50 protein-coding genes (1 of these 50 only partly in view) are annotated in these 56782 nt (G+C 67.0%); 17 read left to right on the forward strand and 33 right to left on the reverse strand.

The features are described from left to right. Positions 1 to 96 precede the first annotated feature (96 nt). The gene (locus tag HDC96_RS14515; protein ID WP_179460616.1) at positions 97 to 1095 is read left to right on the forward strand and encodes a patatin-like phospholipase family protein; all 999 of its coding nucleotides are present in this window, start codon (positions 97 to 99) and stop codon (positions 1093 to 1095) included. Between the two features lie 44 nt (positions 1096 to 1139). Here HDC96_RS14515 and HDC96_RS14520 read toward each other — a convergent pair whose 3' ends face one another. From HDC96_RS14520 to HDC96_RS14530, 3 genes are all read right to left on the reverse strand, one after another. Continuing rightward, complete coding sequence (locus HDC96_RS14520) at positions 1140 to 2474, reverse strand: XVIPCD domain-containing protein (RefSeq protein WP_179460617.1); 1335 nt, start codon at positions 2472 to 2474, stop codon at positions 1140 to 1142. After that, positions 2474 to 3334: a hypothetical protein gene (locus HDC96_RS14525; RefSeq protein WP_179460618.1), complete on the reverse strand. Its 861-nt coding sequence runs from the start codon at positions 3332 to 3334 to the stop codon at positions 2474 to 2476. The genes HDC96_RS14520 and HDC96_RS14525 overlap by 1 nt, the downstream gene beginning before the upstream one ends. A gap of 132 nt (positions 3335 to 3466) precedes the next feature. Beyond that, positions 3467 to 3949, reverse strand: coding sequence for an Lrp/AsnC family transcriptional regulator (locus HDC96_RS14530; protein ID WP_123730980.1), 483 nt, complete (start codon positions 3947 to 3949; stop codon positions 3467 to 3469). Positions 3950 to 4076: 127 nt separating this feature from the next. Here HDC96_RS14530 and phhA point away from each other — a divergent pair, with 127 nt between their 5' ends. After that, the gene (phhA, locus tag HDC96_RS14535) at positions 4077 to 4973 is read left to right on the forward strand and encodes a phenylalanine 4-monooxygenase (RefSeq protein WP_179460712.1); all 897 of its coding nucleotides are present in this window, start codon (positions 4077 to 4079) and stop codon (positions 4971 to 4973) included. Between the two features lie 31 nt (positions 4974 to 5004). On the opposite strand, the gene HDC96_RS14540 is transcribed toward phhA, so the two are convergent. The 10 genes from HDC96_RS14540 to HDC96_RS14585 form a co-directional block, all read right to left on the reverse strand. After that, on the reverse strand, positions 5005 to 6207 hold the full coding sequence (locus HDC96_RS14540) for a Fic/DOC family N-terminal domain-containing protein (RefSeq protein WP_179460619.1): 1203 nt from the start codon (positions 6205 to 6207) through the stop codon (positions 5005 to 5007). Between the two features lie 130 nt (positions 6208 to 6337). Further along, positions 6338 to 7441, reverse strand: a complete 1104-nt coding sequence (locus tag HDC96_RS14545; RefSeq protein ID WP_179460620.1) for a GDSL-type esterase/lipase family protein — start codon at positions 7439 to 7441, stop codon at positions 6338 to 6340. A 132-nt stretch (positions 7442 to 7573) separates the two neighbouring features. Next, positions 7574 to 8329: a 2-dehydro-3-deoxy-D-gluconate 5-dehydrogenase KduD gene (kduD, locus tag HDC96_RS14550; protein WP_179460621.1), complete on the reverse strand. Its 756-nt coding sequence runs from the start codon at positions 8327 to 8329 to the stop codon at positions 7574 to 7576. 66 nt (positions 8330 to 8395) lie between these two features. Continuing rightward, entirely contained in the window at positions 8396 to 9244 is an 849-nt protein-coding gene (gene kduI / locus HDC96_RS14555) for a 5-dehydro-4-deoxy-D-glucuronate isomerase (RefSeq protein WP_179460622.1), read from the reverse strand. Between the two features lie 217 nt (positions 9245 to 9461). Then, entirely contained in the window at positions 9462 to 10520 is a 1059-nt protein-coding gene (locus tag HDC96_RS14560) for a LacI family DNA-binding transcriptional regulator (protein WP_121044030.1), read from the reverse strand. A gap of 43 nt (positions 10521 to 10563) precedes the next feature. Beyond that, positions 10564 to 12144 (reverse strand): family 43 glycosylhydrolase, encoded by a 1581-nt coding sequence (locus HDC96_RS14565; protein ID WP_179460623.1) that lies wholly within the window; start codon positions 12142 to 12144, stop codon positions 10564 to 10566. A 94-nt stretch (positions 12145 to 12238) separates the two neighbouring features. Further along, complete coding sequence (locus tag HDC96_RS14570; protein ID WP_179460624.1) at positions 12239 to 13522, reverse strand: TRAP transporter large permease; 1284 nt, start codon at positions 13520 to 13522, stop codon at positions 12239 to 12241. A 3-nt stretch (positions 13523 to 13525) separates the two neighbouring features. Beyond that, positions 13526 to 14056 carry a TRAP transporter small permease gene (locus HDC96_RS14575; protein ID WP_179460625.1) on the reverse strand — a complete coding sequence of 177 codons (531 nt, stop codon included), beginning with the start codon at positions 14054 to 14056 and terminating at the stop codon, positions 13526 to 13528. Positions 14057 to 14068: 12 nt separating this feature from the next. Continuing rightward, entirely contained in the window at positions 14069 to 15073 is a 1005-nt protein-coding gene (locus tag HDC96_RS14580; RefSeq protein WP_179460626.1) for a TRAP transporter substrate-binding protein, read from the reverse strand. 37 nt (positions 15074 to 15110) lie between these two features. Next, the gene (locus HDC96_RS14585; RefSeq protein ID WP_179460627.1) at positions 15111 to 15932 is read right to left on the reverse strand and encodes a 2-keto-4-pentenoate hydratase; all 822 of its coding nucleotides are present in this window, start codon (positions 15930 to 15932) and stop codon (positions 15111 to 15113) included. A 152-nt stretch (positions 15933 to 16084) separates the two neighbouring features. On the opposite strand from HDC96_RS14585, the gene HDC96_RS14590 reads away from it, so the two are divergent. The 5 genes from HDC96_RS14590 to HDC96_RS14610 all read left to right on the forward strand — a co-directional run bounded on the left by HDC96_RS14590 (position 16085) and on the right by HDC96_RS14610 (position 21171). Beyond that, on the forward strand, positions 16085 to 17077 hold the full coding sequence (locus HDC96_RS14590) for an alpha/beta hydrolase (RefSeq protein WP_179460628.1): 993 nt from the start codon (positions 16085 to 16087) through the stop codon (positions 17075 to 17077). Further along, positions 17070 to 18692: a carboxylesterase/lipase family protein gene (locus HDC96_RS14595; RefSeq protein ID WP_179460629.1), complete on the forward strand. Its 1623-nt coding sequence runs from the start codon at positions 17070 to 17072 to the stop codon at positions 18690 to 18692. The genes HDC96_RS14590 and HDC96_RS14595 overlap by 8 nt, the downstream gene beginning before the upstream one ends. After that, a complete protein-coding gene (locus tag HDC96_RS14600) occupies positions 18692 to 19555 on the forward strand; it encodes a rhamnogalacturonan acetylesterase (RefSeq protein ID WP_179460630.1) in 864 nt (287 codons plus the stop codon). Before HDC96_RS14595 ends, HDC96_RS14600 begins: the two co-directional genes overlap by 1 nt. Positions 19556 to 19671: 116 nt before the next feature. Continuing rightward, positions 19672 to 20262 carry a cysteine dioxygenase family protein gene (locus HDC96_RS14605; protein WP_179460631.1) on the forward strand — a complete coding sequence of 197 codons (591 nt, stop codon included), beginning with the start codon at positions 19672 to 19674 and terminating at the stop codon, positions 20260 to 20262. A gap of 69 nt (positions 20263 to 20331) precedes the next feature. Next, complete coding sequence (locus HDC96_RS14610) at positions 20332 to 21171, forward strand: PhzF family phenazine biosynthesis protein (protein ID WP_179460632.1); 840 nt, start codon at positions 20332 to 20334, stop codon at positions 21169 to 21171. Positions 21172 to 21198: 27 nt separating this feature from the next. Here the strand turns inward: HDC96_RS14610 and HDC96_RS14615 are convergent, their stop codons facing one another. Together HDC96_RS14615 and HDC96_RS14620 are read right to left on the reverse strand one after the other, a co-directional pair. Then, positions 21199 to 25017: a LamG domain-containing protein gene (locus tag HDC96_RS14615; RefSeq protein ID WP_257018765.1), complete on the reverse strand. Its 3819-nt coding sequence runs from the start codon at positions 25015 to 25017 to the stop codon at positions 21199 to 21201. A 141-nt stretch (positions 25018 to 25158) separates the two neighbouring features. Beyond that, entirely contained in the window at positions 25159 to 27918 is a 2760-nt protein-coding gene (locus tag HDC96_RS14620) for a TonB-dependent receptor (RefSeq protein ID WP_179460633.1), read from the reverse strand. A gap of 271 nt (positions 27919 to 28189) precedes the next feature. Here HDC96_RS14620 and HDC96_RS14625 point away from each other — a divergent pair, with 271 nt between their 5' ends. Then, positions 28190 to 29206 (forward strand): sugar kinase, encoded by a 1017-nt coding sequence (locus tag HDC96_RS14625; RefSeq protein WP_179460634.1) that lies wholly within the window; start codon positions 28190 to 28192, stop codon positions 29204 to 29206. Then, positions 29193 to 29831, forward strand: a complete 639-nt coding sequence (gene eda / locus HDC96_RS14630) for a bifunctional 4-hydroxy-2-oxoglutarate aldolase/2-dehydro-3-deoxy-phosphogluconate aldolase (RefSeq protein WP_179460635.1) — start codon at positions 29193 to 29195, stop codon at positions 29829 to 29831. Before HDC96_RS14625 ends, eda begins: the two co-directional genes overlap by 14 nt. Before the next feature lie 20 nt (positions 29832 to 29851). On the opposite strand, the gene HDC96_RS14635 is transcribed toward eda, so the two are convergent. Next, positions 29852 to 31738 carry a sigma-54-dependent Fis family transcriptional regulator gene (locus HDC96_RS14635; protein ID WP_179460636.1) on the reverse strand — a complete coding sequence of 629 codons (1887 nt, stop codon included), beginning with the start codon at positions 31736 to 31738 and terminating at the stop codon, positions 29852 to 29854. Positions 31739 to 31977: 239 nt separating this feature from the next. Between HDC96_RS14635 and adh the strand changes: the two genes are divergently transcribed. The 4 genes from adh (at position 31978) to HDC96_RS14655 (ending at position 35562) form a co-directional block, all read left to right on the forward strand. After that, a complete protein-coding gene (adh, locus tag HDC96_RS14640; protein ID WP_179460637.1) occupies positions 31978 to 33507 on the forward strand; it encodes an aldehyde dehydrogenase in 1530 nt (509 codons plus the stop codon). 84 nt (positions 33508 to 33591) lie between these two features. Beyond that, a complete protein-coding gene (adhP, locus tag HDC96_RS14645; RefSeq protein WP_179460638.1) occupies positions 33592 to 34620 on the forward strand; it encodes an alcohol dehydrogenase AdhP in 1029 nt (342 codons plus the stop codon). A 112-nt stretch (positions 34621 to 34732) separates the two neighbouring features. After that, positions 34733 to 35110 (forward strand): DUF779 domain-containing protein, encoded by a 378-nt coding sequence (locus HDC96_RS14650; protein ID WP_179460639.1) that lies wholly within the window; start codon positions 34733 to 34735, stop codon positions 35108 to 35110. Positions 35111 to 35166: 56 nt separating this feature from the next. Beyond that, positions 35167 to 35562 carry a hypothetical protein gene (locus tag HDC96_RS14655; RefSeq protein WP_179460640.1) on the forward strand — a complete coding sequence of 132 codons (396 nt, stop codon included), beginning with the start codon at positions 35167 to 35169 and terminating at the stop codon, positions 35560 to 35562. Here HDC96_RS14655 and ligD read toward each other — a convergent pair whose 3' ends face one another. The 3 genes from ligD to HDC96_RS14670 all read right to left on the reverse strand — a co-directional run bounded on the left by ligD (position 35563) and on the right by HDC96_RS14670 (position 39563). Continuing rightward, complete coding sequence (gene ligD, locus HDC96_RS14660; RefSeq protein ID WP_179460641.1) at positions 35563 to 38124, reverse strand: DNA ligase D; 2562 nt, start codon at positions 38122 to 38124, stop codon at positions 35563 to 35565. 6 nt (positions 38125 to 38130) lie between these two features. Then, positions 38131 to 39072 (reverse strand): Ku protein, encoded by a 942-nt coding sequence (locus HDC96_RS14665; protein WP_179460642.1) that lies wholly within the window; start codon positions 39070 to 39072, stop codon positions 38131 to 38133. Positions 39073 to 39167: 95 nt separating this feature from the next. Continuing rightward, a complete protein-coding gene (locus tag HDC96_RS14670) occupies positions 39168 to 39563 on the reverse strand; it encodes a hypothetical protein (protein WP_176990764.1) in 396 nt (131 codons plus the stop codon). Between the two features lie 144 nt (positions 39564 to 39707). On the opposite strand from HDC96_RS14670, the gene HDC96_RS14675 reads away from it, so the two are divergent. Then, positions 39708 to 40049: a hypothetical protein gene (locus tag HDC96_RS14675; protein WP_179460643.1), complete on the forward strand. Its 342-nt coding sequence runs from the start codon at positions 39708 to 39710 to the stop codon at positions 40047 to 40049. A gap of 1 nt (position 40050) precedes the next feature. Here the strand turns inward: HDC96_RS14675 and HDC96_RS14680 are convergent, their stop codons facing one another. Further along, positions 40051 to 42180 carry a TonB-dependent receptor gene (locus HDC96_RS14680; RefSeq protein WP_179460644.1) on the reverse strand — a complete coding sequence of 710 codons (2130 nt, stop codon included), beginning with the start codon at positions 42178 to 42180 and terminating at the stop codon, positions 40051 to 40053. A 176-nt stretch (positions 42181 to 42356) separates the two neighbouring features. Between HDC96_RS14680 and HDC96_RS14685 the strand changes: the two genes are divergently transcribed. From HDC96_RS14685 to HDC96_RS14695, 3 genes are all read left to right on the forward strand, one after another. After that, on the forward strand, positions 42357 to 43559 hold the full coding sequence (locus HDC96_RS14685) for an amino acid aminotransferase (RefSeq protein ID WP_179460645.1): 1203 nt from the start codon (positions 42357 to 42359) through the stop codon (positions 43557 to 43559). 167 nt (positions 43560 to 43726) lie between these two features. After that, on the forward strand, positions 43727 to 44743 hold the full coding sequence (locus HDC96_RS14690; protein WP_179460646.1) for a class 1 fructose-bisphosphatase: 1017 nt from the start codon (positions 43727 to 43729) through the stop codon (positions 44741 to 44743). 109 nt (positions 44744 to 44852) lie between these two features. After that, positions 44853 to 45563 carry a 2OG-Fe(II) oxygenase gene (locus HDC96_RS14695; RefSeq protein WP_179460647.1) on the forward strand — a complete coding sequence of 237 codons (711 nt, stop codon included), beginning with the start codon at positions 44853 to 44855 and terminating at the stop codon, positions 45561 to 45563. Here HDC96_RS14695 and HDC96_RS14700 read toward each other — a convergent pair whose 3' ends face one another. The 13 genes from HDC96_RS14700 to gyrB form a co-directional block, all read right to left on the reverse strand. Continuing rightward, the gene (locus HDC96_RS14700) at positions 45564 to 45929 is read right to left on the reverse strand and encodes a hypothetical protein (protein WP_179460648.1); all 366 of its coding nucleotides are present in this window, start codon (positions 45927 to 45929) and stop codon (positions 45564 to 45566) included. It lies immediately after the preceding gene. Positions 45930 to 46031: 102 nt separating this feature from the next. Next, a complete protein-coding gene (locus HDC96_RS14705) occupies positions 46032 to 47123 on the reverse strand; it encodes a PA0069 family radical SAM protein (protein WP_179460649.1) in 1092 nt (363 codons plus the stop codon). Positions 47124 to 47409: 286 nt separating this feature from the next. After that, positions 47410 to 48153, reverse strand: a complete 744-nt coding sequence (locus HDC96_RS14710) for a pyridoxine 5'-phosphate synthase (RefSeq protein WP_179460650.1) — start codon at positions 48151 to 48153, stop codon at positions 47410 to 47412. A gap of 4 nt (positions 48154 to 48157) precedes the next feature. Then, on the reverse strand, positions 48158 to 48418 hold the full coding sequence (locus HDC96_RS14715) for a hypothetical protein (protein WP_179460651.1): 261 nt from the start codon (positions 48416 to 48418) through the stop codon (positions 48158 to 48160). Between the two features lie 68 nt (positions 48419 to 48486). Further along, positions 48487 to 49947 (reverse strand): cardiolipin synthase, encoded by a 1461-nt coding sequence (cls, locus tag HDC96_RS14720; protein ID WP_179460652.1) that lies wholly within the window; start codon positions 49945 to 49947, stop codon positions 48487 to 48489. Positions 49948 to 50062: 115 nt separating this feature from the next. After that, on the reverse strand, positions 50063 to 50476 hold the full coding sequence (locus tag HDC96_RS14725) for a biopolymer transporter ExbD (RefSeq protein ID WP_179460653.1): 414 nt from the start codon (positions 50474 to 50476) through the stop codon (positions 50063 to 50065). 3 nt (positions 50477 to 50479) lie between these two features. Continuing rightward, positions 50480 to 50905: a biopolymer transporter ExbD gene (locus HDC96_RS14730; protein ID WP_176990753.1), complete on the reverse strand. Its 426-nt coding sequence runs from the start codon at positions 50903 to 50905 to the stop codon at positions 50480 to 50482. 57 nt (positions 50906 to 50962) lie between these two features. Then, complete coding sequence (exbB, locus tag HDC96_RS14735) at positions 50963 to 51721, reverse strand: TonB-system energizer ExbB (RefSeq protein WP_179460654.1); 759 nt, start codon at positions 51719 to 51721, stop codon at positions 50963 to 50965. Between the two features lie 86 nt (positions 51722 to 51807). After that, the gene (locus tag HDC96_RS14740) at positions 51808 to 52365 is read right to left on the reverse strand and encodes an energy transducer TonB (RefSeq protein WP_026069914.1); all 558 of its coding nucleotides are present in this window, start codon (positions 52363 to 52365) and stop codon (positions 51808 to 51810) included. Positions 52366 to 52622: 257 nt separating this feature from the next. Beyond that, positions 52623 to 53819 (reverse strand): tetratricopeptide repeat protein, encoded by a 1197-nt coding sequence (locus HDC96_RS14745; RefSeq protein WP_179460655.1) that lies wholly within the window; start codon positions 53817 to 53819, stop codon positions 52623 to 52625. A 142-nt stretch (positions 53820 to 53961) separates the two neighbouring features. Further along, positions 53962 to 54768 (reverse strand): M48 family metallopeptidase, encoded by an 807-nt coding sequence (locus HDC96_RS14750; protein ID WP_179460656.1) that lies wholly within the window; start codon positions 54766 to 54768, stop codon positions 53962 to 53964. Between the two features lie 71 nt (positions 54769 to 54839). Beyond that, on the reverse strand, positions 54840 to 55691 hold the full coding sequence (locus HDC96_RS14755; RefSeq protein WP_179460657.1) for a CPBP family intramembrane glutamic endopeptidase: 852 nt from the start codon (positions 55689 to 55691) through the stop codon (positions 54840 to 54842). A gap of 73 nt (positions 55692 to 55764) precedes the next feature. After that, positions 55765 to 56782, reverse strand: partial view of a DNA topoisomerase (ATP-hydrolyzing) subunit B gene (gyrB, locus tag HDC96_RS14760; protein WP_179460658.1) — the 3' portion only. Its footprint extends 1442 nt past the window's final position; the window shows 1018 of its 2460 coding nt (coding positions 1443-2460); its start codon lies off the right edge, out of view; the stop codon is at positions 55765 to 55767.

Raw genomic sequence — 56782 nt, forward strand, 5'->3', positions numbered from 1 at the left:
CAGCGCCGCAAACAACCGCTATTCATCACCTCCTGCCCGGCCCTCCATCGCTTCGGTATGCTGGCGGCCCTTGATGCCCATTCAGTTGCCACGCCGATGACTTCACTGCGCCGTACCCGCCTGACGCTGTCCGTTGCCCTGCTCGGCCTGCTGGCCGGCTGTGGCGGTGATCCCGTGCGCCCGACCCCGCCGCCGGCGGCCGTTCCGGTGACGCCGGCCAAGCCGGTCAAGATCGGCATCGCGCTGGGCGGCGGCGCAGCCAAGGGCTTCGCCCACATCGGGGTGATCAAGATGCTGGAGGCCAACGGCTTCGAGCCGGTGGTGGTGTCCGGCACCAGCGCCGGCAGCGTGGTCGGCGCGCTGTATGCCAGCGGCATGGACGCGTTTCAGATGCAGTCCAAGGCGGTGGCCCTGGATGAAGCCAGCATCCGCGACGTGCGCCTGTTCTCCGGCGGCCTGGTGCAGGGCCAGAAGCTGCAGGACTACGTCAATGCGCAGGTCGGCAACCGCCCCGCCGAAAAGCTGAGCAAGCCCTTCGCCGCGGTCGCCACCCAGCTGGAGACCGGTGAGCGCACGGTGTTCGTGCGCGGCAATGTCGGCCAGGCCGTGCGCGCCTCCAGCAGCATCCCCGGCGTGTTCGAGCCGGTGAAGATCGGCAAGTACAACTACATCGACGGCGGCGTGGTCAGCCCGGTGCCGGTCGATGCGGCGCGCCAGCTCGGCGCCGACATCGTGATCGCCGTGGACATCTCCAGCAAGGCCAGCGGCAAGGCGCCGACCGGCATGCTCGGGATCGTCAACCAGTCGATCTCGATCATGGGGCAGCGCCTGGGCGAACAGGAGCTGGCACGCGCGGACGTGATCATCCGGCCCAAGGTGCTCGACATCGGCGCCGCCGATTTCGGCCAGCGCAACAACGCGATCCTGGAAGGTGAGAAGGCCGCGATGGCGGCGATGCCGCAGATCCGCGCCAAGGTCCAGCAGCTGCAGAAGGCGCGTGCTGCCGCGCTGGCCCCGCCGCCGCCCAAGCCGAAGTGCGATGAGCCCTCGCGCGTGGGTCGGCTGATGGGACGCAAGGAAAAGTGCGAGGGTTGAGCGCCGGGTAGAGGCGACGGATGGCCGGCCCTGCCCGGCCATCGTCAGATGTGCATCGACCGCGCTTCGCGTACAGCGCTGTCCTGCTCGCGCTGTACCTGCTGGGCCTGCTCACGCTCGCGCTGCTGATCCACCACCACCAGTTGCTGGAAGGACTGCTCCGGCGGCGTGGCGATCGCCTGTCCGGTCGGCATGTGCGCGCGCTGATGCGCCGGGTCGCCCGGATCGCCCTGCACCACGAATACCTGCTGGCCGGGCGCGATACCGCTGCCCTGCAGGCTCAACAGCACATGGTCCACGCGCGCCAGGCCGCTGCTGGCGGCCAGCGTGGTCAGGCTGGCGGCCATGCAGGCGCTGTGCGCGTCCGGTGCCCGGCCCAGATGTGCATCCAGCGCGTGCACGCCCTCGACGCATTGCTGATACAGCGCGTGCCGCGGATGCCCGGCATGGGTTGGATCGGTTGGCGCCGCGGCGCGGGCCTGCAGTGCCTGGTTCGCAGCTTCCTGCGCTGGGCCCGCATCGGTGAACAGCCACGGGCTGGCCTGGATCGGACGGCCGCGGTAGGGGTCGTCCGGGTGGAACTGCGTGCGCAGCTGCTCGCGCTCCTGGCGCAGGGCACGGCTGTCGTTGAGCGCGTCGATCAGTGCCGGGTCGGTCACCGGCAGCTTGGTCGGTATGCGCGACTCGATCGGCGCCGGCCCACGCCACGTACCGGATTCGGCGTGGAAGCTGTAGGTCTTGCCGTCGCGGTCGATCGTGTCCGGATCGGAATTGGGCGTGGGAAACAGGCCTGCGTTGGTCCGGGCCAGGCCCATCGCCGCCACATATGCGGTGGCGTCCAGTTTTTCATCGTTGTAGCGGTAGGCAAGATTCTCGGTGGTGCTTGCGCCGCGGGTGAGCCCCAGCAACTGGTTGTCCAGCATCATCGACCAGACCTTCTCCGCCTCGGGCTCGCCGCCATGGCGACGGGCGGCTTCGAGCAGCTGGCGTGGGGTCCAGGCTTCGTTCTTGATGTCGTTGAGCGCAAAGGTTCGGTCATGGGCAAGCTGCACATCACGAACTGGAAGATTCAATGCCAGATCTGGACGTTGATTGTTGAAATGGCCTTCTCGAAGGATGAGATCCTGCTCGATGAGATCTTCTCCCACCTTCTGCCAGCCTCTCTCTCCAAGATGTAGCGCTTTCTCGCCTCCCTGCGCTTGGGCGAAGTGGTTCGCCGTCGCGCCTGGCGCGTTGTCGTTCCTTACAACACCAAGGGCAAGGGTGCCGTAGCCATCATTACCCTCCATCTGTGCAAGGTAGTTGAAGTAGAGCTCCCGGTTATCGGTCCCGACGTAATACCTGAGCATTTCAAGATCGTGTTTGGCGAAGTCAGCCATCAGTGCGATTCCTTTCGTTCCTCAACGTTGAACTTCGTCAGCATGTCTCGAGCACGCCACTCGATCTCCTTCCAGTGGTCTAGTCCTTCCCGCGGGTAGTCGACGAGAACCAAGGTACTCAGCGGCGCGATCATGAACGTGTGGCTGCACTTCGCGAATCCATAACCTCTGCTCTTGATCAGCTTCTCGTCATGGTATTCAACTCCAGATGACGTTACTTCGCGGGAAGTACATTTGATGACTGTCTGTACTTTGCCCGCATCATCTTTTTTTAAGTACCAGTCCGTGTGCCTGTCGGGCGACATGACGCGTGCATCCTCGTTGTACCCTCTGCTCCTGTAGTACGCACGCACCAGATCCATGTCCACGAAGTAGGGGCTCAAGTCGTAGAGCTTCTCGCCCGCGATGCGCGTCTCAAGATTCTCTTGCGGTTCGTCCTTCTTATAGTCCATCGGAATGTAGCTGCGCCGCATGGCTTCGCTCAGCTCAATTCGATCGATGTATCTGTAGTCAATTGTGACCGTGCGGATGGAAACATCCGTGGTCAATCCCATCCGCTCTCCCGGTTTGAACGGTTGCAGCGACGGATACTCCAACGCCAGTGCATAGCTGCCATCGTGCTCGGTGCCGATCTGGTTATAGAAGTAGTTCTGCGGGATCTCCAGCAGGTGGGGCCCCAGGCAGGCCTGCTTGAGCGGCGCGGGATCGGCGAACGGATCCTGCGGGCCAACGCTGCGCTGACGGGTGCAGCCCTGCTCGTTGGTCTGGGTGCGCTCCACCGGCTTGGGTTCCGGTTGCCGCGCACAGGCGGCCAGCGGCAGCAGTATCGCGATGAGCAGGCGGTGTGCGGGTAACGCCATGCGGGTGCATCCTCCGATGATGCGTGGTGCGCACAACTCTAGTCGATCGTGGCCCGGGCTACCCACGACTGTCGTCGCAGATGCGGATGCTGCCCAAGCCCACAACCCGCTACAGCGCCGACCACGTCAAGCTCACTCCAGCTGCGACAACGGCAGCGCGCGGAAGTCCTTCACGGTGCGCAGCACGAAGCTGGAATTGACGTCGGCCACCCCGGCGGCATTGAGCAGCTTGTCGAGCAGGAAGCTGGAGAAGTGCTCCAGGTCGCGCACATAGATGTGCAGCAGGTAGTCCATGTCGCCGGTGAGCGCATGGCAGGCCACCACCTCATCCCAGATCAGCACGCTGTCGGCGAACACGCCGATGGCGTGCTGGTCGTGCTTCTCCAGCTGCACCCGGACGAAGGCCTGCAGGCCCAGCCCGATCTGGCGCGGCTCCAGGCGCGCGCCATACCCGGCGATGACGCCCTCGCTCTCCAGCCGCTGGACGCGCCGCAGGCAGGCGGACGGGGACAGATTCACCCGAGCGGCCAGCTCGGCGTTGGTCGCGCGGCCGTGTTGCTGGATTTCCGCCAGCAGGCGCAGATCCGTGCGGTCGAACTGGGCAATTCCGGTCATTGCTGCCCCGCAACATGAGGTGGACGCAATGATCTTGCGCCAGAAGGCCATATCCGCGCAACTTTGCAAACCTCTTGCGCGCGCCCTGCCCTAGCATCGACAGATGACTTCCAAGGAGACCACCACGATGGAAACCGCCACCGCCCCCCGCCGCGTCGAACACCAGCAGACCGACAAGGGATACGTGCCGGTCTATACCACCGCCATCGTGGAACAGCCCTGGGACAGCTACACCGCCGACGACCACGCCACCTGGAGCACGCTGTACCAGCGCCAGCGCGCGCTGCTGGAAGGCCGTGCCAGCAAGGAATTCCTGCACGCGCAGGACGAGATGGGGATGAGCGCGCACATGATCCCGCGCTTCGACCAGCTCAACGAAGTGCTGGGCGCGGCGACCGGCTGGACCCTGGTCGGGGTGGAAGGGCTGCTGCCGGAGCTGGATTTCTTCGACCACCTGGCCAACCGCCGCTTCCCGGTGACGTGGTGGATCCGCCGCCCGGACCAGATCGACTACATCGCCGAGCCGGACATGTTCCATGACCTGTTCGGTCACGTGCCGCTGCTCATGAACCCGGTGTTCGCCGACTACATGGCCGCCTACGGCCGCGGCGGCGTCAAGGCGCATGCGATCGGTCCGGAAGCGCTGCAGCACCTGACCCGCCTGTACTGGTACACGGTGGAATTCGGCCTGATCAACACCGACGAGGGCCTGCGCATCTACGGCGCCGGCATCGTGTCATCGAAGGGCGAATCGCTGTACTCGCTGGAGTCGGCGGCGCCGAACCGGATCGGCTTCGATCTGGAGCGGATCATGCGCACCCGCTACCGCATCGACACCTTCCAGAAAACCTACTTCGTCATCGACAGCTTCGAGCAGTTGATGGAGGCGACCGCGCCGGACTTCACCCCGATCTACGCCGGGCTGGAGGCCAGGGACCATCTGCCGGCCGGTGAGGTGCAGGACGGTGACCGCGTGTTCCAGAAGGGCACGGGCGAAGGCTGGGAAGACGGCGGCGATGTCTGATCGGTAGAGCCGACCATTGGTCGGCTGCTTTTCAGCGCGGACGTTGCTGGGGCGGCAGCGGTAGCTGATTGAGGCGATTGAGGACTGCCTGTGCGTAGTAGGTCCGTCCCCATTTCCGCTCGTTGCCTGTCGCCAGAATGCCCTCTTTCTCCAGCGCATAGATGCCGGTGAGCGCCGAGCGGTTGGATACCCCCAGCAGCGATGCAACCTGCGCGGCGGTTACCACCGGGTGGCCGACGAGCAGCGCGGGGAGTCGGCGCGCGACGGCGTCTGCACGATAGCCACTCACCTGTTCGGACCAGTCGGCCACGAGCTGCTGCATGTCCTCGGCGATGGCGATGGCATCGTTCGCCGACTCCACCACGGCCTTTGACACCATGTCCATCCACGGCGCCCAGTTGCCCTTGACCTGCACCTGGTTGAGTGCATCGTAGTAGGCATCCTTGCTGCGCAACAACGCACCGGAGAGGTACACCGGTGGGTATCCCTCGGCCGCAAGAATGAGCGGCATCAGCAGCCGCCCAATGCGCCCGTTACCGTCTTTGTAGGGATGGATCGTTTCGAACTGGGCGTGCGCGATGGCGATCTGCGCAAGGATGTTCAGCTCGAACTGTTCATCCTCCGCCGGCTGGTACCGCAGCATCTGCCCTTCCAGTTCCTGCATCGCATTGCCGATCCCGGCCGGCGGCGAAGGAACGAAGCGGGCATCTTCAGCACGTCCGCCCAACGGACCAATCACCGCCTGCGCCTGGCGATACCTGCCCTTCGGGAAATCGTCGTGCATGTCCTGCATCAGCACGGCGTGCAGATGGTTCACCAGCCCAAGATTGATGGCGGACCTGCCTCCTTCCCGGACCGCCTCCAGGCCGTCCTGCAGCGCCTGCACATAGCGCTCGGTGACAACAACGTCGGGCGGCAGGCCGTCCAGGCCCAGCGTCGCCTCATACACCAGCAGTTCGTCCAGATCGGTGCGGGTGCCTTCAATCTGGGAGCTCTGCACGGCTTCGCGCCGCGCCAGCGTGCGCGTCACCAGATCGGGGGACGACCACTGCCGCATCGCCTGATCCAGCCGCGCCAGCGCCGCGTTGGCGCTGATCAACAGCTCTCGGCTCCCCGAATGGCGTGGCGGCAGCCTGCGCGGTGTAGGCGGGGCGGTCATGGCCAGCAGATGCGGCCGGCCTTCGACCGGCACCAGGTACTGCCGCAAGTGAACCGCGATGTCTTCCCGACGCATGGGGAGCCTCCTGAACGCCTAAGCTTCAAAAGCACTGTACGCTTTTGAAGTTTAGATATCTATCCTTCAAACCTTGGAAGCGCTTTTGAAGGTTGAGGGACTCCAGGGCTGGGTTCCGTCCGGCTGCCTCCTAACGCGGATACGCCAACAGCAGCACCAGATCCTGCTCCCCCACCTGCTGCAGCGCATGTGAGCTGCCCACCCGCGTCAGCAGCGCATCTCCGGCCGCCACGTCGTACTGCTTCCCATCCAGTACGTAGCTGCCCTGCCCGCTGACGATGTAGTAGATCTCGTCCTTGTGCTGCGGGTGCAGGCCGATGCCGGCGCCTCTATGCAGCACGCGCTTGCGAAGAACGAACGGGATGTCCGTGTCCTCGGCGAAGAACGGATACGCCGTGGTCGGTCCCGCCCCACCATGCGGACCCGGCTGACTCACGGCGATATCGCGCTCGTGCACCACACGCGAGGGCTTCGCGGCATCGCCGCCCTGCCCTGCACTGCGTACCTCGCAGTCGATGTCGCGCTTCAGCGCAGGCTTCATCGCCGGCTGCAACGCCACCCAGTCGCGCATCACCAGGCACGCCACCGCCGTCGCACCGGCCACGCTGAAGTGCGTGCCATCGGCCTTGTTCTGCTCGGGCACGAACAGGAAGTACGGCTTGGCGCCCTGTTCGCCCAGCCCGCGGATCCAGCGCGTGGAACTGTCGTTGAGATCGATCAGCGCGACCTGCTCGCGGGTCGCCAGCTGCTTCACCGCCTGGGTGTACACGCCATGCGTATCCAGCAGCGACCCGAAGTCGTACAGCAACCGCGCCACCGGGGTGATCAGCACCGGCGTGGCGCCCGTGTCGCGGGCCAGCTGCACGTAGCGCATCAGGAACTGCGGGTAGGCAACGGCAGGATCGGTATAGCGGCTGGGATCTTCGAACTTGGCATCGTTGTGGCCGAACTGGATCAGCAGCACGTCACCCCGCTGGAGTTCGGCGGCGATCGCGTCCAGGCGTTTCTCATCGATGAAGCTGCGGGTGCTGCGGCCGCCCTTGGCGTGGTTGCGGACCTCCCACACAGCGGGATCGAGATAGCTCTGCAGGGCCTGGCCCCAGCCGGCCTGTGGCGCGCGCTCCGGGCCGTACTCGGCGGCGGTGGAATCCCCGGCAATGAAGATGCGGTGCGGGGCGCACAGCGCGTTGGGGGCCGCAAGCAGCAGCGACAGGGACAGCAGCAAACGCAGCATGGTGATGCTCCTGGGTGGAGAGCTGCCGGCCAGCGGCCGGCACTACCGGGCAGATGGGGGGTCTGAACGACAGATGGGCACCCAAGGGCGCCCATCGTCTGCCCGCAGGGGCGCATCGTTCGTTGGTGTCGGTTACCGGGCGAGCCAACCACCGTCGACCGGCAGCACCGCGCCGTTGACGTAGTCCGAGGCGCTGGAGGCCAGGAACACGGCCGTGCCGCCGAGGTCTTCCGGGGTGCCCCAGCGTGCGGCCGGGATGCGGTCGAGGATGGACTTGTTGCGGTCCTCATCGGCGCGCAGCGCGGCGGTGTTGTCGGTGGCCATGTAGCCCGGGGCGATCGCGTTGACGTTGATGCCCTTGCTCGCCCACTCGTTGGCCAGCAGGCGGGTGATGCCGGCGATGCCGCTCTTGCTGGCGGTGTACGACGGCACGCGGATACCGCCCTGGAAGGACAGCATCGAGGCGATGTTGATGATCTTGCCGCGGCCCTGGGCGATGAAATGCCTGCCGGCGGCCTGCGAGATGAAGAACGCGGACTTGATGTTGACGTTCATCACGTCGTCCCAGTCCTGCTCGCTGAACTCCACCGCGTCCGCGCGGCGGATCAGACCGGCGTTGTTGACCAGGATGTCCAGGCCGCCCAGGCCTTCGATGGTTTCGCGGATGACGCGCTCGACCGGCTCGATGCTGATCAGGTTCGCTTCGATCGCCAGGCAGCGGCGGCCCAGCGCGGTGATGGCCGCGATGGTCTCGGTGGGCGGCTGGATGCCGGCCACGGCGACGTCGGCACCGGCCTGCGCCAATGCGACCGCGATGCCCTGGCCCAGGCCGGTGTTGCCACCGGTGACGAGGGCGACCTTACCTTCCAGACTGAACGGATTAGCCATTGCGTATGTAGTCCTTGTCCAATGCGTAACAGACGCCGCCGGCGCGATGCCGGCGGCGCGTCGGGGTCATTTGAGCTGGCAGATGTCCAGCACGTGCATGTCGGTGTAATCCAGGTTCTCGCCGCCCATCGCCCAGATGAAGGCGTAGTTGCTGGTGCCGGCGCCCATGTGGATGGACCACGGCGGCGACACGACGGCTTCGTTGTTCTGGATGACGATGTGGCGCTGCGCGTCCGGCTCGCCCATGAAGTGGTACACGCGGTCGTTCTGGCCCAGGTCGAAGTAGAAATAGACTTCGCTGCGGCGGTCGTGCAGGTGCGGCGGCATGGTGTTCCAGACGCTGCCCGGCTTGAGCACGGTCAGGCCCAGCAGCAGCTGCGAGGACTGGCAGGTGGCCGGCACGATGTACTGGTAGATGGTGCGCTCGTTGCTGGTTTCCAGCGCGCCACGGTCCAGGGCCACGGCGTCCTTGATCGACAGCGCCTTGGTCTCGAAGCGCGCGTGCGCCGGGGTCGAGGCCAGGTAGAACTGCGCCGGGGTGGCGGCGTCATCGGACGCGAACACAACGTCTTCGCTGCCCATGGCCACGTACAGACCATCCTTCGGCCCGAGCTTGAACACGGTGCCATCGACAGTGACGGTGCCGCTGCCGGCGCCGACGTTGATCACGCCCAGCTCGCGGCGCTCCAGGAACGCATGGCCGGCGGCCGAGGCCGGTTCGGTCTGCCTGGGCAGCGAGACCGGGCCGTTGACCGGGGCCGCACCGCCGAGCACGAAGCGCTCGTAGTGGGTGTACTTCAGGGTCACCGCATCGGCGTTGAACAGACCATCGAGCAGATACAGATCGCGCAGGTCGTCATTGCTGGCGCCCTTGATGGCGTCGGGATGGGTGGCGTAATGGGTCTTGCAGTACATGGCGTCTCCAGAGCAGGGGTGGGGCGATGCGTCGGCCCCGGCACGATTTCAGGTGATTGTAGCCAGTTGGTAAACCGGTGTCATTTTGCAGCGCACGATAGGCCGGGTGGCCCGGCGTGGTGTCCCTGTCAGAAAAGCCGTGCGATCGGCAACCGATTGCACGGGCGCGTGGCGACGCGTTCATCATGAACGCGCGTCGTTGCCATCGCGGCGCGCGTCAATCCTCGGGCGGCTGGCAGGAATCGCGCACGATCAGGTGCGGGCGCACGCTGGCGTGCTGCATCACGGCCTGGCCATCGGGCTGGATCAGCATCGCGGCGGCGGTGCGGCCGGTGTCGCGGGTATGCCGGCGCACCGAGGTCAGCGACGGCCACAGGCGCGAGGCCAGCGGGCTGTCGTCGTAGCCGATGATCGAGAGCTGGCGCGGGATGTTGATGCCGGCGCGCAGCGCGACCTTGTAGATACCGGCGGCCATTTCATCGTTGCCGGTGAAGATGGCGGTCGGGCGCTGCTTGCCCAGCAGCAGCTTCTCGGCCGCGGCCACACCGGATTCGAAGGTGTAACCGGCCTCGACGATGCGTGCCGGCGGCAGCTCGATGCCGCGCTTGGCGAGCGCATCGATGAAGCCGGCCGTACGCTCGTGCGCCGAGCGGTACGCGCTCGGGCCGGTCACCAGGGCGATATCGCGGTGGCCCAGCGAGAGCAGGTAATCGGCTGCCTCGGCGGCACCGTCGCGGTCGTGGGTGACCACCATCTGCGAGGTGTCGTCCAGCGGCAGCGAGGCGATCCGGGTGAAGCGGCAGCCGATTTCATCGAGCATGTCGACCAGTGCCTGGTCTTCGGACGCACGCGGCACCAGGATCACACCGTGCAGCTTCTGCTGCTGCACGAAGCGGCGCACGCCGTCGATGTAGCCGGGGCTGCGCGAATCGCAGGGATGCACGACCAGCTCGAAACTGGAGCCGCGCAGCGCGTCCAGCGCACCGTACTGCATGTCCACGATGTACTGCGCGGTCGGGTTGTCGTACACCATCCCGATCAGGAACGAGCGCCGGAACGCCAGCCCGCGGGCCAGCGGGTCCGGCGTGTAGCCGACCTCGCGCATCAGTGCTTCGACCTTCTCGCGCGTGTCCTTACGCACCAGCGGCGAGTTGTTGATGATGCGCGAGACGGTCTTCTTGGATACCCCGGACAGACGCGCGATGTCGTTGATCGTGGCGGCCTTGCCTTTGGTCAATCCGTGCGGCGACGGATCGGTTTTGCTGCGCAATGACATGTCGTTCAAACCGGGGATGAGTCAGGGGATTCTAGCGGGGAGCTCAATCGAGGGCGCGGTAGCGGAAATTCCGGAACTGGACCTTGCCGTCACCGGCAGCATAGAGCGCCGGCTTCAGGGCCAGGAACTTGCCCGCCACATTGTGATGGTAGCCGGAGACTTCCATCTGAACCGGGTACTTCTGCCAGGTTCTGCCATCGGTGCTGGAGTGGAAGGTGACGATATGGCGGTTGTTGGTGACCCGCAGCCACAGCTTGCCGCCGGTGGCGCTGGGGGCCAGCCGGGTGGGGCGCTCCTCCCCGTAGCGGTGCATGATGAACTTCTCGCCGTTGCTGCCCACGCCCACGTACAGGCGGTCGCTGTAGTAGAGCAGGGCACCGCCCACCGCGCCCGGGGCGATCTCCATCTCGACCTCGAACTGGTAGGCCTTGTCGCCGGCGATGGCGGTCAGCGGCGAGCTGTCGCGCGGGGTTTCGCCCTTGCCCTGCAGCTCCATGCCCTTGCCGGTGAAGGCCAGGCGCTTGTACTCGTCCTGCGCCGGGTTGAAGAACGACCACTGTGCGCCGAGGGTCTTGCCGCGGAAGTCATCGGACAACGCCATGCCGTGCTGGCCCACCGAGGTACCCGACGGCTTGGCGAGCGGCTGGCCGAGGTCGCCGCCCTTGGCCACGAACCAGCCATCGGCGGTCCATTCGATCGGCTCAAGCAGCGCCTGGCGGCCCAGCGTCCAGTACCCGTTCTCGTAGCCGTGGTACATCATCCACCAGCGCCCGTCGGTGCCTTCGATCACCGTGGCATGGCCGCGCGACCACCACGGCTCGGCGGCCGACCGGGTGCGCATGATCGGGTTGTTCGGCGCATTCACCCACGGGCCGTGGATCGAGCGCGAGCGCGCGGTGATCACCATGTGCCCGGTCGGCGGGCCGGCGGTGCCACCCACGGCGGTGGTCATGTAGTACCAGCCATCGCGGAAGTTGATCTTCGGGCCTTCCTGCGCATAGGCCTCCACATCCCAGCTTTCCGGGTATTTCCAGCCGTCGTAGACGTGCCTGGGCGTGCCGACCACGCTCAGGCCGTCATCGGCCAGCTGCACGTAGTCGCCGCCACTGAGAAACAGATAACGCTTGCCGTCTTCACCCACCGCGTGGCCCGGGTCGATATAGCCGCCCAGGCCGATGTCGATCGGCTCGCTCCACGGGCCCTTGATGCTGTCGGCCCAGACCACGAAGTTGCTGCGGGTCTCGCCGGTACGGGCGGGGAAATAGATGTAGTAGCGGCTGCCGTGCTTGACGATGTCCGGGGCCCAGATCGCACCGACATTCCTGGTGATGGCATGGCCCAGCGGCTGCCAGTTGACCAGGTCGCGCGAGTGCCATATCGGCAGGCCGGGGTAGGCATCGAACGAGGACAGGGTGAGGTAGTAGTCCTCGCCATCCTTGAGCACCGAAGGGTCCGGGCGATCACCGGCGAACACCGGATTGAGGAAGGTGCCGTTGCCGAGATCGGCCTGGCGCTGGTTCTCGATCCCGCGCTTCCAGGCGGGGGCGGGCTCGGCGGCGTGGCCGGCGCCGGCCAGCAGCAGGCAGGCGGTGACGAAGCTCGCCAGGGTCTTCCTAAAACGCATCGTGTTGCTCCCGTTACGCATCGTGGTCCTGCGCCTTGGCGGCGTCCTCAATTATCCGCTGTGGGTCCTGGCTGACTGCCCAGCCGCCACACGCTTACGCGCGCAGCAGGGCGGGCAGCCACAGCGACATTTCCGGGAAGAAGGTGACGATCAACAGCACGCCCAGCGCGGCGAACCAGAACGGCCAGATCGAGCGCATGCTCTCACCGACGCTGATCTTGCCGATCGCGGTACCGATGAACAGCACCGAGCCCACCGGCGGCGTCACCAGGCCCAGGCCACCGCTCAGCACCAGCACCAGGCCGAAGTGGATCGGATCGATGCCGTAGGCCTTGGCCACCGGCAGGAAGATCGGCGTGCAGATCAGGATCATCGGCGCCAGGTCCATGAAGGTGCCCAGCAGCAACAGCATCACCACGATCATCAGCAGCACCATGAACTGGCTGTGCGCGAACGACTGCAGGAAGTTGACCGCGGCCGACGGCACTTCCAGATACGCCAGCAGCCAGCCGAACACGGCCGCGGTGGCGATCACGAACAGGATCACGCCGGTGCTGCGCGCGGCATGGGTGACCGTGCCGAGGAACTCGCGCCAGTCGAGCTGGCGGTACAGCACGGTGGTCACCAGCAGCGCGTAGACCACGGCGATCGCCGCACTCTCCACCGCGGTGAAGATGCCCGCGCGGATACCGATGAAGATCAGCGCGACCAGGCCGAGGCCGGGCAGGGCCGAGACCAGCCGCAGCAGCACCGCGCGCCAGCCCGGGAAGATTTCCACGCCGTAGCCGCGGCGACGGGCCACGACATACCCGGTGACCATCAGGGTGACGGTCATCAGCAGCGCCGGCGCGATACCGGCCGCGAACAGATCGGCGATCGACAGCCCACCACCGGCCGCGGCCGAGAACAGGATCAGGTTGTGCGACGGCGGCACCAGCAGCGCGACCAGCGCGGCGGTGATGCTGACGTTGACCGCGAAGTCACGGTCGTAACCGCGCTTGACCATCTGCGGGATCATCGTGCCGCCGACCGCCGAGACGTCGGCGATGGCCGAACCGGACACACCGCCGAAGAACAGCGAGGACAGGATCGAGACCTGGCCCAGGCCACCGCGCATGCGCCCGACCAGCGAGGACGCGAGCGAGATCAGGCGTTCGGAGATGCCGCCGCGCATCATGATTTCACCGGCGAAGATGAACAGTGGAATGGCGATCAGCGAGGCCGAACCGGTGCCGGCGGAAATCTGCTGGACCAGCACCAGCGTCGGCAGATCCAGGTACCACAGGGTGGCCAGGGCAGCAGCGGCGAGCGCGAACGCGACCGGCACGCCGAGCAGCAACAGCACCGCGAACACGGTGAAAAGAATCGTAATACCCATGACTCAGCGATCTCCCTCGGCAACGGCATCGGCCGGCCGTACAGCCAGCACCATCTGGTTCACGGCGAAGATCGCCATCAAGGCGCCACCGATCGACAGGGGCAGGTAGTTGATGCTCTGCGGCAGGTGGGCGCCGGCGGCCTTGATGTCCAGGCCGTCCATGAGCAGCACGGCTGCCCACCAGGCGATGACCACGCCCAGCACGGCCACCACCAGCGCGGCGAATAGATCGACCGCGCGGCGCAGGCCCGGGCCCATGTGCGCGGCCAGCAGGAAGAAGCCGAAATGGCGGCGGGTATGCACGCCGGTGGCCGCGCCCAGGCTCATCGCGGTGGCGAGCAGCAGCAGCGTGACCGGCTCGGTCCAGCTGGGCGAATCATTGATCACGTAGCGGGCGAACACCTGCCAGCCCTGCACCACCACCAGGCCCAGCAGGGCGATCACGGCGATGTAGATCGCCACATCGGCGATGAGATTGAGCAGGCGCTGCGGCGCGCTGGGGGTGATGATGGTGTCGGAAGTCGCGTCGGACATCGCGTCGGGGCCTCAGGCGAAGTCGCGGATGCGACGGGTGAGGGCGGCCAGCTCCGGCTGCTGCAGGTAACGCTGCAGCAGGGGATCGGCGGCCTTGCGGAAGGCCGGCATGTCGACCTCGTTGAAGGTGATGCCGAAGTCGGCGACGGCCTGGCGCGCGGTGCTTTCCGAAGCATCCCACTGCTCACGCATCACCTGCACCGATTCGCGCGCGGTCTCGATCACCAGGGTGCGATCGGCCGGGCTCAGCGCATCGAAGCTCTGCCGCGACATCAGCAGCACGTCCGGTGCGTAGGAGTGATCGCTCTGCGACCAGTAGTGCGCGGCCTCGAAATGACGGCTGGAATGGAAGCTGCGCATGTTGTTTTCCGCACCGTCGATCATGTGCGTTTCCATGCCCGAGAAGGTATCGCCCAGCGACATCGGGGTCGGGTTGGCACCGAGCAGGCGCATCAGCTGGATGAAGATGTCCGAAGACGCCACCCGCAGCTTGAGGCCGTGCAGGTCCTTGGGCTCCACGATCGGGTGCTTGGTGTTGTAGAAGCAGCGCGCGCCGGAATCGTAGATCGCCAGACCAAGCAGATCGCGGCTCTCAAAGCCCTGCAGGACCGTATCGGCGACGCCGCCATCGAGTGCGCGGCGCATGTGCGCCACCGACTCGAACACGTACGGCAGGCACAGGCCCTGGGTCAGCGGAAACGCGTTGTTGAGCGCGCCGGAGTAGACGCGGGTGATGTCGATGACGCCGAAGCGGGCCATGTCGATGGCCTCGGACTCACGGCCCAGTTGGCCGGAGTGGTACTGGCGCAGCCGCAGCCGGCCGCCGGTTTTTTCTTCCAGCGTGTGCCCGATCCATTTCACCGCGGTGACGGTGGGGTAATCGGCGACGTGGACGTCGGTGGCGGTCAACAGCTGCGCACCGGCAGGTGCGGCGTTGGACGACCGCGAACAGGCCGTCAGCGCAGGCGCGGCAAGCGCGCCCAGACTGGTAGCCAGGATACTTCTGCGAGTGAACATCTGCGCCCTCCCAAGCGTGCTCGCCATGTCCGCGCGGTCAACCGGCGGCGATGGCCTTGCAGGTAATGTCGCCGTAACCGACGAAACGGATCAATGCTTCCTGGCCCACGGCGATGTCATGGATGCCGGTGGCGTTGCCACTGGCGATCAGATCACCCACCTTCAGCGGTCGACCACGCTGCGCCGAACGGGCCAACGCGAACGCGTAGGCAGTGCGCAGGCCGCCGGGCAGCAGGGTGGCGCCACCGGTACCGACCACCTGTCCTTCGATGCGGGTCTCCGCGCGCAGGTCGGCGTCGTCCAGGCGGGTCCAGTCCGCGATTTCGGTGCCCAGCACCAGGCCGTTGTTGTTGCCGAAATCCGACACCACCACGCGCGGGCCCAGCTTGTTGATCGTCGCCAGCGGGCTGCTCGCGACCTCGACGCCGATGAAGAGCCTGGCAGGCAGTGCCTCGGCTTCTTCCGGCGTCCAGTGCAGCTTGTCCGCCGGAGCGTCTTGCTGCAGCTGGATCACATACTCGGCTTCGACCGCGCCGAAGCCACCGACAAACACCGGAATCTCGACTGTTCCACCGGTAGCATTCCAGAGCTGGCGCGCGAAGATCGGGCCCAGCAGGCGGTCATCGCCGGACCCGTCGCGGCGTTCGGCAGCGATGTAGCCAACCTTCCAGCCGACCACCTGGTCGTCCCACAGCGCGATGGCCTGGTCCTGTACCTGATAGGCGGTGACGAGGTCTTCCGGGATGGTTCCCGGGAAGTCCGGCAGGGATTGGCCGTGTTGGCGGGCGCTGACGAAGTGCCGGGCGATCTCGCCCAACCCCTGGTCGGGCAGGTCCTGTTTGCCGTGGTCGTTGCTCAAGCGGGTCTCCCGGAAAAATTGTTGCACTGCCAATCGACAGCGGTTGGATGAGCTGTATATGGTAAACCGGTGTCATTGGCAATGTGCAGCGCATCAGAAGCGCTGCCGGTCAGGCACGATGCCTGTTTCCTCTACCGGAAGGACGTCCGCGGATGCGCCGTTGCCTTGTGTTGCCTTTCTTGATCCTCCTGCTGCTGGTCAGCGGCGTGGCGCCTGCGGCCGAGCGCGCCGTCCCGGAGACCGAACCCGCCGCCGGCGCACCGGACCGCATTGCACTGTGGCCGGAGGGCCAGGTGCCGGGCGAGTCCGGCCCGGCCACGGTCCCCCATGTGATCGAGCGCAGCGCCGATCCCGCACTGCCGGACCGCTACATCGACAACGTCAGTGCGCCTTACCTGGTCGTGTACCGGCCGGCACGCCCGAATGGCAGCGCCCTGCTGGTGGTGCCCGGTGGCGGCTATCAGCGCATCGTGCTGGACAAGGAAGGCACCGCCCTGGTGCCGGCCTTCGTGGAGCAGGGCGGCGTGACCCTGTTCGTGCTGCGTTACCGGCTGCCCGCCGGCCGCAGCGATCGGCAGGCCGCACTGGCCGACGCGCAACGCGCGATGCGGGTGATCCGCGCCGATGCCGCCCGCTGGCAGATCGATCCGGCGCGTATCGGGGTCATGGGCTTCTCGGCCGGCGGACACGTCGCCGCGCGGCTGAGCAACGGCTTCGATGCCCCGGTCTATCCCCAGCGCGATGCCATCGATGCACTCAGCGCACGCCCGGATGTCGCCCTGCTGATCTACCCGGTGATCGACATGGGCACGCATGCGCATACCGGCTCGCGTACCCGCCTGCTCGGGCCGCATGCGGATGTGGCGCTGCAGCAGCAGTTTTCGATGCAGGAGCAGGTCCGCACCGATACGCCGCCGACCTTCCTGGTGCATGCGCAGGACGACAACGTGGTCCCGGTGCACAACAGCCTGCTCTACTCCCAGGCGCTGCTGCGCGCCGGCGTCTCCACCGAAATGCACCTGTTCCCGTCCGGCGGCCACGGCTTCGGCGTGCGCATCCCGGCCGGTCTGACCGTTGCGCAGTGGCCTGAGCTGGCCCTGCGCTGGATTCCCTCGCGCCACACGGAGCCTGCGCGCCATGACTGATTCCCCCGTCGATCTGCAGCGGCGTCGCTTCCTGCGTGACAGCGCGCGCTATGCCGTGATGCTGGGTGCGACCAGCCTGCCACTGCTGCCCGCCTTCGCCGGCGTGCCCGGGCCGCGCCACGATGCCGCGCCGCTGGCGCGCGTGCGCAGTGGTCGCGTGCGCGGACAGCTGGAGCAGGGCATCCACGTGTTCCGCGGCATTCCCTACGGCGCCGATACCGCCCCCCGGCGCTTCCAGCCGGCCGTGCAGGAATCGGCATGGCCGGGCGTGCGTGATGCGCTGGCGTACGGCCATGCCGCGCCGCAAGGCGGCAGCGAAGGGCCGGGCAGCGAAGACTGCCTCTACCTCAATGTGTGGACCCCGGCGCTGCGCGATGGCGGCAAGCGCCCGATCGTGTTCTACATCCACGGCGGTGCCTACAACAACGGCTCGGGCAGCGACCCGCTGTACGACGGCAGCGCGTTGTGCCGGCGCGGCGACGTGGTCGTGGTCACGGTCAACCATCGCCTCAACGTGTTCGGCTATCTGTACCTGGCGCAGCTGGGCGATGCGCGGCTCGCCGATTCCGGCAACATCGGCCAGCTCGATCTGGTGCAGGCGCTGCAGTGGGTGCGCCAGCATGCACACGAGTTCGGCGGCGATGCGGGCAACATCACCGTGGTCGGCCAATCCGGCGGCGGCGCGAAGATCGCCACGCTGATGGCCATGCCCGCCGCCCGCGGCCTGTTCCAGCGCGCGTGGACCATGAGCGGGCAGCAGGTCACCGCTGCCGGCCCGCGTGCGGCGACCCAGCGCGCGCAGATCGCGATGCAGGCGGTCGGCGCGGCCGACGCCGAGGCGCTGCGCACGATGCCGATGGAAGCGCTGCTGGCCGCCACCCGTGCGCGCGACCCGTCGCGCGTGGAGAACACCAGTCTCTACGTCGGGCCGGTGCTCGACGGGCGATCGCTGCCGGTGCATCCGTTCTGGCCGGAGGCGCCCGCGCAGTCCGCCGGGATTCCGATGGTGATCGGCAACACCCACGATGAAACCCGCGCCTTCCTCGGCAACGACCCGGCCAACTTCGCCCTCACCTGGGAGACGCTGCCGGCCAAGCTGGAGAAGGAACAGTACGTGGACCTGCTGCCGTCGGTGGTGATCGCCGAGTACCGCCGCCTGTATCCGCAGTACACGCCGTCGGAGGTGTTCTTCGCGGCCACCACCGCGGGCCGCTCCTGGCGAGGCGCCGTGGAGGAGCTGGAGGCGCGTGCGCGCCAGGGCGCACCGACCTGGGCCTATCAACTCGATTGGGGCTCGCCGCTGGACGGCGGCAGGTTCGGTGCCTTCCACACGCTGGATATCCCGCTGGTGTTCGACAACACCGACCGCCCCGGTTCGCGCACCGGTGACGGTGAAGAGGCCACGCGCACGGCGGCCACGATGAGTGAGGCGTTGATCGCCTTTGCCCGCCATGGCGATCCGAATCATGGCGCACTGCCACGCTGGCAGACCTATTCGCTCGCCCGCCGCGAAACGATGGTGTTCGATGCCACTTCGCAGCAGGCCGACGACCCGCGCGGTGGCGAGCGCCGCCTCTATCAGCAGGCCCCCTTCATTCAACGAGGCACGTTCTGATGCGGTGTACGTCCTGGCTGCTGGGCAGCGCGCTGGTCGGCCTGATCAGTGCGGCGCAGGCCGCGGTCGACCCGGCGGTACTGGATCGACCCGCACCGACGCCGATCCAGGCCAGCAAGATCGTGCTGGTCGGCGATTCCACCACCGCCGTGCAGGGCGGCTGGGGTCCTGCGTTCTGCGCGCGGCACGTGACCTCGTTCCTGACCTGCACCAACCTGGCCCGCGGCGGCCGCAGCACCCACAACTACCGTGCCGAAGGCTCGTGGACGCTGGCCGAGGCGGAGATGCGCACGCCCGGCTATGCCACCACCTGGGTGCTGGTCCAGTTCGGCCACAACGACCAGCCCGGCAAGCCGGGCCGCTCCACTGACCTGCAGCGCGAGTTCCCGGACAATCTGCGCCGCTACGTGCGCGAGATCCGTGCCGCCGGTGCGCAACCGGTCCTGCTGACCCCGTTGACCCGCCGCCAGTTCGCCGATGGCGTGCTGATCGATGACCTGGCGCCGTGGGCCGAGGCGGTGCGGACGGTGGCGCGCGAGATGGAGGTGCCGCTGGTCGATCTGCACGCGCGCAGCCGCGCGGTGGTGCAGGCGCTGGGGCCGGTCGCCGCCATGCCGCTGGCACAGGCGGCCGCCACACCGGCGCAGGTCAGCGCGGCGCTGGGCGGTACCACCGTGGGTGCGGCGCCCGTGGCGGGCGCACCCGTCGCGCAGAACAACGCGGTCACCGAGCCGATGGGGCAGGCCAAGGTCGCCTTCGATTACACCCACCTCGGCCCCGACGGCGCGGCGCTGTTCGCCACGCTGGTGACCGAGGAACTGGCCCGGCAGGTCCCGTCGTTGCGGCCGCTGCTCATCCCCTGATCGATAGGCAAACGCGAAGAGTTCTTTCGAATGGATTGCTACGTCGGCGATTGTGGGTCGATTGGATGTGATTCAGGTCAAACACGCTGTTCACCAGAATCGCCTAGACTCGAGGCATGCAAGACCAATGCAACCCGTTTCCGCCGTTCCATGGTCGTGATCGATTGATCGCTGCGGTCGACCATGCCGTCCAGCACGAGCACGCGCACCAGATCGCCGCCACGCTGCGGGCGGCATTGCGCGAGGCGATCGCCGACAGCCGCATCCAGCTGCCGGCCTGCGTGCACCACCCGATCGAGGATCACTACGCCCGCCGCGAGCTGTACCGCAGCCCGGTGCACGGCTACAGCATCGTCGCCATGAGCTGGGGACCGGGCCAGAGCACGCCGCTGCACGACCACAGCGGGTTGTGGTGCGTGGAGGGGGTCTGGCTGGGCCAGCTGGAGATCACCCAGTACCAGCTGATGGAGCGCGACGGCGAGCGCTTCCGTTTCCGCCCGGAGCCGCCCGTGCTGGGCGACTGTGGCAGTGCCGGCAGCCTGATCCCGCCGCACGAGTACCACACCATCCGCAATACCAGCGATGACGAACTGGCGATCTCGGTGCACGTCTACCAGGGCGAGATGACCCGCAGCACGATCTTCGAACCCGAGGCCGACGGCTGGTACCAGCGCCGCGTGCAGGTGATGGAGACCGACGCGGCCTAGCACGCCGCTCGACCGGGCGGCGGCGTGGCGCGCATCATGCGCGTTCCACCCGTTTCCCGATGTTCCGCCATGCCCACGCTGCCGTTCCAACAGGTCAATGTCTTCAGCCAGGATCCACTGCGCGGCAATCCGCTGGCCGTGGTGCTGGAGGCCGAGGGCATCGACGACACGCGGATGGCGGCGTTCGCCCGCTGGACCAACCTGAGCGAAACCACCTTCCTGCTGCCACCGACCGATCCACGGGCGGACTACCGCGTGCGCATCTTCACCACGCTGGAAGAGCTGCCGTTCGCCGGGCATCCCACCCTGGGCAGCTGCCATGCCTGGCTGGCGCAGGGCGGCGTGCCGAAGGGCGAGGACATCGTGCAGGAATGCGGTATCGGCCTGGTACGCATCCGACGCAGCGACGCGGGTCTGGCGTTCCTGGCGCCGCCGCTGCTGCGGGGCGAGGCGTTGACGCCGGACCTGCGCGAGCGCGTCCGGTGCGGCCTGGGTGTGGCGGCGGAGGACGTCGTGGATGCACGCTGGGCGGACAACGGCACCGGCTGGCTGGCACTGCGCCTGCGCGATCGTGCGGCGGTGCTGGCGGTCCAGCCGGACTATGCGCAGCTGGAAGGCCTGAAGGTCGGTGTGTTCGGGCCGTGGCAGCCCCGCGATGGCAATGAGGCCCAGTACGAGAGCCGCGCCTTCATCGCGGGCGACGCCGCGCCGGAGGATCCAGCCACGGGCAGCCTCAATGCGGGGATCGCACGCTGGCTGCTGGCCACCGGCGAAGCGCCGGACCGCTATGTGATCAGCCAGGGCACCGCGATCGGCCGCGCCGGGCGGTTGCGGGTGGAGCGCGTGGGCGATGCGCTGTGGATCGGCGGCGAGTGCGTGACCTGCATCGAGGGGCAGGTCACGCTGTGAGCCAAGGCCGCCGTGCCTGGCAGGGCGCTACCGGTCCAGCGTCACCACGTTGTTGCGCTGGGTCACCTCGGCTGCGCCGTCGGCCTGCATGACACGCACGCGCAGGCCACTGCGGTTACCGGCCGGCAACGGCAGGCGCACGGTGGCGGTCTTCGGCACCAGATCGCTCGGCGCGGCCAGGCCCGGAATCTCCGTCCGCGCCAGCTCACGGCCCTTCGCATCTTCCAGCACTGCCACGCCCACACCGGTGGCGACGTGACCCAGGCTGTGCACGGTCACCTGCACCTGACGCCCGTCCATGCGCACATCGCCCCGCCCGATGCCGAGGTCGGCACGCTGTTCGACCGGTGTCCCGGCCTGCACCAGCGCGAACTCGAACACCTGGCTCTGGCCCGGCACGAACCGCAGCGTGGTCGAGGCACTGCGTTCCAGGGTGAGATCACGCGTGGTGGCCTTGCCGTCGATGGTGTCATCGCCGTCGCGGTCCACGCCGCTGGTCATCCGCCATTGGCCGGCGGTGACATTCCAGGTGCTCATCTCCGCGTCCACCGCGTGCTTGCCCAGGTTGTAGGCGATCACCTTGAAGCGGTCCGGCGAGGGCGCATGCACCAGCAGCGCGACCTGCTCGGCCGCGTCCGGCTGGGCGAAGCGCCAGCTCACGGTGTGGCCCGGCCAGCTCTGGTTGCGTTTCAGCGCGATGCCGCCCAGCCGCGCACGCTGCAGGAATTCGCTGGGCGCTTCGACACGGTCGGACCACCAGTGGCCTTCGGTGTTCATGTACTCGCGCTGCGCCTTGGCCTGGATGCCGTCGGCGTGCAGCGCTTCGAGGTATTTCTTGTCCCCGGTCGCCTGCCATGCCATCAGGCTGGCGAAACCGGTGCTGCCAGCGTCGGCATCACGGATGAAACGCGGGTTCCACTCGGCACCGCGGCCGAGCGCCTCGACATAGTTCTCGCCCAGGTTGGACAGCGCCCCCGGGCCACCGCGCTCGACGCGGTAATCCAATGCCTTGAGGTACTTGTCATCGCCGGTCCAGCGCCATGCCGCCCAGAAGGTATGCATGATGTCGCCGCTGCCCGAGCCGTTGTTGAGCTCACCGCCGCGGGTCTTGCCGGTCGCCCAGTTGATCTCGTTGGGCAGCGCCCAGCGGCCCTTGTCGTCGGTATAGGCATGGGCGAGGTAGCCATCGGCCAGCCCGGTGACCAGCTTGCGGCCGGTCGGATCGGCGTTGTACTGGCCGATCAGGAACGCCGGGTGCAGCACCGGGAACGAGTACGGCTTCTGCCACTGCCAGTTCGGTTCGCGGTAGACCTTGTTGCCGCCGAACCAGTTGCTGGAGAACAGCAGATGCCCCTGCGGGTTGGGCAGGATGATGCGTTCGTCGAAGGCCTTCACCGTTTCCATCAGGCGCTCGACGGTGAGCGGATCGCCCCAGTTGAGGTAGAGCATCGCGCTGTTGGTGTTGATGCCCTCCTCGTAGGAATGCAGCTCATCGGTTTCGATGGTGCTCAGGCCGTTGCTGAACATGCCATTGCGGTAGACCGCATCGGACAGCGCGGTCAGCGAAGCATTGAGCTTGTCCGGCTGCACGCCCATCAGGGCCAGGCCCGGCCACTGCTGGGTCAGGTCGGAGTCGTCGGAGATGCCGCCACCGAAGTCGCCATAGGCGATCTGGCGGTTGTCGATCCACCAGTCGATGAAGCGGCGCACGTACTTGAGGTCTTCGGTCTGCGCGAACGCCCACTGCGGCACGCCCTTGGGGGCCTGCGGCTGGGTGAATGGCGGTTTGCCCTGGCTGTTGTAGCTGATGTAGTTCCAGTACAGCCGGCCGAGCTCGTGGTCCGGGTCGACCCGCAGCAGGTCGCTGAGATCGGCGTACACGCGCGCGTACAGGCGCTGGCGCTTGGACGTGGTGTGCTCTTCGACCAGGAAGCCCCAGTTGTCGCGGACCTGGTTGAAGCGATCGGCCAGATGCTCCTTCTTCGCCTCCTCGCGGTCCTTGTAGACCATGCGGATCTCGGCACCGTCCAGCGCGGTAGCGTTGAAGCCGGGGGCGGCCGAGGCGATGGATATCCACAAGCTGTCGGCGGTCAGGATGCGGTCGCGCAGGTCCAGCCACAGGGTGCGCTTCTGGCCCGGCGTGACCGAGACCGACACGTCGATCATGTCGCGCGCCGGCCAGATCGGATCCTTGATGCGGATGTTGAGCGGGATCAGGCCGTCCTGCGTGGCCGGCAGATCGAGCGCGGGCAGATCGAGCGCGACGCCATCCAGGCCGTCATGCATGTTCTCCCAGCTGTGCGCCCAGCTGCGGATCAGCGGCTGCGCGGCCGGCGCGTCGCTCACGCCGGAGGGAATCAGCACGTGCACGATCGGCAGCGGCTGCGCGGGCAGCGTATCGGCCGTCCGCTTGCGTGAGCCTGCGCCCTTGGGCAGCGCCATCACCGTACTGCGCTCGGCCGCCGGGTAGCGACCGTCGATGTACGCGCGCAGTGCCGCGATGTTGGTGTAGTCCGGCAGCGCCTGGCTGTCGATCAGGTAGCGCTGCTTGACCGTGCCCTCCGGCTCGGCGGCATCGCTGACCTGGTAGGCCCAGATTTCCTGGATGGGGGTTTCCTGCGCGGTGTTGCGGAAGTGCAGCACGCCGCCTTCCTGCGCGGGAATCGGGTTGACGCTGCGGACGAGGCCCTGCGGACGCTCGAACAGCGCCTGCGCCGGCTGGCCATCCACGCTGTGGCTGAGCCCGCCGAAGGCGGCGCCGCGCACTTCGATGCGGTTGACGGTCTCACCGGCCGGCAGGGTCAGGTCGAGCTGCTGGCCGCCGTCGACATAGGTGTTCCAGTCCGGCAGCTGGAAGTAATCATTGCGCCCCGGCAGGCGCGAGCGGTTGTAGACCCCCGGCCAGGTCGTTTCGGCGATGCCGTCGGTGGCCTTCCACATCCACTGCTTGTGGTCCTTGGTATCGGCGAACTCGATCTTGCGGATCGTGGTGGTCGGTGCGCTCAACGCAGGCGGCGGGGCGGCGTCCCAGCCATGGCGATGGCGCCAGGCGCGCATCGGGTCCGGCCCGGCCACGGCAGTGGTGGGGGCGGCATTGCGGGCCAGTGCGGCCATGCCGGCCGGATCGAGCAGGCGGTCGTAGACGCGGATCTCGTCGAAATCGCTGCCGCGCAGGAAGTTGTAGCGGCTCTGCACCTGGTAGGGCGCCATCACGCGCGCGGCCAGGCCGAGCTGGTCGAGCGCGGCGTCGTAGTCGGCGGTGGTCTCCTGACGGGCGACTTCCCTGCCGTCCACGTACAGCCGCACGCCATGGTTCTCGTCCCAGCCGAAGGCGATGTGCTGCCACTGCTGCGGCGAGGGGTTCTGGTCGAGCTTGAACGACACGCGCGTGCGCGCCAGGTTGGCATCGGTGACGAAGGCATCAAAGCCGTGGCCGTTCCAGTCGATGCGCAGCCAGGCCATGTCCCAGCTGCTGTGGTCGGCATAGCCGACCCGGAAGATCACGAACGGCGCTTCACCCACCGCATAGCGCGAGCGCCAGAAAAAACCGAGCGTGCCGCGCTGGGCCTGGATGTTGCCCGGCGCGTTCCACGACAGCACGCCGTCGTCTTCCCACTGGATCGCCGATCCGTGTGCGCCATCGGCGATGCGTTTCACCTTGTCCTGGAAGTTCGGGACAGCATCGCCGTGGGCGGTGTCGGCGCTGAAGCCGGTATCGGCCGACACATGGAACAGCAGCTGCGGCGCCTCCTGTGCCCAGGCACCGGCGCTGCCTGCCAGCAGCAACAACAGCAGGCTGGTCGAAAGGCAGGTGCGACGGGGCAAACGGACAGCGTGAAACGGCATGGCAGGTTCCTTTCGACAACTCATCGGTACGGCAGTGACCTGCACGCAACGCACGCTAGCAAAGCGGCGGTTCCCCAACATCTTGCGACGCAGCAGCCGGCGGCGTGATCGCGCACGCCGCCGGTGGGTACTGCCGTTGAATCAGAACTTGTAGCGCACGCCGAGCAGGAACTGGCGGCCGGTTTCGGTGTACTGCAGCGGCAGCTGACCGGTGGCCGGCGAGTAGACCCACTCGTCGGAGGCTTCGTTGGTCAGGTTGATGCCTTCCAGGCTCAGCTCGAGCTGGTCGCTGATCGTGTAGCGGATCGACGCATCCAGGACCGTGGTGCCGGTCATGCCGTGGTAGCCGTCGAGGTTGAAGCCGGTTTCCTGCCCCGGAACCTGGGTCAGATAGTCATCGCGGTTGGTCGCCGAGATGCGGCCGGAGAAGACCTTCCCTTCGTAGAACAGGGTGGCGTTCCAGGACGACTTCGACAGCCCCAGCAGATCGTTCTTCATCACCGGCTGACCCGCCGAGTTGATGTACTGGATCTTCGACTCCACCCAGGTGTAGTTCAGCTGCACACCCAGGTTGGACCACTTGCCGGGCAGGAAGGTGAAGGGCTGGGTGTAGTTCGCTTCCGCACCGTACAGTTCACCGCCGGGTGTATTGACCGGGCGGGTGAAAGTGAAGTCATCGGTCGGCGAGGCGCCGGTGCCGATCAGCAGTTCGGCCGGCAGGCCGCTGTCGGTGTAGGGGCGATTTTCGCGCAGGGTCTGCACCGAGGTCTCGATGTCCTTGTAGAACAGGCCCAGACCGGCCATCGCACCTTCGCTGAAGTACCACTCAAACCCGAGGTCAACGTTGGTGGCACGGGTCGGGTCGAGGTTCGGGTTGCCGCTTGAGATGGTACGTGCACCGCCGGCCACGGCCACCGTTGCGCCTGGCGTCAGGCTGCCCAGGCCCGGACGCGTCATCACCTTGGCTGCGCCCAGGCGGATCAGGAAGTCCGGAGAGACCTCGGCCACCAGGTTGAACGAAGGCAGGGTGTCGTCGTAGGTACGGTTGGAGGTGGTGGAGGTAGTGCCACTGGCCAGCGTCGACAGCCCGGTGGAGCTCTGCTTGGTCTGCACGTAGCGCACGCCGAAGTTGCCCGACAGCGGCAGCGCGCCGATCTCGGTGGAGAACTCGCCCATCAGATAGGCACCACGGTCCTTTTCTTCGACGCTGCGCACGTTGTTGGCGCGCGGGGCGACGGCGAAGGTGCCGCTGTTGCTGTAGATGTCGAACTGGTCGGCGATGGCATTCAGGTCCGGCACCACCCAGTTGGACGGGCTGCCGTTGATGCCCTTCAGGCCGGCCTGCTCGGTCATGTCCACCGGCACGACCCGGGTGCCACCCGGGAAGGTCGGCACGGCGAGCTCACTGCCGCGGCGCAGTTCGGTGGTCTTGAAGGTGTAGTCCTTGGCGAGCACGCCACCCTTCAGGCGGAAACCCGGGCTGATGTTCCAGTTGAAGTCGATCTGGCCGGTATCGAAGTCGTTGTCCACATACTGCGGACGCAGGCGGATTTCGGCCAGTTCCCAGCCGGCGGGATTGGTCGGATCGATGCCGTAGTTCAGCGTCGGGAACCGGCTGTTGCCCCGGTAGTCGTAGCTGTAGTTGTCGACGTCGTACTTGTCCATGATGATCGTGGTCTGCACCGGGTTCTCGTGCTTGGAGCGCGAGATGCCGACCTTGCCGGAGAGCGTGAAGTCATCACTGAAGCGATGCTGGCCGTTCAGGCTGATCTGCTTGAATTCGGTGCTCCACTCGTCGTGGCGGTTTTCCGAACGGATATCGACGTTGTCGAACTCGCCGTAGACCAGCGCGTTGTTCTCGATCACGCCATTCTTGACGATCATCGCCGGCTTGCCGACCAGGCGAGGCGTGGTACTGGTGCCACGGCTGAAGGAGATCGCTTCGATGTAGTGCTCGTCGCGGGTGGCATCGATCTTGGAGTACAGCGTATCCAGCGAAACCTCGGTGGCGTCGCTTGGCTTCCACTGCAGGGTACCGGTCACGCCCAGGCGCTTCTGCTCATGCTCCATCTGCACATAGCGCGGGAAGCGCGGGTGGTAGACGCCGGCCGAGCGGGCGGCGGCGAAGGGCGAGGCCGCGTTGAAGTTGCCGTTGCTCGGGCCGTTGGCCCAGCGACCGGTGTTGGAGCCTTCTTCCAGCGCCTGGCGCTCGGAGTAGGCCACCGACAGCAACGCACCGAAGGTGCCGTCGGCAAAGGTGTTGGAGATCAGCGCGGCCATGCGCGGGTCGGCCTTTTCGGCCATCGCGTTGTAGCCGGCCTGGCCGCTGGCGGCGAAGGTGAAGCCGTCATAGTCGAACGGGCGCGCGGTGCGCAGGTCGACCGTGGCACCCAGCGAGCCTTCCTCGACGTCCGCCGAGGCGGTCTTGCGCACCACCAGCTGTGAGAACAGGTCCGAGGCGAACACGTTGAAATCGAAGCCGCGGCCGCGGTTGGTGCCGCCGCTCTGGTCGCCGGCACCGACGGTGGTCAGCGCTTCCATGCCGTTGATGCGCACGCGGGTGAAATCCGGGCCCAGGCCGCGCACCGAGATGTTGCGGCCTTCGCCGGCTTCGCGGGTGATGACCACGCCGGGAATGCGCTGCAGCGACTCGGCCAGGTTCAGATCCGGGAACTTGCCGATATCCTCGGCGACGATGGCGTCGACCACGCCGGCTTCGCCACGCTTGATGTCCAGCGCCTTCTCGACACTGGCGCGGTAACCGGTGACGGTGACGGTGTCCAGATCGGTGGGGTTGGTGGTGCCCGCATCCTGGGCCAGCGCGGGACCACTCAGCGCCAGGCCGATCGACAATGCGAGGATGGTAACCGGTGTCTTTTTCTGCGTGTTCTGGACTTGCATGTTTTCCCTCTCCCAAGGTGCTACATGAAACAGCTATCCAACGACATGTCAGTGCAATGACACCGCTGGTCAGGACGGACGTTAACAGCCCGTTACTGATCCGGCATCTTGCACCGCAGCAGACTTTCAATGTCCCGCAGACGCTTGCAGGACAGTGGTTCCGACATTCGGGACAGGTGGACGGGGCGGCGTCCACCGCTAGAATGACACCGCTAGCCATTGCTGCTGGACGTCCTTGCGGCGACCGCGGCCCTCACAAGGATCCAGGACCATGAGTCGTGTTGTCTGTTTCGGAGAGTTGTTGCTGCGCATGAGCGCCCCCGGCCGTGAGCTGCTGCTGCAGCACCCGCAGTTGATGGTCCACGCCGGTGGCGCGGAAGCCAACGTCGGTGTCTCGCTGGCCCACCTCGGGCATGCGGTATCGGCGGTCAGCACGGTGCCGGCCAACCCGCTGGGCGAGTACGCACTGGGCGAACTGCGCCGGCATGGCGTGGACACCACGGCGGTGCGCCGCGCCGACGGCCGCATGGGGCTCTATTTCCTGACCACCGGTGCGGTCCAGCGCGCAAGCGAAGTGGTCTACGACCGCGCCGACTCGGCCTTCGCCAACAGCAGCGCCGCCGACTACGACTGGGACACGCTGCTGGCCGGCGCCGACTGGCTGCACCTGTCCGGGGTCAGCCCGGCGCTCAACCCGGCCATGGCCCAGGCCACGCTGGCGGCGGCGCGTGCCGCCTGCGCGCGGGGCGTGAAGGTGTCGTTCGACGGCAACTTCCGGCCGTCGCTGTGGGCGCGCTGGCAGGGCGATGCGCCCGGCATCCTGCGCGAGCTGTTCGCCTGTGCCGATCTGCTGTTCGCCGATTACCGCGATATCGGCGTGGTACTCGGCGGTGACTTCGAGCAGGCCGACGTGCGTGAGCGTGTCGATGCGGCCGCCGTGCAGGCCTTCGCCGCGTTCCCGCGTCTGCAGTGGATGGCCTGCACCCAGCGCACCCCGCACAGCGTGGACAACCATGCACTCGGGGCGATGCTGGTCGGCCGCGATGGCACCCGCGCCGTAGCGCCGACGCGCGAGATGGTCGGCATCGTGGACCGCATCGGGGGAGGCGATGCCTTCGCCGCCGGCATCCTGCATGGCATGATGCGCGGCTTCGCGCCGGACATGATCGTGCGCTTCGGCCTGGCCGCAGGCTGCCTGAAGCACTCGATCCCCGGCGACTTCAACCCTGTCAGCGAGGCTGACATCATGGCCCTCACGGGCGAGGAGCGATTCGATGTCCGGCGCTGATCCGCGCGTACGCGCAGTCCTGAAACTGGCCCCGGTGATTCCGGTGTTTACCCCGGAAAACGTCGAGGACGCCGTCGAGGTCGCGCGTGCACTGTTCAACGGCGGCCTGCCGGTGATCGAAGTGACACTGCGCACGCCGATGGCGATGGACGCGATCCAGGCGATGGTCGAGGCGGTGCCCGATGCCGTGGTCGGCGCCGGCACCGTGCTGACCGCCGCGCAGATGGAGAAGGTCAAGCAGGTGGGCGGGCGCTTTGCGGTGTCGCCCGGTGCGACCCCGCGGTTGTACGCGGCCGCGCGCGATACCGATCTGCCGTTCCTGCCGGGCGTGGCGACCTCCTCGGAGCTGATGCTCGGCCTGGAGCACGGCCTGGATACATTCAAGTTCTTCCCGGCGGTGCAGGCCGGCGGCGTGGCCATGCTGTCGGCCTGGAACGGCCCGTTCGGCGATGTGCGGTTCTGCCCGACCGGCGGCATCAGCGCGCAGACCGCGCGCGATTTCCTGCACCTGCCCAACGTGCTGTGCGTGGGCGGTTCCTGGCTGACGACGCGGGCGCTGCTGCAGGCCAGGGACTGGGCCGGCATCGAGCAGCTCGCGCGCGATTCGGCCGCGCTGGTCGGCTGAGTCCGCATCGCCTGCCGCCCTCAGTGGCGGCGGGCGGTCGCGCCGACGCGGCGATACAGGGTGCTGCGGCTGATGCCCAGCGCGCGGGCCGCCTGGGCAACATTCCCATGGCTGGCCCGCAGCGCGTCGCGCATCGCGGTTTCCGTCATCGCCTCCAGGCCCTCGGCGGTAGGCACCAGGACCGGCGCGCGCACGGTCTGCAGATAGGCGGGCAGCATCCCGTGCCGGATCTGCTCACCTGGATCACTCAGCGCCACCAGGGTGCGCAGGCAGGAACACAGCTGCCGCACATTGCCCGGCCATGCATAGCCGGCCAGCGCCTCCAGCGCGGCCGCCTCCAGCTGCCGGCCCTGGCCGAGCCTGTCCCACAGACCACGCACCAGTGCCGCACGGTCGGCCTGCTCGCGCACGGCAGGCAGGCGCACGCTGTGGTCGGCGATGCGGTAGTACAGGTCGCTGCGGAATTCACCGGCGCCCATGGCCTGGTCGAGATCGCGGTGCGTGGCGCAGATCAGGGCGAAATCCAGCTGTACCGGTTTGCCGCCGCCCAGCGGTGACAGCGTGCGCTCCTGCAGCACCCGCAGCAGCCGCGGCTGCAGCGCCAGTGGCATGTCGCCGATTTCATCCAGGAACAGCACGCCGCCCTGCGCCTGGCGCAGCAGGCCGGTGTTGCCGCTCTTGCGGGCCCCGGTGAAGGCGCCTTCCTCGTAACCGAACAGTTCGGCTTCGATCAGGCCTTCGGGCAGCGCCGCGCAGTTCACCGCGACGAACGGCTTGCCGGCGCGTGCACTGCGGCGGTGAAGCTCACGCGCGAAGACCTCCTTGCCGGTGCCGGTCTCACCCTGCAGCAGCACGGGCAGTTGCGCGTCCAAGACGCGGCAGGCGCGTTCGAGCACCTGCTGCTGGGCCGCGTCGAACAAGGGCGTGGCATCGGCACGCACTGCGGCGGCGGCGGCGGTACGTGCAGGGGCCGCCGGTGTCGGGCGGGCAGGCAGGGCCGAACGCACGCGGCTGCCGCCCGCTGGTCCCAGGTGCCCATACAGCGCGCGCCCCTGGCGATCGACCAGCGCGCCGTCATCGTGCAGCCGCGACAGCGGACCATCGAACAGCGCCTCGTAAGGCGCCCTGCCGATGTCGCCGTGGTCCAGACCGAACAGGGCCAGCCCGGCGCGGTTGGCGGCCACCAGGCGGCCATTGCGGAAGCCCAGCACGCCTTCGCGCGCGGTGCCGAGCAGGCCGGCGTCATGATGCAGGCGCACCACCTCGCAATCGCCCAGCCCCGCCTCGAAGTAGCGGTGCTCGATATGCGCCACCGCCTGCCGTGCCAGCACGCGCGCATGCAGGTGCTGCTGGCGCGCGTCGCCGGAGATGTCGAGCACGCCGACGCGCTGCCCGTAGGGATCGAAGATCGGCGTCGCCGAGCAGGTCAGGATCGCGTGCGGGGCGAAGTAATGCTCGCCGCCACGCACCTCCACCGAGCGGCCTTCGACGATGGCGGTGCCGATCGCATTGGTGCCCACCGTGGTTTCATCCCAGCGCACCCCCGGCATCAGCGCCACGCGCCCGGCCTTGTCGAGAAATCCCGGGTTGCCCTCGGCATCCAGGATCCAGCCGGCCTCGTCGGTCAGCAGCGCGATGCTGCCGGTCGCCGCGATGTCGGCCGCCAGCCCGTCCAGCTCCGGCCGGGCCAGCCGCCACAGCGTTTCCTGGCGCTGCCGAAGTTCGCGCAGGCGCGCGTCCGGCAGCGGCTCGACCTCCGGCTGCGCATCCACCGACAGCCCGCCGCGCTGGCAGCGTTGCCAGGACTGCAGGATGGTGTCGGGCACGATGCCGACCGGCGCCGCGCCACGCTCGAAGAACGAGCGTCGTGCAGTGCCGAGACGGTGCTGGAGCGGACGCTGGGACACCTGGATTCTCCAGTGTCGCAATCTGCGACAGTTGTAGCGGGGCCTGTTCCGATAAACACCACACCCGGCGTTACCGCGCAATGACCTGCCGTGATGCACCGCACCAGTTTCCGGGCCCGTCGCCAATCGGCGCGCCGGGTCAGGCCTTGACGCACTGCACCACACCGAACCTGGCATCGTCCTTGCGGCAGGGAACGGACCCTTACCGGGCCTGTCCACCGCCATCCGGAGATGCACCCATGAATGCCGTCACGTCCGCCAAGCCGCATGCCACCGACCCGCAGTCCATCTTCAAGCCGCGCTACGGCAACTACATCGGCGGAGAGTGGGTGGCGCCGCGCAGCGGCCAGTACTTCGAGAACACCACCCCGGTGACCGGCAAGGTGTTCACCGAGGTCGCCCGCTCCAACGCCGAGGACATCGAAGCCGCGCTGGACGCCGCCCACGCGGCCAAGACCGCCTGGGGCCAGGCCTCGACCACCGAGCGCGCCAACATCCTCAACAGAATCGCCGACCGTATCGAGGAGAACCTCGAGCTGCTTGCCCACGCCGAAACCTGGGACAACGGCAAGCCGATCCGCGAAACGCTCAACGCCGACGTGCCGCTGATGGCCGACCATTTCCGCTACTTCGCCGGCGCGGTGCGCGCGCAGGAAGGCAGCCTGTCGGAGATCGACAAGGACACCATCGCCTACCATTTCCACGAGCCGCTCGGCGTGGTCGGGCAGATCATCCCGTGGAACTTCCCGATGCTGATGGCGGCCTGGAAGCTGGCGCCCGCGCTGGCCGCCGGCAACTGCGTGGTGCTCAAGCCGGCCGAGCAGACGCCGGCCTCGATCCTGGTGCTGATGGAAGTGATCGGCGACCTGCTGCCCAAGGGCGTGCTCAACGTGGTCAACGGCTTCGGCGTGGAGGCCGGCAAGCCGCTGGCGTCCAACCCGCGCATCGCCAAGATCGCCTTCACCGGCGAGACCACCACCGGCCGCCTGATCATGCAGTACGCCAGCCAGAACCTGATCCCGGTGACGCTGGAACTGGGGGGCAAGTCGCCGAACATCTTCTTCGCCGATGTCATGGCCGAGGACGATGATTTCCTCGACAAGGCGGTGGAAGGCTTCGTGCTGTTCGCCTTCAACCAGGGCGAGGTGTGTACCTGCCCCTCGCGCGCGCTGATCCAAGAATCGATCTACGAAAAATTCATGGAACGTGCGCTCAAGCGCGTGGCCGCGATCAAGCAGGGCAATCCGCTCGATCCCACCACCATGGTCGGTGCGCAGGCCTCCTCCGAGCAGCTGGAAAAGATCCTCTCCTATTTCGACATCGGCCGGCAGGAAGGCGCCGAAGTACTGATCGGCGGCGAGCAGGCCATGCTCGAGGGCGACCTGGCCGGCGGCTTCTACGTGAAGCCCACGGTGTTCAAGGGCCACAACAAGATGCGCGTGTTCCAGGAAGAGATCTTCGGGCCGGTGGTCTCGGTGACCACGTTCAAGACCGAGGAAGAAGCCCTTGAGCTCGCCAACGACACGTTGTACGGCCTCGGTGCCGGCGTGTGGAGCCGCGATGCTTCGCGCCTGTACCGCATGGGCCGTGGCATCCAGGCCGGGCGCGTGTGGACAAACTGCTACCACGCCTATCCGGCGCATGCGGCCTTCGGTGGCTACAAGCAGTCGGGCATCGGCCGCGAGAACCACAAGATGATGCTCGACCACTACCAGCAGACCAAGAACCTGCTGGTCAGCTACTCGCCGAAGAAGCTCGGCTTCTTCTGAGTTCCCCGGACTTGATCCTGATCAAGGTGCCGGCGTGAGGCCGGCGCCACAGTGCAGTCATTGGCCATCCACGGAGATCCACGCATGAACAAGACCATGAAGGCCGCGGTCGTCCGCGAATTCGGAAAGCCGTTGCGCATCGAGGAAGTCGAGGTGCCGCGTCCCGGCCCGGGCGACATCCTGGTGAAGATCGAAGCCTGTGGCGTGTGCCACACCGACCTGCACGCGGTCGACGGTGACTGGCCGGTCAAGCCCAACCCGCCGTTCATTCCCGGCCACGAGGGCGTCGGCCACGTGGTCGCGGTGGGTGCGGGTGTCAGCCATATCCGCGAAGGCGACCGCGTCGGCATCCCGTGGCTGTACTCGGCCTGTGGCTATTGCGAGCACTGCCTGGGGGGCTGGGAAACGCTGTGCGAGGCGCAGCAGAACACCGGTTACTCGGTGAACGGTGGTTTCGCCGAGTACGCGTTGGCCAACGCGGCGTATGTCGGGCTGCTGCCCAAGAACGTGGGCTTCATCGAGGTCGCGCCGATCCTGTGCGCCGGCGTCACTGTCTACAAGGGCCTGAAGGTCACCGATACCAAGCCCGGCCAGTGGGTGGTGATTTCCGGCATCGGCGGGCTGGGCCACATGGCCGTGCAGTACGCCAAGGCGATGGGCCTGAACGTGGCCGCGGTGGATATCGACGATGGCAAGCTCGCCCTGGCCGAGCGGCTGGGCGCGACGATCACCGTCAACGCGCGCAACACCGATCCCGCCGCGTTCCTGAAGAAGGAGATCGGCGGTGCGCATGGCGCACTGGTCACCGCCGTTTCGCCGAAGGCCTTCGAGCAGGCACTGGGCATGGTCCGCCGCGGTGGCACGGTCTCGTTGAACGGCCTGCCGCCGGGCAACTTCCCGCTGGACATCTTCGGCATGGTGCTCAACGGCATCACCGTGCGCGGCTCGATCGTCGGCACCCGCCTGGACCTGCAGGAATCGCTGGAGTTCGCCGAGCAGGGCAAAGTGGCCGCCACGGTCACCAGCGATTCGCTGGAGAACATCAACGACATCTTCGCGCGCATGCAGGCCGGCAAGATCGAAGGCCGCGTAGTGTTGGACATGAGCGCGTAAACGGCGCCGCGTTGCCGTCCTGCGCCGCTTCCCCTCTCCCGGTGGCAGCAGGACGGCAGCGCCGGTTCTTCCGTCCTGCCGGCCACTGGCCGGCGCCCAGGGTGCCCCGATCATGACCGACCTTCCGCTCCAGGTAATGGCCACGCTCCCGGCACTGCAGTTGATCGAGACACTGCAGGCCCGCCACGGCGACCTGCTGTTCCACCAGTCCGGTGGCTGCTGCGACGGCTCTTCGCCCATGTGTTTCGCCCAGGGCGATTTCATCGTCGGCGACCGGGACGTGCGCATGGGCGAGATCGGCGGCGCGCCGTTCTACATCAGCCCCTCGCAGTTCGAGTACTGGAAGCACACCCAGCTGATCATCGACGTGGTGCCCGGCCGCGGCGGCATGTTCTCGCTGGAGAACGGCGAGGGCGTGCGTTTCCTGGTCCGCTCGCGGCTGTTCAGCGAGGACGAGTTCGCCCAGCTCAAGGCGGCCGGCCGGGTCTGAAACACGCCGCGGCAACCCGTCCATAATGGCGGCTCTCCCGCCGTGATGTCGCCGCCATGCCTGTGTGGTCCGCCCTGAAAAACCCGTTACTGTCCGTGCTCGCCGTCGTGTTCGCGTTCGCGGTGATGGTGCTGGTCAACAGCGTCGGTTCCTGGCTGGTGCCGTTGCTGCGCATTCCGCCGGGCGGCGAGCCGCAGCTGGCCTGGGACCTGGTCTGGACGATCCTCAGCGGCATCGCCGCGATCGCCTTCGCCAGCCGCTACGCACCGACCTGGCCGCGTAGCCACGGCGGCGTGGTGTGGGCGGTGATCGCGGCGGCATCGATCTACACCGCGTGGGATTTCGGCAGCGATTTCCCGTTCTGGTTCGTGGTGATCCTGTTGGTGTCGCTGCCGGTGCAGGCATTCGTGGGCCTGTGGCTGGGCACGCGGTTCCGGCCAGGGCGCGCCTGATCAGCTGCCCGGCAGCACCTGCTTCACCTGCGCGATGCCTTCCCACGGATCCTGCTTCAACCGCTCCGCGCGCTGCAGCGCCTTCGCGAGCGGGAAGGCGTCCGGCGCCGCGATGCGGCCCAGCTCTTCCCAGCGCAGGGGCACCGCCACGCCGGCACCCGGCCGCGCCCGCAGCGACCACGAACTCACGCTGGTGGCGCCGCGCGCATTGCGCAGCCAATCGATGAAGATCACCCCATCGCGCTTGGCCTTGCTCATCGTCGCCACGTAGCGGTCCGGTGCCTGGGTGGCCATGGCCTGCGCGAACGCTTCGCAGAAGTCCTTGGCCTGCGCCCAGTCGGCCTTGGGCTGCAAGGGCACCACCACGTGCACGCCCTTGCCGCCGGAGAGCCGGACGAAACTCTCCAATCCGGCTTCCTGCAGGCGCGCACGCACGTCGCGTGCGGCGGCCTTGATCTGGGTCCAGTTCACGCCTTGACCCGGATCCAGGTCGAACACCAGCCGGTCCGGGTGTTCGGGGTCATCGACGGTGGCGCCCCAGGGATGCAGCTCCAGGGTGTTCATCTGCACCAGCTGCAGCAGCCCCTCCACATCCTCGATGTAGAGGTAGTCCTCGCGCCCGCTTTTCTGTTCCAGCGGGATCGCCTTGACCGCGCCGCCCAGCCCGGTGCCGTGGTGTTTCTGGAAGAAGCAGGGCTTGTCCACGCCGTCCGGGCAGCGCAGCACCGACAGCGGACGGTGCGCGACCTCGGGCAGGATCCAGCGCGCCATGCGGCGGTAGTAATCGGCCACCTCGCCCTTGGTGATCTTCGCCTTGGCGAACACCACGCGTTCGGGATGGCTGATCGTCACGGTGCTCTCTTCCTGCGCAGCCGCGGCCGTCTTCCGGCCGCTGGTTTTCGCCGCCGGGGCAGGGGCGGACGCAGCGGCGGTGGTGACGTTGGCTGCCACGCCCAGATCCTTCGGCTGTTTGTCTTCGCGCAGGCGCTTGAAGCTGGCCTGGCGCAGCAACCCTTCCTTGGCCCAGCCGCGGAAGGCGACTTCCGCGACCAGCACCGGCTTCACCCAGTGCACGCTGCGCGCGGTGAACGGCACATGCGCGGGCAGCTCGACCACCGCGTCCTTCACGGTCAGCGGCGTCAGCTGCTTCGTCAGCGCGCGCAGCGCCGCATCATCGAAACCCGTGCCGACGCGGCCGACATAACGCAGCCCGCCCTTGTCCGGCGAGGCCATCAGCAGCGAGCCGAAGCCACTGCGCGATCCCTTGGGCTCGGTGTAGCCGACAATGAGGAACTCATCGGTGTTCTCGTGCTTGATCTTGATCCAGTCGCGCGAGCGCGCGTTGACGTAGGGCGCGTCGATCCGCTTGCTGATGATGCCTTCGAAGCCGGCTTCGCCACTGGCGGCGAACACCGCCGGGCCGTGGTCGCGCACATGGTCGCTGTAGGCCAGGGTGCCCGGCCTGCTGCCCAGCAGCTGCTTGAGCAGCGCCTTGCGCTCCAGCAGGGGGCCGCGGCTGACATCCAGCCCGGCGATGCCGGGCATGTCGAACACCACGTAGCGCAGCGGCTGTTTCGCGGTGCCGTCGATGACCTTCTGCAACGCGGTGAAATCACTGCGGCCCTGCGCATCCAGCACCACCAGCTCACCGTCCAGGCGCAGATCGCGCACCGGCAGCCGCGCGATCGCCTGCACCACTTCCGGGAAATCCTCCGTCCAGTTGAGGCCACCGCGCGAGCGCAGCGACACCACGCCCTCGCGCACATCGGCCAGCAGGCGGTAGCCGTCCCATTTGATCTCGTGCAGCCACTGCTCGCCATCCGGCGCGCTGACACGGTGATCGGTCAGCTGCGGCTTGAAATCGTGCGGGTAGGGCCTGTCGCGTGCGCCTTCAAGCGCGAGCGCGCGTTTGGACCAGCGCGCATCGGCCTTGCGTGCGGCGCTGTTCCTCACGGGCTTGGCGGGTGGGGTCTTCTTTGCCGGGGCCGCCTTCTTCGTGTTGGCCGCGGCGGCCTTCTTCGTGCCCGCGCGCGTGGCCGCTGTCGGCGGCGCCTCCAGCAGATCATCGGCCTCCATATCCCTCGCCTCATCGTCATCGCGTTTGATCAGCAGCCACTGGTGCTGCTTGCCCTTCATCGCGGTGCGCACCAGCTTCCAGCCGCCTTTCAGCCGCTCGCCGTGCAGCACGAAGTCCACCTTGCCAGCCGCGATCGCCTCCAGCGGATCGCCATCGCAGGCCCAGGTACCATGGTCGTAGACATCCACATGCCCCGCACCGTAATGACCGCTGGGGATATCGCCGGCAAACGTGGCATAGGACAGCGGATGGTCCTCTACCTCCACCGCGAGCCGCTTCTCGCCCACGCGCAGCGAAGGACCCTTCGGCACCGCCCAGCTCTTGAGCACGCCGTCGGCTTCCAGCCGGAAGTCGTAATGGCGCGAGCTGGCATGGTGCAGCTGCACGACGAAGATCGGCCGCCGCGCCGGTGCACCGCGACGCTCGGCGTCCGGCTCGGGGGTGCCGTCGAAGCGGCGTTTGCGGCGGTATTCCTGGAGGGACATGCGCGCTTACCCGGCTTTGCGCGCGGGCGCGCGCTTGGTGGTCTTCTTGGCGGCCTTGCCCGCTGTCTTGGTCGCCTTCTTCGCGGCAGTGGGTTTGGCGACCTTGGCCGTGGCCTTCTTCGCCGGTGTCTTCCTTGCGGCCGGCGTGCGCTTCTTGGCATCCAGGCTCTTCTGCAGCAGCGACATGAAGTCGACCACGTTGGTCGCATCATCCTCGCGCGGCACCGGCTCTTCCTCCACCTTGGTGGTGCCGCCCTTGGCCTTGATCCGCTTCTTCAGCAGCGTGTGCAGGCGCTCGCGGAACTCATCGTGGTACTCGTCCGGCTTCCATTCGCCGGACATCGACTCGATCAGCTGCTCGGCCATGGCGGTTTCCTTGCTGTTGATGCGGTACTCGGACAGGCTGCCACTGGGCAGCTTGTAGTCTTCCGGGTCCACCAGTTCCTGCGGATAGCGCAGGATCATCAGCACCAGCGCATCGCCGTGCGGCATCACCGCGCACAGATACTCGCGGGTGCGCACCACGACCCGCGCGATGCCGACCTTGCCGGTGCTGCGCAACGTTTCGCGCAGCAGCACGTAGCCTTTCTCGGCCTTCTTGGCGGGTACCAGCAGGTAGGGCTTCTCGTAGTAGCGCGGATCGATCGTGCCGGCATCGACGAAGGTCTCCACCTCGACCGCCTCATGGCTTTCCGGCGCGGCCGAGCGGATATCGTCTTGTTCCAGCACGACGTAGCTGCCCTTGTCGTATTCGTAGGCTTTGACGATGTCCTTCCACGGCACTTCCTCGCCGGTGTCGGCGTTGACGCGCTCGAAGCGGATCGGTTTGCGGTCGCGCGAATCCAGCATCCGGAAGTGCAGATCGACGTTGCGTTCGCCGGACATCAGCGACACCGGGACATTGAGCAGCCCGAATGACAGCGTGCCGGTCCAGATCGGTCGGGCCATGGTGGCACCACTCCAACACTACAGGGAGGGCAGCTGTACCGCGCGGCACGTGAAACGCCCGTGTCCGGCCTGTGCAGGCCGGCTGCACGGCACTGCTACTGCAGCAGGCCGTGCACCGCCGCCGCCGGCATGTGGTCCAGCGCCAGCCAGGCATCCTCGACCACCGCCCGCGCCTGCGGCCAGCCCAGCCGGGATTGGCCGCGCATCTGCTCCCAGTGCTCGGCCAGCTCGCCATCGGTGTCATCGGCGCCGCGCGGCCAGTCGGCGTAGTGCGTGGTCAGCGCGAAGGCATAGGCCGGGTAGAGATCGCGCCAGCTGCGGCGGCCGTGGCTGCGGCGCTGCTCGTAATCGCTGCGCATGTACTGCAGGTAGTCCTGTGCGATCGCCTGCGCGTCCTCGGCGCGGTCGCGCCGCGCACGGCGCCCGCTCCGTTCCGGTTGCAGGTAGGCGTTGAACAACGCGGGTGCGGCACGGCGGTCCAGGCGGGGCATGACACGACTCCGACAGCGGTGGGGCAGGCAGGAATAGACCCGCCGCCGTTATCCAGCCGTGACAGATTCGTTGCTGCGACGGGATTCGCGGCGACTTCACCCGCCGCGCGCTGTAGTGGAGCGCACCGTTACTGGAGAACTCCCATGCCACGCGATCCCCTGCGCGACGCCACCGCCCCGGTCCCCGGCGAGCAGCGCGCCAAACATGACAACCAGGACGCCGAAGACCGCGGCGCCGGCATGTCCGTGCCCGACGACACACCCGATCACCTGCCGGTGGCGGTCACCCCGGACCCCGTCCCGCGCGACCGCAAGGATTCGGCCGCCGGTGAGAAGGGCCCGGCCGGTCATCACCGCCGCGAAGATGAATACCAGCGCCGCCAGCGCAAGGAACACGCCAGCGACAACCAGGACGAGGCGCTGGAAGAGACCTTCCCGGCGAGCGACCCGACCTCACCGTTCGTGCCCGCCAAGCCGCCCCGTTAGGTCACGGCGCCCACTGCCACTGCAACCCCACGTTGTAGCGGCGGTCCGGGCCGGGTTCGAAGAAGCGCTGGTTGCCGTCGTTGACGATCACCGAGCCGATGTAACGCTGGTCCAGCGCATTGTCGATCCGCGCGAAGGCCCGCAGCGTGCCCTGCGCGGTGGTCCAGCGCCGCGACAGTTCCAGATTCAGCAGCGCGTAGCCCGGTGCGCTGTCGGTGGCCAGATCGTTGACCACGGTGTCGCTGGAGGCCACGACCTCGGCCGCCCACTGCCACGGACCCGGCCGGTACTGCACCCGCGCGTTCCACTGCTGCCTGGGCACGCCCGGCAGGCGTGAGCCGGCCGCCACCGTGTTGCATCCGGTGGCCGCGCACAGCGCATACGGGTCGCGCACGGTGGCCTCGATCCAGGTGTAGGCCAGCGACAGATCCGCCTGCGCGCCCAGCGGCTGCACGACGCTGGCCTCCGCGCCTTGGCGGCGGGTGCGGCCGATGTTGCGGTACGTGCTGCGGCCGCCACTGTTGCTGGCCACCGCCAGCTCGTCATCGGTATCGGCGCGGAACAGCGCGGCCTCGACCTGCGCGCCACGCTGCCCCTGCCATTTGCTGCCGACCTCCAGGTTGCGGCTGCGGGCCGCCGAGAGATCCAGCGCCAGCCCGGCCTGGCCATCGGCGCGGTAGCCCAGCTCGTTGAAGGTCGGGGTTTCAAAGCCACGGCCGGCCGAGGCGTACAGCCGCCACGCATCGCTGGCGCGGAACACCACCCCGGCCACCGGCGTGGTCGCCTCATAACGCCGTGAGCCGCTGTCGTCCGGATTTCCGGCGGTGATGTAGTGGTCGTTGGAACGGAAGCGGACCGTGCTGTGGCGCACACCGAGCAGCAACGACCAGCGCGGCGCCCACTGCCACCACGCCTGGGCGAACTGGTCCACGTTCTCGACCCGGTCGCTCTGGTCACGGCGCAGGCGGCCTTTGATGCCCACCTGGTCGCCCACGAAGTTCTCGTACCCGTTGCGATCCTGCTGCTGACGGTCGGCATTGGCGCCGATCACCACGTCCAGCGGGCGCCCGGCCCAGTCGCCCCGCCAGGCCCAGCGCGCGTCGACACCGCCGTAGGCCCCATCCAGGTCGATCACCCCGCCGGCATGCAGCGGCGAATTGATCTGCGGCCCCGGCGGGATCGCCAGGTACTGCTCCACGCTACGCTGACCGGCATAGCCCATCGCGCGCCAGGTCTGCGCGCCTTCCGTTCGGGTGAACACCAGCCCGGCCTGGGCCTGGCGTACGGATTTGCGGGTGTTGTACTGGGTGGCCACGGCGGTGGCCTGGCGCGGGTTCTCGCGCACCTGGGCGCGGGTCAGGCCGAGCGGATCCTGGGCGTCGGGCGCATCGAAGTAGTTCAGTACCAGATCCAGCTGGCCGCCACCGACATCCGTGCCGAGCCGGGCGTTGACCGACTCGCGCCGGGCCTGGCTGTGATCGCGCCAGCCATCAGTGTGGAAGTGGTTGGCGGCCACGTTGTAGCGGATCGGCCCCTGCACGCCGCGCAGCTGGGCGCCGGCGCTCACGGTGTTGTCGCTGCCGGTATCCACCCGCAGGCGCCATGGGTCGCCTTCGGCGCCGTCCGCGCTCCAGACCTGGACCACGCCGCCGGACGAGTTGCCGTACAGCGCCGAGAACGGCCCGCGCAGCACTTCCACGCGCTGCGCCGAGAGCAGGCTGGCGTGGGAGAGCTGGCCCTGGCCGTCGGGCATGGTGGCCGGTACACCGTCCACCAGCACGCGCACGCCGCGCACGCCGAAGGTCGAGCGCGCGCCGAAGCCGCGGATCGAGAGCTGGGTGTCCTGCGCGTAGTTCTGACGATCGCGGGCAACCACCCCGGGAATGCCGTTGAGCGCCTCGGAGAGCTGGGCCAGCGGCCCGGTACGGTCCTCGTCCACCCAGACCGTGGTCAGCGAGGCCGGCAGGTCGATATCGGCCACCTGTGCCACGCGCGCGGCCTGGACCTGCACGGTGGGCAGCCGCTCGACCGGCGCGGGCGGGGCGGGGGTGTTCTGGGCCTGCGCCAGCGATGGCAGCAACACGGCCGAGGCCAGCGCACAGTGGCGGGCCAGCGGGGTAAGACGGAGCATGTGGGGCGGGATCCTCGGTGAATGGGCGTGCCGCACGCCATGGTACGGAAGCGGACGTGACGGCAGCCTCGGCGCCCTCGGCGGGGCTTTGTTACGATGGGTCGGTTTTGGATGATTCTGCCGCCAGATCCGCGTCGCGCCACCCTCCCCCTTCCGTCATCCGAATGAGTACCGCCGTGTCCTTCTTTGCAAATGTGGAACTGGTCCCAGGCGACCCGATCCTGGGCCTGACCGAGGCTTACAACGCCGACAGCCGCCCGATCAAGGTCAACCTGGGCGTGGGCATCTATTACGACGAGAGCGGCCGCATCCCGCTGCTCCGCGCCGTGAACACGATCGAACAGCAGCTGGCCACTGACGCCAAACCGCGCGGTTACCTGCCGATCGACGGCCTGCCGGCCTACAACCAGGCCACCCGCGAGCTGGTCTTCGGCAAGGATTCGCCGCTGCTGGCCGCCGGCCGCGTGGCCACCTCGCAGACCATCGGCGGCAGCGGTGCGCTGCGCGTCGGCGCGGACCTGCTGCACAAGCTGCTGCCGCACGCCACCATCGCGATCAGCAACCCGAGCTGGGAAAACCATCGCGCGGTGTTCGGCGCGGCCGGCTTCGACGTGGTCGAGTACACCTACTTCGATGCCGCCACCCATGGCGTGGACTTCGACGGCATGCTCGCCGACCTCGGCAAGCTGCAGCCGGGCACCGTGGTGCTGCTGCACGCGTGCTGCCACAACCCGACCGGTGCCGACCTCACCGTCGCGCAGTGGAAGCAGGTGGCCGAGCTGCTGAAGGACCGCCAGCTGTTCCCGTTCATCGACATGGCCTACCAGGGCTTCGACAAGGGCATCAGCGAAGACGGCGCCGCCGTGCGCATCATCGCCGAGGCCGGCATCGACAGCTTCGTGGTGGCCAACTCGTACTCCAAGTCGTTCTCGCTGTATGGCGAGCGCATTGGCGCGCTGTCGGTGGTCGCCCCGGACGCGAACGCGGCCAAGGCCGTGCAGTCGCAGGTCAAGCGCATCATCCGCACGATCTACTCGAGCCCGTCCAACCACGGTGCGGCACTGGTGGCCGGCGTGCTCAACAGCGTCGAGCTGCGCCAGGTGTGGGAAGCGGAACTGACCGAGATGCGTGAGCGCATCCACGCCCTGCGCCACGGCCTGGTGGAGAACCTGGTCGCCGCCGGCGCACCGGAGTACGCCTTCATCAACGACCAGGCCGGCATGTTCTCGTACTCGGGCCTGAGCCGCGCCCAGGTGGACCGCCTGCGCGACGAGTTCGCGATCTACGCCGTCGGCACCGGCCGCATCTGCGTGGCCGCACTCAACCAGGGCAACCTGGAGTACGTGGCCAAGGCCGTGGCGACCGTCAGCAAGGGCTGAGCAGTATTGCCCCTGTGAAGTAGAACGGCCGCCCTGTGCGGCCGTTTTTCTTTGCCGCGCCGGCAGCGCGTTGCGCGCGGTGGGAACGGTTACGGCGGTCCGCGCCTCGTAATGGCTCCGGCGAAGGGCGACAATAGGCGCTTCTCCTCTGAAGGTCGCCTGATTCCATGTCCCAGACGTCGCTGACCCGCTATCTGATCGAAGAGCAACATGCCGGCCGCATCAACGCCGATCTGCGCCAGCTGATCGCTGTCGTCGCCCGCGCCTGCACCAGCATCTCCATCGCGGTCAGCAAGGGCGCGCTGGGCGGTGTGCTCGGCGAAGCCGGTACCGGCAACGTGCAGGGCGAGGCGCAGAAGAAGCTGGACGTGATCAGCAACGAGATCCTGCTGGAAGCCAACGCCTGGGGCGGCCACCTGGCCGCCTGCGCCTCGGAAGAGATGGATCACTGCCAGCCGGTGCCCGACACCTACCCGCGCGGTGACTTCCTGCTGCTGTTCGACCCCCTCGATGGCAGCTCCAACATCGACGTCAACGTGTCGGTCGGCACCATCTTCTCGGTGCTGCGCTGCCCGCCGGGCACCGAGCAGCCCAACGATGCCAGCTTCCTGCAGCCGGGCACTGCGCAGGTTGCGGCCGGCTACTGCATCTACGGGCCGAGCACGCAGATGGTGCTCACCGTTGGCCACGGCACGCACGCGTTCACCCTGGACCGCGAGAAGGGCGAGTTCGTGCTGACCACGCCGGACATGCAGATCCCGGCGGACACCCAGGAATTCGCGATCAACATGTCCAACCAGCGGCATTGGGAAACCCCGATGCAGGCTTACGTGCAGGACCTGCTGGCCGGCAAGGAAGGCGCGCGCGGCAAGAACTTCAACATGCGCTGGATTGCCAGCATGGTCGCCGACGTGCATCGCATCCTGACCCGCGGCGGCATCTTCATCTATCCGTGGGACAAGAAGGATCCGTCCAAGGCCGGCAAGCTGCGCCTGATGTACGAAGCCAACCCGATGGGCCTGCTGGTCGAGCAGGCCGGCGGCGCTGCCACCACCGGCCGCGAACGCATCCTCGACATCCAGCCCGACCAGTTGCACCAGCGCGTGCCGGTGTTCCTCGGCTCGCGCAACGAGGTGGAAGAAGCCACCCGTTACCACCGCGAACACGACAGCGCGGCGGGTTGATTTCCTACACAGGGCTGGCCGATCGGTCAGCCCTGTTATTACGTGGGAACGGCGTGACATCGGCCACGGCAGCGGTCACCATCGGCCACTCGTGCCCACGGACGACCCCATGACTGCCGACGCGCCGCTCGATTTCATCGAAGTAATCCACAACGCCGTCCCCAACGAGGTCTGCGCGGCCCTGCAGGCCCAGATGCGATCCAGTGCGCAGTTGAAGCCGGGCGAGGTGGGCAGCGGTGTGTTCCCGGAACTCAAGCACAGCAAGGATCTGCGCATCAGCGGGCGCCCCGAGTGGCGGCAGGCGGAAGCGGTGCTGCAGCAGGCGGTTTTCAAGGGTTTGCTGACTTATCTACGCCGTTATCCACAGGCCCTGATCTCGCCGTTGATGTTGCAGATCCAGGACAGCCAGGGCCAGCCGCGCCGGTTGGCGGCCGAGGATTTCCCCGACATGGACGACGCCACGCTATCCGACCTGGCCCGCACCTGCCTGCGGCCCGGTGCCATCAATCTGCAATGGTATGCAGCGGGCGAGGGCGGCTATCCGTACTGGCACTGCGAACTGTATCCACGCGATCCGGCCGGCGAAACGCTGCACCGCCACCTGCTGTGGACGCTCTACCTCAACGACGACTTCGACGCCGGCGAAACCGAGTTCCTGTTCCAGGGCCGCAAGGTCGCGCCGCGCACGGGCAGCCTGTTGATCGCACCGACCGCGTTCACCCACACGCATCGGGGCAACCGGCCGCAGGGTGGGGACAAGTTCATTGCGACGAGCTGGATTCTTTTCCAGAGTGCGCAGAAGTTGTTTGGTGGGAATTGATCAGCGCGCCAGCACCAGCAACACAGCGCCGACAACCACCACCACCGCCAACACCATCACCGTGATCAGCACAGTGCGCCCGGTGCGCTTCGCCTTGGCCTTCAGTCCGGCCAACACGTCCAGATCCAGATAGAGACGATCAGCGCCCGCGTCGCGGATGACGCCGTTGTCGCGGTAGTACTTGAGCGGTACCTGCAATGCAGTGTCGATGGTGTCGGCCGCGATCGCGCTCTGCGGAGACAGCGCCTGATGGCCGGTGAAGTGTGCGATCAATGCGTCGCGCTGCTGCTGCACCGCTGCGGTGATGGCGGCATTGATCGCGATGCTGGCCGCGTTGGACGCGGCCGAGGTGGCTGCCGATGACATGGGGTTCCCCCTGGATATCCGATGTGGACGTCAGACCACCGCGGCGCGGTGCCTGGACCCGATTGTTGGGCGCGCGCGTCCCAAAGTCCATCAGGGCGCTGGTCAGAACAGCGAGCCTTGGGGTGAGTCCACCCGCGGCGGCAGCGGCCGCAGGAAGCGGGTGCAGTCCAGTTTCGGCCAGTGGCTGTTCTGCGCGTCGAAGCCCAGGCGCTTGCGGGCCAGCTTGAAGCGGTTGGACAGCAGATCCGCGTACACGCCTTCACCGCGCATGCGCGTGCCGAACTGGCTGTTGTAGTCCTTGCCGCCGCGCAGCTGGTTGATGGTGCTCATCACGTGCGTGGCGCGGTCCGGATGGTGGGTGTCGAGCCAATCGCGGAACAGCGGCGCCACTTCCAGCGGCAGGCGCAGCAGCACGTAGCCGGCGGTGGAGGCACCGGCATCGTGGGCGGCCTCGAGCACGGCTTCCAGTTCGGCATCGTTGATCCACGGGATCACCGGCGCGACCATCACCCCGACCGGGATACCGGCATCGCTCAGGCGACGCATCGCGCGCAGCCGTGCATGCGGGGCCGACGCACGGGGTTCCAGCTTGGCGGACAGGTGCGGATCCAGCGAGGTCACCGAGAAGTGCACGCTGACCAGGTGCTTTTCGGCCAGCGGCGCAAGCAGGTCGATGTCGCGCTCGACCAGCGCATTCTTGGTGATCAACGAGAAGGGATGCTGGGTTTCCAGCATCACCTCGATCAGCTGGCGCGTCAGTTTGAGCTTGCGCTCGATCGGCTGGTAGGCATCGGTATTGATGCCCAGCGCGATCGGCTGGGGCACGTACCCGGGCCGCGAGAACTCCTTGCGCAGCAGCTGCGGCGCATTGGTCTTGGCGAACAGCTTGGTCTCGAAGTCCAGCCCCGGCGAGAGATTGAGATAGGCGTGCGAGGGCCGGGCAAAGCAGTAGGAACAGCCATGTTCGCAACCGCGGTACGGATTGACCGACTGGCTGAAACCGACGTCCGGCGACTTGTTGCGGCTGATGATGCTGCGCGCAGTCTCGGCGCGCACTTCGGTGCGCAGGCGCGGTGCGGCAAACTCCTCGCTCTCGTCCGGCGCCCAGCCGTCGTCCATCGCTTCGCTGACGGTGACCTCGAAGCGGCCCGCCAGGTGCGTGCTGGAACCCCGGCCTTTGATCGCAATACCCATGGTCAAAGGCTATCGCCGCGAGGTCTCAGGGAATGAGACGTCGTGGCGTCGGAACGGCGGAGATAGGAGATTTCCATGGTTAGTAGTATTACTAACCACAGGGATAATTGAAAGTGAAACCCGCGCCGTGCAAGGGTCGCCGGGGGTGGGGACCGATTTGATCCCCAAAATTATCCACAGGGGCAGGGCGGGTGCCTGGCGTGTCATGCCACCAGGCGGCTGAGCCGACCAACGGTCGGCTCCTACCGGATGCGGGGGACTTATGCGGCGGGGGATGCGCGCCGCATCAGAGCAGCCGCAGATACCCCTTCACCGTGGCGTCCAGCCCGGCGTACAGCGCCTCGCTGATCAGGGCGTGGCCGATCGAGACCTCCAGCACGTCGGGCACCGCCTGCAGGAACGCCGCCAGGTTGTCCTGCGACAGGTCATGCCCGGCGTTGACGCCCAGGCCGGCCGCCTGCGCGCGGCGGGCCGCATCCGCGAACAGCGCCAGCATGGCCGTGGCGTCGCCGGCGGCATGCGCCTCGGCGTAGGGGCCGGTGTAGAGCTCCACGCGGTCGGCACCGATGGCCGCGGCCTGGGCGATGTCGGGATTGCCCGCGTCCACGAACAGGCTGACGCGGCAGCCATACGTCTTCAGCTCGGCGATCAGCGGGCGCAGGCGCTCCGCATCGCGACCGAAGTCGACGCCGTGGTCGGAGGTCAGCTGGCCGTCGCCATCCGGCACCAGGGTGGCCTGGGCGGGGCGGGTCTGCGCGCACAGCGGCAGCAGCCCGGGGTAGCCGTCACGCGGGGGCGCGAACGGGTTGCCCTCGATGTTGAACTCCACGCCGCGCTCGGTCGTCAATGCGGACAGCGCGAGCACGTCCTCGGCGTGGATGTGGCGACGGTCCGGGCGCGGGTGCACGGTGATGCCGTGCGCGCCGGCGTCCAGGCAGGCGCGGGCGGCCTGCAGCACGTCCGGGTCCGCACCGCCGCGCGAGTTGCGCAGGACGGCGATCTTGTTCACGTTGACGCTGAGTTGGGTCATGGCACTACGTAGGGTCGGATTCACCCTGAGCGGTCGGGGTGCGCGCCTGGAGGGCGAGCTCCCGCAGCCGACGGAGTTCGTTGGGATCGGTGATGGCCGCGCGGGTGGCCTGCACATCGCCGAAGCGGGCCACGTAGAGGCCGCGGACCCACGCCAGCAGGAACACCAGGGTGCCCAGCAGCGACAGCGCCATCAGCCCCATGTGGGGGGTCTTGAGCGCCATGCCGAAACAGGCCAGCGCGAACAGCAGAAACAGCCAGTACATGTCGTTCTCCCCGATTGACCGGGCCAGTGTAGCGCTGGCGCCGGGTGCGGTTCCACGGGGAGCAGTGGCTACAGCAGCGGCGAGGCCAGGCGGGCGAACGCCTCGGGCACACGGTGCCGCCACAGCGAACGCTGGCGGTCGTTGTAGACCGGCGCGGCGCTGCTGTACTCGGCCAGCAGGATCTCGGCCAGCGCCGCAACGCGGCCGGTGTCGCTGATCATCATCGAGAGCTCGAAGTTGAGCCGGAAACTGCGGTGGTCGAAGTTGGCACTGCCGACGATGCACACGTCGTCATCGGCGATGAAGGCCTTGGTGTGCAACATGCGCGGGCCGTACTCGTAGATCTTGACGCCTGCCTGCAGCAGCTCGTCGAAGTAGGAGCGCGCGGCCTGGGTGACGAACCAGGAGTCGCTCATCTTGGGCACCAGCAGCCGCACGTCCAGGCCGCCGAGCGCGGCCGAGGTGAGCGCCATGCGCGCGGCCTCGCCGGGAACGAAGTAGGGCGTGACCAGCCAGACCCGCTCCTTCGCTTCGTGGATCGCCGCGACATGCAGGCGATGGATGGTCTCCCACGACGAATCCGGGCCGGACACCAGCACCTGCGCATTAATGCTGCCCTCGCTGCGGCTGGGCATGGTTTCCGGCCACAGCTGGGCAATGTTGAAGCGCGCCGGCTCCTGACCGGTGGCGTAGATCCAGTCCTCGATGAAGACCAGCTGCAGGCTGCGCACCACGTGGCCCCGCAGCCGCATGTGCAGATCGCGATATGCATCCGCGCGGACGCTCTCGTCTTCCTCGTCCGTGATGTTGATGCCACCAGTGAATGCCTGCAGGCCGTCGATGATGACCAGCTTGCGGTGCGTGCGCAGATTCAACCACGGCCGCTTGAAGGGCTTGAGCAGCTGCCGCGGATGGAACCAGACCACTTCGGCACCGGCATCCAGCAGCGGCTGCAGGAAGCGCTTGCGAAGGGACGACGAGCCGACCGCATCCAGCAGCAGGCGCACGCGCACGCCGGCCGCCGCACGCTCGGTCAGCGCATCGCGCAGCGCGGTGCCGGCGTGGTCCGGATTGAAAATGTAGTACTCCAGGTGCAGATGATCCTTGGCCGTGGCCACCGCGGCGAGCAGCGCGCTGTAGGTGGCCGCACCATCGACCAGCCACTCCACTTCGGTGGCCGAGCTCGGCGACAGGCCGGTGGTGGCCTGGGCGATCTTGGCCAGCTCGGTGCAGTCGGCATCGGGGGGGCAGACGCTGCTGTAGTGCTCCATGCCGGAGCGCGAACGGCCACGGCGCAGGCGCTGCCGTTTCACCTTCTGCGGGCCGAGCAGGTAATAAATGAAGAGGCCCAGATAGGGCAGGGCGGCCAGCGAGAGGATCCAGCTCAGCGTGGCGACCGGCTCGCGCTTCTGCAGCATGATCCAGCCGATCAGCCACAGCAGATAGAGAATGTAGGCGGCCACCAGCATGGGGCGCAGGTGGGGGATGGCATCGAGCCAGTCCCCGAAGACGTCGAAGGTTGCGAGCATGGCCGGATGATAGCGGGCGGCGCGCCGCTGGCGCGTATCCACGGCCGGCGGCACAAAAAAAACGCCCCTGTTTCCAGGGGCGTTTTCCAGTCGCGTCATGACTGCGTCTTGCGTATTACTGCTGCACGAAGCCGATCTTCTTCATCTGAGCATTCTTCGCGGCAGCCAACACCTTGGCCATCACGTCGTACTCGGAGTCCGGGCTGGCATCGATGCGCAGTTCCGGCTGGTTGGTCGGATCACGCTGGACTTCCTGCTCCATACGCTGCTGCAGTTCGGCCACTGCCACCGGGCTGTTGTTCCAGGACACCTGATTGCTGGCGTCCACCTTCAGCTCGATCGGCGGCGGCGGCTCAACGGTCACCGGGGGTGGGTTGAGCACGCGCTGCGGCAGGTCAACGGCGATCGGGTACGTCATGATCGGCGCGGTGACGATGAAGATGATCAGGAGCACCAGCATCACGTCCACGAGGGGCGTGACGTTGATGTCGGCCATGGGGCCGCGGCTACCACCAGTACTGAATGCCATGGCTTACTGCCCCTTCTCTTTGGTGGCGACGAAGCCCACGTCGAGCATGCCCTGTTCCTGCGCGATCTTCGTCATCTCGTTGATGACGCGCATCTTGGTGGTGCGGTCACCACGCAGGTTCAACGGCGGCTGCGGGGTCTGCTGGGCGGCGGTCGCCAAGCGCGACTCGAGCGTCTGCTTGTCGATTTCCTCGTCGTTCCAGTAGATCGAGCCGTCTTCCTTGACTGCCAAGGTGATCGGGCTCGCCCGCTTTTCAGCGTCTTCCGGATTCTGCACCAGGTTGGCCTCAGGCAGATCCACCTTGACCTTGTGGGACATCAGGGGCGCCGTGATGATGAAGATGATCAGCAGCACCAGCATCACGTCCACGAGGGGCGTAACGTTGATGTCGGCCATGGGGCCGCCGCTGTTACCACTACTGAAAGCCATAACGGGCTCCGTCTAGATCGTGTTGACTACGTTCTCGCTGGGTGACGCGCGTCGCTATTAGCGAACGCGCGAACCGGTGGCGAAGAAGTCGTGCAGGTCGTGAGCGAACGTATCGAACTTGCTGATCGTGGCGCTGTTGATCTTGCTGAAGAAGTTGAAGGCGAACACGGCCGGGATAGCCACGAACAGACCGATGGCGGTCATGATCAGTGCTTCACCCACCGGGCCGGCAACGGCGTCGATCGAGGCGGAACCGGTAGCACCGATCTTGATCAGCGCGCCGTAGATGCCCCACACGGTACCCAGCAGACCCACGAACGGAGCGGTCGCGCCGACGGTGGCCAGCAGGGTCATGCCCGACTGCAGGTTGTTGCTTTCGCGGGTCACGGCCTGACGCAGGGCGCGATCGACGAACTCCGAACGGCTCAGGTTCTCACCCAGGCCACCCGAGGTGCCGCCTTCCGAACGCTGGTGGTGCGCAGCAGCCTGTGCAGCGTCCAGAGCGATCTTGGAGAAGGGCTCCGAAGCCGGCTGTTCTTCCATGGCACGGATGGCGTCCTGGGCGTTCGGGGTATCCCAGAACAGGCTGGTGACCTTGTCGGCAGCAGCCTTCAGGCGGGTAGCGCGGAAGATGTTGATGACGGTCCAGTACCAGGACATGGCGGACATGATGACCAGGGTCAGCAGCACGATCCAGGAGACGGCGAAGTCACCCGGCTGGGTGGTCATCTCGTGGATCAGGTGCTCGAAGCCCATCTGCGACAGGGCGTTGGAGTTGCCCCCGGCAGCAGCGGCGATGAAAAGTTCCTGCAGCATGACGCTTACCTTTGTTGTGTGTGGTGATAAAGGGTATTGCTAGAAATAACCGCTAGAGGCGGTGGCCGGCGGGCCACCGGCCACTATCAGTTCAGCGCAAAGTTGACCGGGACGCGAACGCGACCTGCGACCTTCTTCCCGCCCGATTCCGCGGAACGGAAGCTCCATTTGCGAGCTGCTTCCATGGCGGCGCGATCGAGGTCACGGTTACGGCTGGACTTCTCGACCGACACATTGGTGACGTTGCCATTGGCATCGACGTCAATGATCAGGATGACTTCACCCTGGATACCAGCACGGAACGCGGCCGGCGGGTAACGCGGGGGGTTCATGTTCTTCGACGAGATGTCGACGCTTGCCTCGATGGTGCTCGGGGGCTGCGGCGGCGACGGCGGCGAAGGCGGCGTGACGATGTCGGTCGGACGCGGGTCCGGGATATCGACCACAGGAGCCTGCGGCGGCGGCGGAACCGGGGACGGCTTCGGCGGCGACAGGTTCTTTACCGGCGGCGGCGGAGTGTCATCCGGCGGCGGCGGCGGCGGCGGCGGTGGGGGCGGCGGCGGAGCGTCGACCAGGGTCACCATGATGTTGCGTTCTTTCTCCGCCACGGCCTTGGGAGCCACAGCCGGGATCAGAAGCATCATGAAGGCGGCGAGATGCAGTGCGATTACAAAAGCGATACCCACGATACGCGGCCAGGAGAGGCCGGTGTCATCGCGTTGTTCGTACCTGTGAACGACTAGTTGTTCCGTCATGCGCCAAGAGCTCATTAGTGGGGCCGGGATACCCGGGGACAGGTAGCCCATGATCAGCGGTGCATGACACCGCAGGAACCTCCAAGCTTATACCAATCCTGAGCGCCTGCGCATCACTTCTGCAGGCATTCAGGCGTTATTCCTACTTACTTCAGGTTGATGATTTTCTTGGCATCCGCCTGGTTCTTCACACCCTTCGCCAGCGCTTGCTGGGCGGCCTGCTTGGCCTCCGGAATGCGACCTTCCGAATGCAGCACGCGTGCCAGATTCAGGTAGGTCTCGCCGTCCTTGGAAAGCGGGGCAGCCTTCTGCCACGCCTCGATCGCCTTGTCCGTCTGCTGCGGGTCGGAGTAGTAGTACGCCTGGGCCAGTGCCAGGTATACCTGATAATCCGGCTTCAGGATGTTTTTCTGCAGGCCATCATTGATAACGGCAATGAGTTCCTTTTCTTTGTTCTCGCTGTTGGCGTAGATCGAGTACAGCTGCTTGTACTCGCGCTCGTCGGTCAGCTGGCCGGCGGCGTACAGCTTGGCCATGACAGCGCCAGCCTGGTCCATCTGGTCGGCCTGCATGTACATGCTGGCCAGGTTCAGCTGGGCTTTCTTGTCGTTCGGGTTCTTGGCGGCCAGGGCCTCGGCCTGCTTGACCGCTTCACCGGTCTGGCCGCCTTCGGCCATGGCAGCCATCAGCAGCTGGTTCCAGCTGTCCTTCGGCTCCGGCGAGCCGGCGATGGCCTGCTGCAGCACCGGGATGGCCTCGGCGTAACGCTCGGCCTGGTACAGCGCCTGGCCCTTGGCGATCAGCTCTTCGGGCTTGTTCGACTTGGTCTCGGCGAAGTACTTGTCCAGCGTGGCCAGGCCTTCGTTGGTCTGGTCGTCCTGCAGCTGCAGCTGGCCGAGCATCAGCATCGACTGGTAGTGGCCGTTGTTGTCCAGCCCACCGAGCTGCAGCACCTGCTCGAGGTACTTCTTGGCGGCGGCGCTGTCGTCGAGCTGGTAGGCGGCCTGCGAGGCCAGCTGCGCGGCGAGCGACTTGTCGTAGTTGTTTGCGGCCGGGTTGGCCAGGATCTCTTCGGCCTGCGCGCGGGTTTCCGGGAACTTCTGATCGTTGTAGCTGTCAATCAGCTTCTGCAGCTTCGGGCCGACCTTGGCCGAGGACTTCTGCTCCGGCTCCTGGCGGGTTGCGTTCGGGTAGAGCACTTCGGCCTTGGCCTGCTTCTTCCCACCGCGGGCACCGCGCTCCGAAGAGCGCGCCTGGGCAAAGGCATCGGTGATCATGGCGCCACTTACAGCGGTCGCGATGAGGACGGAAAGGACGGCTTGCTTGTGGTTGCTGAAAATCATCTTTCACCTCGATCGAACCGCCGCAGCGGCATCAAAACGGACTGTCAGAAAAATCTGAGCCGCCAAACGTATCAGAAACTGATGGCGTGAGAAATCGTTTCCGATGCTGCAATACAGCATCTTTTGGTCGTATACGGGGGCGTCAACCGCACTTCGGCCGCCGTCCGGCCGCCTGAGCCTGTTGGTATACACCACTCAGGGACGGCGCGTCCCGCTGCAGTTCGCGGATGCGGTTGGCCGGATCGGGGTGGGTGGACAGCCACTGCGGTGACCGGCCGCCACTGGCCGCCATCATGTTCTGCCACAGATCGACCGCCTGCGCCGGGTTGAAACCGGCCTCGGCCATCAGCCGCTGGCCGACGATATCGGCCTCGCTTTCCTGGGTGCGCGACCCCGGCAGCAGGAAGGCTGCCTGGGCGCCAGCGCCACCGAGCTGGTTGACCGTGCTGGCCGCCCCCTCACCGTACGCCGCGCCGGCGAGGGCACCGAGCACCGACAGGCCGGTCTGCGCGCCCATCTGCCGGGTGATGCGTTCTTCGTGGTGGCGGGAGATGACGTGCCCGATCTCATGCCCGATCACCGCGGCCAGCTGATCCTGGTTCTTGGCGACGCTGAAGATGCCGGTGTTGACCCCGACCTTGCCGCCGGGCAGGGCGAAGGCGTTGGGTTCCTTGTCGACCATCAGCGCTGTTTCCCACCGTACGCCACGGTACTGTTGGGGCAGCTGGGCGACCAGCGCGTTCACCACGCACTGCACGTAGGCCGTCTGCTTCGGATCCTTGCTGAGCGTGCCTTTGGACTTGGTTTCGGTGAACGCCTGCGCGCCGAGCTGATCCAGTTCGGCCTGCGACACCCCGCCGACCATCTGGCGGCGGCCGGTCGGCGACGTCGTGGTGGCGCACGCGCTCACCAGCATGGCGATGGCAATTCCCAACAGTACTGGTTTCATGTGCGATCCCCCGTGTTCATGTGCGCAGTGTGGAACGCGGCGACGTAAATTTTCGTCAAGCCGCGCAGTGATCAGTGGATGCCCAGGAACATCAGCGCGACCAGCGCGATGCCGTTGTTCAACCCATGTGCGACGATCGGGGCCCACAGGGTTCCGGTGCGCTGGTACAACCAGGCGAAGGCGGCGCCCATGCTGCCGTAGACCAGCCACAGCTGGGCGATTTCCCACGGGCCGTTGGCACTGGTGCCGGGGATTTCATGCACGAGGGCGAAGGCCAGGCTGCTCAGGACGATGCCCAGCACCGGTCGGCCGGCCTGCCACAGGCGACCGAACAGGACACGGCGGAACAGCAGCTCTTCGTAGGCCGGCGCGAGCACGACGGCAAACAGCGCGAGGAACCAGGGGAAGCGCGTGATCGCCTGTTCCATCAGCGCGAGGTTGGTTGGCACCGGCTCGATGCCGGCCTGTTTGGCCAGCCAGGCGATCAGGTTGCTGCCGATGATCACCGCGGTGGCGACCAGCAACGTCCAACCCCAGGTCGAGGGGCGACGCGCGGCCTGCAAGGACAGCGCACGTTCGGCGGGCGTGGCCCGGCGACGGAAGAAGTACAGCACCAGCGCCGCGCCACCGGTGGCGCCCAGTGCCATCAGGATCTGGGCGAGTGCACCCGGTTGGCCCAGCTGTTGGGCAAGATCCGCCACGGCGGAGGCGTCCGCGCCGTCGCGGGCGGCCTGGTAACCCACGATCGCGCCGCGATACAGCCCCCACACCAGCCCGCCGATCAGGCTCAGCGACAGCAGGACCGCTGCGCCGATGCCCAGATCGATGAAGAACCCCGCGAGCGGAGAACCCGGCGCGCGCGGTGAAGAGGGAACGACAGGGGGCAGCGGAGGCGTCATGGACGCCGGGGTGGTTGCGGACATCGGATTCCTGGCATCGGGGAGCGATGGCCGGCCAGGGTGCAGGTCGCACCCGGCCGGCCCGTTCCCGATTGTGTCAGATATCCAGGTTGGCGACCTTCAGCGCATTGTCTTCGATGAAGTCGCGGCGCGGTTCGACCACGTCGCCCATCAGCGTGCTGAAGATCTGGTCGGCAGCGACGGCGTCCTCGATGCGCACCTGGAGCAGCCGGCGCGTCTCCGGGTTGACCGTGGTATCCCAGAGCTGCTCGGGATTCATTTCACCCAGACCCTTGAATCGCTGGATCTGGCGGCCCTTCTTGGCCTCATCCAGCAACCAGTTGCGCGCCTCGGCGAAGCTGGCCACCTCGGCCGACTTGGCGCCGCGGCTGATCTTGGCACCGGTCCGGACCAGGCCATGCAGCAGCAGCGAGGACTGGTGCAGGGCACGCAGTTCGCCGGTTTCGAACGCGGCCAGCGGCAACACCTGGATCATCTGTTCGCCCATGTGGCGACGCGTGACCAGCACAGCGGCCGGGCGCTCGTCGGTGGGTTCCTGCAGTTCCAGCGTGTAGCGCGGCGAGCCTAGGCTGCCCTGGTTGAGACGGGTCGCCAGCGCGGCCAGGCCTTCCTCGGCACCGGCCTTGCGTAGGTGTTCCAGATCCATCGGGGTGAAATCGATGAGCGCTTCGAGTACCTGGCGGTCATAGCGATGGCCGTTGCGCGCGATGGTTTCCTGGGCCGAGGCATAGGAGAGCAGCAGCTTTTCCAAGGCGACGCCTTCGATGCCCGGTTCGCTTTCGGCCGGAATCAGCGAGGCGTTTTCCACCGCGCTGCTGGCCAGGTACGCGTCCAGTGCCGGGTCGTCCTTCAGGTACAGCTCCTGCTTACCCTGCTTGATCTTGTACAGCGGCGGCAGCCCGATGTAGATGTGGCCGCGCTCGATCAGCTCCGGCATCTGACGGTAGAAGAACGTCAACAGCAGCGTACGGATGTGCGCGCCGTCGACGTCGGCGTCGGTCATGATGATGATGCGGTGGTAGCGCAGCTTGTCCGGGTTGTATTCGTCCCGCCCGATGCCGGTGCCCAGCGCGGTGATCAGCGTACCGACCTGG

This window comes from Stenotrophomonas sp. JAI102 (genome assembly GCF_013409105.1).
In the GTDB taxonomy this organism is placed as follows: domain Bacteria; phylum Pseudomonadota; class Gammaproteobacteria; order Xanthomonadales; family Xanthomonadaceae; genus Stenotrophomonas; species Stenotrophomonas maltophilia_AA.

What these genes read in the sequence shown, in the direction of transcription:
- HDC96_RS14515 (WP_179460616.1), top strand. Translation starts at nt 97, where the DNA reads ATGACTTCACTGCGCCGTACCCGCCTGACGCTGTCCGTTGCCCTGCTC.
- HDC96_RS14520 (WP_179460617.1), bottom strand. Translation starts at nt 2,474, where the DNA reads ATGGCTGACTTCGCCAAACACGATCTTGAAATGCTCAGGTATTACGTC.
- HDC96_RS14525 (WP_179460618.1), bottom strand. Translation starts at nt 3,334, where the DNA reads ATGGCGTTACCCGCACACCGCCTGCTCATCGCGATACTGCTGCCGCTG.
- HDC96_RS14530 (WP_123730980.1), bottom strand. Translation starts at nt 3,949, where the DNA reads ATGACCGGAATTGCCCAGTTCGACCGCACGGATCTGCGCCTGCTGGCG.
- phhA (WP_179460712.1), top strand. Translation starts at nt 4,077, where the DNA reads ATGGAAACCGCCACCGCCCCCCGCCGCGTCGAACACCAGCAGACCGAC.
- HDC96_RS14540 (WP_179460619.1), bottom strand. Translation starts at nt 6,207, where the DNA reads ATGCGTCGGGAAGACATCGCGGTTCACTTGCGGCAGTACCTGGTGCCG.
- HDC96_RS14545 (WP_179460620.1), bottom strand. Translation starts at nt 7,441, where the DNA reads ATGCTGCGTTTGCTGCTGTCCCTGTCGCTGCTGCTTGCGGCCCCCAAC.
- kduD (WP_179460621.1), bottom strand. Translation starts at nt 8,329, where the DNA reads ATGGCTAATCCGTTCAGTCTGGAAGGTAAGGTCGCCCTCGTCACCGGT.
- kduI (WP_179460622.1), bottom strand. Translation starts at nt 9,244, where the DNA reads ATGTACTGCAAGACCCATTACGCCACCCATCCCGACGCCATCAAGGGC.
- HDC96_RS14560 (WP_121044030.1), bottom strand. Translation starts at nt 10,520, where the DNA reads ATGTCATTGCGCAGCAAAACCGATCCGTCGCCGCACGGATTGACCAAA.
- HDC96_RS14565 (WP_179460623.1), bottom strand. Translation starts at nt 12,144, where the DNA reads ATGCGTTTTAGGAAGACCCTGGCGAGCTTCGTCACCGCCTGCCTGCTG.
- HDC96_RS14570 (WP_179460624.1), bottom strand. Translation starts at nt 13,522, where the DNA reads ATGGGTATTACGATTCTTTTCACCGTGTTCGCGGTGCTGTTGCTGCTC.
- HDC96_RS14575 (WP_179460625.1), bottom strand. Translation starts at nt 14,056, where the DNA reads ATGTCCGACGCGACTTCCGACACCATCATCACCCCCAGCGCGCCGCAG.
- HDC96_RS14580 (WP_179460626.1), bottom strand. Translation starts at nt 15,073, where the DNA reads ATGTTCACTCGCAGAAGTATCCTGGCTACCAGTCTGGGCGCGCTTGCC.
- HDC96_RS14590 (WP_179460628.1), top strand. Translation starts at nt 16,085, where the DNA reads ATGCGCCGTTGCCTTGTGTTGCCTTTCTTGATCCTCCTGCTGCTGGTC.
- HDC96_RS14595 (WP_179460629.1), top strand. Translation starts at nt 17,070, where the DNA reads ATGACTGATTCCCCCGTCGATCTGCAGCGGCGTCGCTTCCTGCGTGAC.
- HDC96_RS14600 (WP_179460630.1), top strand. Translation starts at nt 18,692, where the DNA reads ATGCGGTGTACGTCCTGGCTGCTGGGCAGCGCGCTGGTCGGCCTGATC.
- HDC96_RS14605 (WP_179460631.1), top strand. Translation starts at nt 19,672, where the DNA reads ATGCAAGACCAATGCAACCCGTTTCCGCCGTTCCATGGTCGTGATCGA.
- HDC96_RS14610 (WP_179460632.1), top strand. Translation starts at nt 20,332, where the DNA reads ATGCCCACGCTGCCGTTCCAACAGGTCAATGTCTTCAGCCAGGATCCA.
- HDC96_RS14615 (WP_257018765.1), bottom strand. Translation starts at nt 25,017, where the DNA reads ATGCCGTTTCACGCTGTCCGTTTGCCCCGTCGCACCTGCCTTTCGACC.
- HDC96_RS14620 (WP_179460633.1), bottom strand. Translation starts at nt 27,918, where the DNA reads ATGCAAGTCCAGAACACGCAGAAAAAGACACCGGTTACCATCCTCGCA.
- HDC96_RS14625 (WP_179460634.1), top strand. Translation starts at nt 28,190, where the DNA reads ATGAGTCGTGTTGTCTGTTTCGGAGAGTTGTTGCTGCGCATGAGCGCC.
- eda (WP_179460635.1), top strand. Translation starts at nt 29,193, where the DNA reads ATGTCCGGCGCTGATCCGCGCGTACGCGCAGTCCTGAAACTGGCCCCG.
- adh (WP_179460637.1), top strand. Translation starts at nt 31,978, where the DNA reads ATGAATGCCGTCACGTCCGCCAAGCCGCATGCCACCGACCCGCAGTCC.
- adhP (WP_179460638.1), top strand. Translation starts at nt 33,592, where the DNA reads ATGAACAAGACCATGAAGGCCGCGGTCGTCCGCGAATTCGGAAAGCCG.
- HDC96_RS14650 (WP_179460639.1), top strand. Translation starts at nt 34,733, where the DNA reads ATGACCGACCTTCCGCTCCAGGTAATGGCCACGCTCCCGGCACTGCAG.
- HDC96_RS14655 (WP_179460640.1), top strand. Translation starts at nt 35,167, where the DNA reads ATGCCTGTGTGGTCCGCCCTGAAAAACCCGTTACTGTCCGTGCTCGCC.
- ligD (WP_179460641.1), bottom strand. Translation starts at nt 38,124, where the DNA reads ATGTCCCTCCAGGAATACCGCCGCAAACGCCGCTTCGACGGCACCCCC.
- HDC96_RS14665 (WP_179460642.1), bottom strand. Translation starts at nt 39,072, where the DNA reads ATGGCCCGACCGATCTGGACCGGCACGCTGTCATTCGGGCTGCTCAAT.
- HDC96_RS14670 (WP_176990764.1), bottom strand. Translation starts at nt 39,563, where the DNA reads ATGCCCCGCCTGGACCGCCGTGCCGCACCCGCGTTGTTCAACGCCTAC.
- HDC96_RS14675 (WP_179460643.1), top strand. Translation starts at nt 39,708, where the DNA reads ATGCCACGCGATCCCCTGCGCGACGCCACCGCCCCGGTCCCCGGCGAG.
- HDC96_RS14680 (WP_179460644.1), bottom strand. Translation starts at nt 42,180, where the DNA reads ATGCTCCGTCTTACCCCGCTGGCCCGCCACTGTGCGCTGGCCTCGGCC.
- HDC96_RS14690 (WP_179460646.1), top strand. Translation starts at nt 43,727, where the DNA reads ATGTCCCAGACGTCGCTGACCCGCTATCTGATCGAAGAGCAACATGCC.
- HDC96_RS14695 (WP_179460647.1), top strand. Translation starts at nt 44,853, where the DNA reads ATGACTGCCGACGCGCCGCTCGATTTCATCGAAGTAATCCACAACGCC.
- HDC96_RS14700 (WP_179460648.1), bottom strand. Translation starts at nt 45,929, where the DNA reads ATGTCATCGGCAGCCACCTCGGCCGCGTCCAACGCGGCCAGCATCGCG.
- HDC96_RS14705 (WP_179460649.1), bottom strand. Translation starts at nt 47,123, where the DNA reads ATGGGTATTGCGATCAAAGGCCGGGGTTCCAGCACGCACCTGGCGGGC.
- HDC96_RS14710 (WP_179460650.1), bottom strand. Translation starts at nt 48,153, where the DNA reads ATGACCCAACTCAGCGTCAACGTGAACAAGATCGCCGTCCTGCGCAAC.
- HDC96_RS14715 (WP_179460651.1), bottom strand. Translation starts at nt 48,418, where the DNA reads ATGTACTGGCTGTTTCTGCTGTTCGCGCTGGCCTGTTTCGGCATGGCG.
- cls (WP_179460652.1), bottom strand. Translation starts at nt 49,947, where the DNA reads ATGCTCGCAACCTTCGACGTCTTCGGGGACTGGCTCGATGCCATCCCC.
- HDC96_RS14725 (WP_179460653.1), bottom strand. Translation starts at nt 50,476, where the DNA reads ATGGCATTCAGTACTGGTGGTAGCCGCGGCCCCATGGCCGACATCAAC.
- HDC96_RS14730 (WP_176990753.1), bottom strand. Translation starts at nt 50,905, where the DNA reads ATGGCTTTCAGTAGTGGTAACAGCGGCGGCCCCATGGCCGACATCAAC.
- exbB (WP_179460654.1), bottom strand. Translation starts at nt 51,721, where the DNA reads ATGCTGCAGGAACTTTTCATCGCCGCTGCTGCCGGGGGCAACTCCAAC.
- HDC96_RS14740 (WP_026069914.1), bottom strand. Translation starts at nt 52,365, where the DNA reads ATGATGCTTCTGATCCCGGCTGTGGCTCCCAAGGCCGTGGCGGAGAAA.
- HDC96_RS14745 (WP_179460655.1), bottom strand. Translation starts at nt 53,819, where the DNA reads ATGATTTTCAGCAACCACAAGCAAGCCGTCCTTTCCGTCCTCATCGCG.
- HDC96_RS14750 (WP_179460656.1), bottom strand. Translation starts at nt 54,768, where the DNA reads ATGAAACCAGTACTGTTGGGAATTGCCATCGCCATGCTGGTGAGCGCG.
- HDC96_RS14755 (WP_179460657.1), bottom strand. Translation starts at nt 55,691, where the DNA reads ATGTCCGCAACCACCCCGGCGTCCATGACGCCTCCGCTGCCCCCTGTC.